Annotated in this window: 56 protein-coding genes (2 of these 56 only partly in view); 28 read left to right on the top strand and 28 right to left on the bottom strand. The window is 63.9% G+C overall.

What is annotated here, in order from left to right; all coding sequences use genetic code 11:
• From DU505_RS13590 to DU505_RS13580, 3 genes are all read left to right on the top strand, one after another.
• Positions 1 to 294, top strand: the 3' portion of a protein-coding gene (locus tag DU505_RS13590; RefSeq protein WP_220250717.1) for a hypothetical protein. 231 nt of this gene lie to the left of the window's left edge; only the last 294 of its 525 coding nucleotides appear in the window; the start codon falls outside the window, past its left edge; its stop codon occupies positions 292 to 294.
• A gap of 271 nt (positions 295 to 565) precedes the next feature.
• Positions 566 to 1546: a TAXI family TRAP transporter solute-binding subunit gene (locus DU505_RS13585; RefSeq protein WP_114479531.1), complete on the top strand. Its 981-nt coding sequence runs from the start codon at positions 566 to 568 to the stop codon at positions 1544 to 1546.
• A gap of 89 nt (positions 1547 to 1635) precedes the next feature.
• Entirely contained in the window at positions 1636 to 3831 is a 2196-nt protein-coding gene (locus DU505_RS13580; RefSeq protein WP_114479530.1) for a TRAP transporter permease, read from the top strand.
• Positions 3832 to 3940: 109 nt separating this feature from the next.
• Here DU505_RS13580 and sodC read toward each other — a convergent pair whose 3' ends face one another.
• Both sodC and metF read right to left on the bottom strand, forming a co-directional pair.
• Entirely contained in the window at positions 3941 to 4477 is a 537-nt protein-coding gene (sodC, locus tag DU505_RS13575; protein WP_114479529.1) for a superoxide dismutase family protein, read from the bottom strand.
• 75 nt (positions 4478 to 4552) lie between these two features.
• The gene (gene metF / locus DU505_RS13570) at positions 4553 to 5392 is read right to left on the bottom strand and encodes a methylenetetrahydrofolate reductase [NAD(P)H] (protein ID WP_114479528.1); all 840 of its coding nucleotides are present in this window, start codon (positions 5390 to 5392) and stop codon (positions 4553 to 4555) included.
• A 238-nt stretch (positions 5393 to 5630) separates the two neighbouring features.
• On the opposite strand from metF, the gene DU505_RS13565 reads away from it, so the two are divergent.
• The 3 genes from DU505_RS13565 (at position 5631) to DU505_RS13555 (ending at position 7482) form a co-directional block, all read left to right on the top strand.
• Positions 5631 to 6563: an AEC family transporter gene (locus DU505_RS13565; RefSeq protein ID WP_114479527.1), complete on the top strand. Its 933-nt coding sequence runs from the start codon at positions 5631 to 5633 to the stop codon at positions 6561 to 6563.
• A gap of 88 nt (positions 6564 to 6651) precedes the next feature.
• Complete coding sequence (locus DU505_RS13560; RefSeq protein WP_114479526.1) at positions 6652 to 7011, top strand: DUF6152 family protein; 360 nt, start codon at positions 6652 to 6654, stop codon at positions 7009 to 7011.
• Between the two features lie 6 nt (positions 7012 to 7017).
• Positions 7018 to 7482 (top strand): hypothetical protein, encoded by a 465-nt coding sequence (locus DU505_RS13555; RefSeq protein WP_114479525.1) that lies wholly within the window; start codon positions 7018 to 7020, stop codon positions 7480 to 7482.
• Between the two features lie 63 nt (positions 7483 to 7545).
• Here the strand turns inward: DU505_RS13555 and DU505_RS13550 are convergent, their stop codons facing one another.
• The 3 genes from DU505_RS13550 to metK form a co-directional block, all read right to left on the bottom strand.
• The gene (locus tag DU505_RS13550; RefSeq protein ID WP_114479524.1) at positions 7546 to 7878 is read right to left on the bottom strand and encodes a four-helix bundle copper-binding protein; all 333 of its coding nucleotides are present in this window, start codon (positions 7876 to 7878) and stop codon (positions 7546 to 7548) included.
• Between the two features lie 220 nt (positions 7879 to 8098).
• Entirely contained in the window at positions 8099 to 9508 is a 1410-nt protein-coding gene (ahcY, locus tag DU505_RS13545; protein ID WP_114479523.1) for an adenosylhomocysteinase, read from the bottom strand.
• A 171-nt stretch (positions 9509 to 9679) separates the two neighbouring features.
• Entirely contained in the window at positions 9680 to 10900 is a 1221-nt protein-coding gene (gene metK, locus DU505_RS13540; RefSeq protein WP_114479522.1) for a methionine adenosyltransferase, read from the bottom strand.
• A gap of 313 nt (positions 10901 to 11213) precedes the next feature.
• On the opposite strand from metK, the gene tkt reads away from it, so the two are divergent.
• Positions 11214 to 13205: a transketolase gene (gene tkt, locus DU505_RS13535; RefSeq protein WP_114479521.1), complete on the top strand. Its 1992-nt coding sequence runs from the start codon at positions 11214 to 11216 to the stop codon at positions 13203 to 13205.
• Positions 13206 to 13338: 133 nt separating this feature from the next.
• Here tkt and DU505_RS13530 read toward each other — a convergent pair whose 3' ends face one another.
• The 3 genes from DU505_RS13530 to DU505_RS13520 all read right to left on the bottom strand — a co-directional run bounded on the left by DU505_RS13530 (position 13339) and on the right by DU505_RS13520 (position 15411).
• Entirely contained in the window at positions 13339 to 14391 is a 1053-nt protein-coding gene (locus tag DU505_RS13530; protein WP_114479520.1) for a class I fructose-bisphosphate aldolase, read from the bottom strand.
• Positions 14392 to 14518: 127 nt separating this feature from the next.
• Positions 14519 to 14920 (bottom strand): Hsp20/alpha crystallin family protein, encoded by a 402-nt coding sequence (locus DU505_RS13525; RefSeq protein ID WP_114479519.1) that lies wholly within the window; start codon positions 14918 to 14920, stop codon positions 14519 to 14521.
• Between the two features lie 29 nt (positions 14921 to 14949).
• Positions 14950 to 15411 (bottom strand): Hsp20/alpha crystallin family protein, encoded by a 462-nt coding sequence (locus DU505_RS13520; RefSeq protein WP_114479518.1) that lies wholly within the window; start codon positions 15409 to 15411, stop codon positions 14950 to 14952.
• 163 nt (positions 15412 to 15574) lie between these two features.
• Between DU505_RS13520 and DU505_RS13515 the strand changes: the two genes are divergently transcribed.
• From DU505_RS13515 to DU505_RS13440, 16 genes are all read left to right on the top strand, one after another.
• A complete protein-coding gene (locus DU505_RS13515) occupies positions 15575 to 15931 on the top strand; it encodes a CidA/LrgA family protein (protein ID WP_114479517.1) in 357 nt (118 codons plus the stop codon).
• Positions 15924 to 16643: an LrgB family protein gene (locus DU505_RS13510; RefSeq protein ID WP_114479516.1), complete on the top strand. Its 720-nt coding sequence runs from the start codon at positions 15924 to 15926 to the stop codon at positions 16641 to 16643. The genes DU505_RS13515 and DU505_RS13510 overlap by 8 nt, the downstream gene beginning before the upstream one ends.
• Positions 16644 to 16717: 74 nt before the next feature.
• Positions 16718 to 17743, top strand: a complete 1026-nt coding sequence (locus tag DU505_RS13505; RefSeq protein WP_114479515.1) for a type I glyceraldehyde-3-phosphate dehydrogenase — start codon at positions 16718 to 16720, stop codon at positions 17741 to 17743.
• A gap of 92 nt (positions 17744 to 17835) precedes the next feature.
• Positions 17836 to 19002, top strand: a complete 1167-nt coding sequence (locus DU505_RS13500; RefSeq protein WP_114479514.1) for a phosphoglycerate kinase — start codon at positions 17836 to 17838, stop codon at positions 19000 to 19002.
• Between the two features lie 87 nt (positions 19003 to 19089).
• On the top strand, positions 19090 to 20154 hold the full coding sequence (fba, locus tag DU505_RS13495; protein WP_114479513.1) for a class II fructose-bisphosphate aldolase: 1065 nt from the start codon (positions 19090 to 19092) through the stop codon (positions 20152 to 20154).
• Between the two features lie 196 nt (positions 20155 to 20350).
• A complete protein-coding gene (locus DU505_RS13490; RefSeq protein WP_114479512.1) occupies positions 20351 to 21376 on the top strand; it encodes a LacI family DNA-binding transcriptional regulator in 1026 nt (341 codons plus the stop codon).
• 146 nt (positions 21377 to 21522) lie between these two features.
• Positions 21523 to 22494 carry a sugar kinase gene (locus tag DU505_RS13485; RefSeq protein WP_114479511.1) on the top strand — a complete coding sequence of 324 codons (972 nt, stop codon included), beginning with the start codon at positions 21523 to 21525 and terminating at the stop codon, positions 22492 to 22494.
• Positions 22495 to 22504: 10 nt separating this feature from the next.
• A complete protein-coding gene (locus tag DU505_RS13480) occupies positions 22505 to 23494 on the top strand; it encodes a 2-hydroxyacid dehydrogenase (RefSeq protein ID WP_114479510.1) in 990 nt (329 codons plus the stop codon).
• Positions 23495 to 23589: 95 nt separating this feature from the next.
• Entirely contained in the window at positions 23590 to 24663 is a 1074-nt protein-coding gene (locus DU505_RS13475; RefSeq protein ID WP_114479509.1) for a LacI family DNA-binding transcriptional regulator, read from the top strand.
• Positions 24664 to 24732: 69 nt separating this feature from the next.
• A complete protein-coding gene (locus tag DU505_RS13470; protein WP_114479508.1) occupies positions 24733 to 25749 on the top strand; it encodes a TRAP transporter substrate-binding protein in 1017 nt (338 codons plus the stop codon).
• A 70-nt stretch (positions 25750 to 25819) separates the two neighbouring features.
• A complete protein-coding gene (locus DU505_RS13465) occupies positions 25820 to 26446 on the top strand; it encodes a TRAP transporter small permease (RefSeq protein WP_114479507.1) in 627 nt (208 codons plus the stop codon).
• The gene (locus DU505_RS13460; protein WP_114479506.1) at positions 26443 to 27750 is read left to right on the top strand and encodes a TRAP transporter large permease; all 1308 of its coding nucleotides are present in this window, start codon (positions 26443 to 26445) and stop codon (positions 27748 to 27750) included. The genes DU505_RS13465 and DU505_RS13460 overlap by 4 nt, the downstream gene beginning before the upstream one ends.
• 72 nt (positions 27751 to 27822) lie before the next feature.
• Positions 27823 to 28491: an HAD-IA family hydrolase gene (locus tag DU505_RS13455; protein ID WP_114479505.1), complete on the top strand. Its 669-nt coding sequence runs from the start codon at positions 27823 to 27825 to the stop codon at positions 28489 to 28491.
• Between the two features lie 157 nt (positions 28492 to 28648).
• On the top strand, positions 28649 to 29002 hold the full coding sequence (locus DU505_RS13450) for a hypothetical protein (RefSeq protein ID WP_245947940.1): 354 nt from the start codon (positions 28649 to 28651) through the stop codon (positions 29000 to 29002).
• 92 nt (positions 29003 to 29094) lie between these two features.
• Positions 29095 to 29679: a COG4315 family predicted lipoprotein gene (locus DU505_RS13445; RefSeq protein WP_114479504.1), complete on the top strand. Its 585-nt coding sequence runs from the start codon at positions 29095 to 29097 to the stop codon at positions 29677 to 29679.
• A gap of 61 nt (positions 29680 to 29740) precedes the next feature.
• Positions 29741 to 31129: an SLC13 family permease gene (locus DU505_RS13440; RefSeq protein ID WP_114479503.1), complete on the top strand. Its 1389-nt coding sequence runs from the start codon at positions 29741 to 29743 to the stop codon at positions 31127 to 31129.
• A gap of 152 nt (positions 31130 to 31281) precedes the next feature.
• Here the strand turns inward: DU505_RS13440 and DU505_RS13435 are convergent, their stop codons facing one another.
• The 13 genes from DU505_RS13435 to DU505_RS13375 form a co-directional block, all read right to left on the bottom strand.
• Positions 31282 to 31674: a hypothetical protein gene (locus tag DU505_RS13435; RefSeq protein ID WP_114479502.1), complete on the bottom strand. Its 393-nt coding sequence runs from the start codon at positions 31672 to 31674 to the stop codon at positions 31282 to 31284.
• 299 nt (positions 31675 to 31973) lie between these two features.
• The gene (uxuA, locus tag DU505_RS13430) at positions 31974 to 33152 is read right to left on the bottom strand and encodes a mannonate dehydratase (protein ID WP_114479501.1); all 1179 of its coding nucleotides are present in this window, start codon (positions 33150 to 33152) and stop codon (positions 31974 to 31976) included.
• A 15-nt stretch (positions 33153 to 33167) separates the two neighbouring features.
• Positions 33168 to 34640 carry a mannitol dehydrogenase family protein gene (locus DU505_RS13425; protein ID WP_114479500.1) on the bottom strand — a complete coding sequence of 491 codons (1473 nt, stop codon included), beginning with the start codon at positions 34638 to 34640 and terminating at the stop codon, positions 33168 to 33170.
• Between the two features lie 16 nt (positions 34641 to 34656).
• The gene (locus DU505_RS13420; protein ID WP_114479499.1) at positions 34657 to 35937 is read right to left on the bottom strand and encodes a TRAP transporter large permease; all 1281 of its coding nucleotides are present in this window, start codon (positions 35935 to 35937) and stop codon (positions 34657 to 34659) included.
• Complete coding sequence (locus DU505_RS13415; RefSeq protein ID WP_114479498.1) at positions 35938 to 36531, bottom strand: TRAP transporter small permease; 594 nt, start codon at positions 36529 to 36531, stop codon at positions 35938 to 35940.
• 47 nt (positions 36532 to 36578) lie between these two features.
• Positions 36579 to 37547, bottom strand: a complete 969-nt coding sequence (locus DU505_RS13410; protein WP_114479497.1) for a TRAP transporter substrate-binding protein — start codon at positions 37545 to 37547, stop codon at positions 36579 to 36581.
• A gap of 70 nt (positions 37548 to 37617) precedes the next feature.
• A complete protein-coding gene (locus tag DU505_RS13405) occupies positions 37618 to 38640 on the bottom strand; it encodes a Zn-dependent oxidoreductase (RefSeq protein WP_114479496.1) in 1023 nt (340 codons plus the stop codon).
• A 10-nt stretch (positions 38641 to 38650) separates the two neighbouring features.
• Complete coding sequence (manD, locus tag DU505_RS13400; RefSeq protein WP_114479495.1) at positions 38651 to 39862, bottom strand: D-mannonate dehydratase ManD; 1212 nt, start codon at positions 39860 to 39862, stop codon at positions 38651 to 38653.
• A 27-nt stretch (positions 39863 to 39889) separates the two neighbouring features.
• The gene (uxaC, locus tag DU505_RS13395; RefSeq protein WP_114479494.1) at positions 39890 to 41311 is read right to left on the bottom strand and encodes a glucuronate isomerase; all 1422 of its coding nucleotides are present in this window, start codon (positions 41309 to 41311) and stop codon (positions 39890 to 39892) included.
• Positions 41312 to 41344: 33 nt separating this feature from the next.
• Entirely contained in the window at positions 41345 to 42634 is a 1290-nt protein-coding gene (locus tag DU505_RS13390; RefSeq protein WP_114479493.1) for a TRAP transporter large permease, read from the bottom strand.
• Complete coding sequence (locus DU505_RS13385) at positions 42631 to 43122, bottom strand: TRAP transporter small permease (protein WP_114479492.1); 492 nt, start codon at positions 43120 to 43122, stop codon at positions 42631 to 42633. Before DU505_RS13385 ends, DU505_RS13390 begins: the two co-directional genes overlap by 4 nt.
• Before the next feature lie 121 nt (positions 43123 to 43243).
• Positions 43244 to 44203: a C4-dicarboxylate TRAP transporter substrate-binding protein gene (locus DU505_RS13380; RefSeq protein ID WP_114479491.1), complete on the bottom strand. Its 960-nt coding sequence runs from the start codon at positions 44201 to 44203 to the stop codon at positions 43244 to 43246.
• A 27-nt stretch (positions 44204 to 44230) separates the two neighbouring features.
• Complete coding sequence (locus DU505_RS13375; RefSeq protein ID WP_114479490.1) at positions 44231 to 44986, bottom strand: GntR family transcriptional regulator; 756 nt, start codon at positions 44984 to 44986, stop codon at positions 44231 to 44233.
• Between the two features lie 270 nt (positions 44987 to 45256).
• On the opposite strand from DU505_RS13375, the gene DU505_RS13370 reads away from it, so the two are divergent.
• The 3 genes from DU505_RS13370 (at position 45257) to DU505_RS13360 (ending at position 46948) form a co-directional block, all read left to right on the top strand.
• The gene (locus DU505_RS13370; protein WP_114479489.1) at positions 45257 to 45955 is read left to right on the top strand and encodes an HAD family hydrolase; all 699 of its coding nucleotides are present in this window, start codon (positions 45257 to 45259) and stop codon (positions 45953 to 45955) included.
• 184 nt (positions 45956 to 46139) lie between these two features.
• Positions 46140 to 46514 (top strand): translation initiation factor Sui1, encoded by a 375-nt coding sequence (locus tag DU505_RS13365; RefSeq protein ID WP_114479488.1) that lies wholly within the window; start codon positions 46140 to 46142, stop codon positions 46512 to 46514.
• 14 nt (positions 46515 to 46528) lie between these two features.
• On the top strand, positions 46529 to 46948 hold the full coding sequence (locus DU505_RS13360; RefSeq protein ID WP_114479487.1) for a YbaY family lipoprotein: 420 nt from the start codon (positions 46529 to 46531) through the stop codon (positions 46946 to 46948).
• Here the strand turns inward: DU505_RS13360 and DU505_RS13355 are convergent.
• Positions 46920 to 47780, bottom strand: coding sequence for an NAD-dependent protein deacetylase (locus DU505_RS13355; RefSeq protein WP_114479553.1), 861 nt, complete (start codon positions 47778 to 47780; stop codon positions 46920 to 46922). The genes DU505_RS13360 and DU505_RS13355 overlap by 29 nt on opposite strands.
• 129 nt (positions 47781 to 47909) lie before the next feature.
• Between DU505_RS13355 and DU505_RS13350 the strand changes: the two genes are divergently transcribed.
• Positions 47910 to 48824, top strand: coding sequence for a nuclease-related domain-containing protein (locus tag DU505_RS13350; RefSeq protein WP_114479486.1), 915 nt, complete (start codon positions 47910 to 47912; stop codon positions 48822 to 48824).
• Between the two features lie 79 nt (positions 48825 to 48903).
• On the opposite strand, the gene DU505_RS13345 is transcribed toward DU505_RS13350, so the two are convergent.
• From DU505_RS13345 to DU505_RS13320, 6 genes are all read right to left on the bottom strand, one after another.
• Positions 48904 to 50238, bottom strand: coding sequence for a deoxyguanosinetriphosphate triphosphohydrolase (locus DU505_RS13345; protein WP_114479485.1), 1335 nt, complete (start codon positions 50236 to 50238; stop codon positions 48904 to 48906).
• 99 nt (positions 50239 to 50337) lie between these two features.
• Positions 50338 to 51747, bottom strand: a complete 1410-nt coding sequence (gene ntrC / locus DU505_RS13340) for a nitrogen regulation protein NR(I) (RefSeq protein ID WP_114479484.1) — start codon at positions 51745 to 51747, stop codon at positions 50338 to 50340.
• Positions 51740 to 52786 carry a nitrogen regulation protein NR(II) gene (glnL, locus tag DU505_RS13335; protein ID WP_114479483.1) on the bottom strand — a complete coding sequence of 349 codons (1047 nt, stop codon included), beginning with the start codon at positions 52784 to 52786 and terminating at the stop codon, positions 51740 to 51742. Before glnL ends, ntrC begins: the two co-directional genes overlap by 8 nt.
• A gap of 276 nt (positions 52787 to 53062) precedes the next feature.
• Positions 53063 to 53608, bottom strand: a complete 546-nt coding sequence (locus DU505_RS13330) for a DUF4124 domain-containing protein (protein WP_114479482.1) — start codon at positions 53606 to 53608, stop codon at positions 53063 to 53065.
• A 238-nt stretch (positions 53609 to 53846) separates the two neighbouring features.
• Complete coding sequence (gene glnA, locus DU505_RS13325; protein WP_114479481.1) at positions 53847 to 55253, bottom strand: glutamate--ammonia ligase; 1407 nt, start codon at positions 55251 to 55253, stop codon at positions 53847 to 53849.
• Positions 55254 to 55699: 446 nt separating this feature from the next.
• Positions 55700 to 56257, bottom strand: a complete 558-nt coding sequence (locus DU505_RS13320) for a hypothetical protein (RefSeq protein ID WP_114479480.1) — start codon at positions 56255 to 56257, stop codon at positions 55700 to 55702.
• 370 nt (positions 56258 to 56627) lie between these two features.
• Between DU505_RS13320 and typA the strand changes: the two genes are divergently transcribed.
• On the top strand, positions 56628 to 56815 hold the beginning of the coding sequence (gene typA, locus DU505_RS13315; RefSeq protein WP_114479479.1) for a translational GTPase TypA. The gene runs 1660 nt beyond the window's last position; only the first 188 of its 1848 coding nucleotides appear in the window; it begins with the start codon at positions 56628 to 56630; its stop codon lies beyond the right edge, outside the window.

The raw sequence follows: 56815 nt of genomic DNA, 5'->3' as shown, positions 1-56815 counted from the left end.
CCTGCATGGGCCATCGGCGTGGGCGCGCGCCACCGCCCTGGTGCAGTCCAGTTCGCTGATCACGCTGCTCGCCATGTCCTTCTCGTGCTGTTCGGCATCATTGCCACTGTGGTCATGCAATCGAGCCACGCCACCCTGCTGCTGACCTTGACCGCCCTCGCCTCGGGACAGCTCCCCTACCTCCCGGCCCTGGCCATCGCCATCGGTGCCAATGTGGGCACCACGGTGACGGCGGTACTGGGCGCCCTGGCCGCCGGGGCAGCCGCGCTGGTCGACTCACCCCAAACCAACTGACCTGGCGCGTGCGGTTTTCCGCACACATCAAGAGTCCAGTGTGCGATCATCCAGCCGGTCCTTGATCTTCAAACCCCGACTTTCGTCGCAAAGCAAGCGGATAAGCCTTTGATTTTTTTGTGGCGGAATTGTCACGGCACACAACCTGCTACGTTGTATTCTGGAATGCATCGCCTGGGTAACAAGCAAAACCAGGCGGCATCAGCCAGACTGATCAACAGCGGCCACTGTGCACGCTGGACGACAACCACAATTGCAACGGAGATACGCCATGCGCAACGTCACCACAATAGCGCTTACCGGTACCTTGGCCGGCGCCATGCTGATGGCAGCCTCAGCCCACGCAGACCGCGCCGACTGGCCGGATAACTTCACGGTGGGTACCGCAAGTCAGGGCGGCACCTATTTCGTTTATGGCTCCGGCTGGGCCAATCTGATTGCCGATGAACTGGGTATCTCCGGCGGCGGTGAAGTGACCGGTGGTCCGACGCAAAACCTGGCACTCGTTCACAGCGGTGATGTCGCCTTCGGCCTTACCACCATGGGTCCGGCCTCCGATGCCGTCAAAGGCGAGAGCCCGCTGGCTCCCGGCGTAGAAATGGATAACGTCTGCGCCCTGTTTCCGATGTACGAGACACCGTTCTCCATTACCGCACTCTCAAGCACCGGCATCACCTCCATCTCCGAGATTCCGGATGGAGCTCGCATCGGCTTCGGCCCGGCAGCTTCCACATCCGACACCTACTTTCCGGCCATTCTCGAGACCCTGGGCGTGAACTTCGAGCGCCGCAACGGAGGCTGGACAGACCTGGGTGGCCAGTTGCAGGATGGGCTGCTGGACGTCATCGCTTTCGCTGCCGGCATCCCGATTCCTGCAGTCAGCCAGCTCGAAGTCCAGACTGACGTGAATATCATTGAGTTCACCGAGGAAGAGCAGCAAACCGTCATCGATAATTTCCCCGTGGCAGCCTTCCAGATCCCGGCAAGCACCTATACCACGCTGGAAGAGGATGCCAACGCCGTTTCCATGTGGAACTTCGCCATTGCGCGCTGCGATCTGCCGGAAGACTTCGTCTATGAAGTCACCAAGGTGACCATGGAAAACAACGACAAGATGCGTAACGTGCACCGCAGTGCTGAAACCACCATCCCCGAGAACGTGGTGCACAATCAGGTGCTGCCTTTCCACCCGGGTGCTGTGCGCTGGTATCAGGAAAACGGCCATGAAATTGACGAATCGCTGATCAAGTAAGCATCGTCAAACTGACGCCATGCCCCGTTCCGATCGGTTCAGGGCATGGCGCATTCCTCAGTAGCATCCCACCCGAGGGTGAATGACCCATGAACAACTCTCCCGATACCCGACCCGGGGCGTCCGAGGAGGCCGTCGACAAGACGCCTGAAACCATCGCAAAAGGCGTCGACGAGGAAGTAATCGAGTCCAACCGCCGCCTCTTTTCCGGTTGGCAGTGGCTCCTGTTTGGCGCCATGGCCATCGCCTATTCCAGCTTCCACCTGATTTCACTGAATGTCTATCCGATGGAAACCTGGTCGTTTCGCATCGTTCACATCTGCGGCGCGCTGATCCTTGGCTATGCCCTCTATACGGGTGCCCGCTTTTCCGAAAGCCACGCGATCAGCCCGATTGGTCGTTGGCTCTCGATAGCAAGTTATGCCCTGATGCTACCGGCACTCTATGCCCTGTTTCAGGTCTTCCAGATAAACCGTGCCATGAACGAGGGCGCCCTGCGTATAGACGCCGCCATCGAAACCTGGCACTTCGGCTACCCGCTAATCTTTGCGACTGCGGCTGCCATCGTCATTTCCTGGTTCCACCGTCACTCGCGCGAACGGCTCTGTCCCGCCGATCTGGTATTGATGATCAGTGCCATTGCCAGCGCCGGCTATCTGATCATCATGTTCAGTAGTCCCATGCGCGCCTCCACCGGCACCGCTTTTGCCCCTATCGGCATATCGTGGGCAGCCATTGCCGGCTCACTGCTGATCCTGGAGCTCACCCGCCGCGTGACCGGTCTGGCCCTGGTCGTCATTTCCACGATATTCCTCATCTACGTATTTGTCGGTCCCTATCTGCCAGGCTTCCTCGGCTATCCTGGTTTGTCGTTGAACCGCTTCTTCAGTCAGGTCTATACCGATGCCGGCATCCTCGGACCAACCACGGCCGTGTCATCGACCTATATCATTCTATTCATCATCTTTGCCGCCTTCCTTCAGGCCTCCAAGGTAGGCGACTACTTCGTCAACTTCGCCTTCGCCGCTGCCGGACGCGCCCGGGGTGGCCCAGCGAAGGTCTCCATCTTTGCGTCAGGCCTGATGGGCATGATCAACGGCACCAGCGCTGGCAATGTAGTATCCACCGGCTCACTGACCATCCCGCTGATGAAGAAGGTGGGCTACCCGGCCCGTAGCGCTGGCGCCATTGAGGCAGCCGCCTCTACCGGCGGTCAGATCATGCCGCCGATCATGGGGGCCGGCGCCTTCATCATGGCCGAGATTACCGGTATTCCCTATACCGAGATCGCCGTGGCAGCATTGATTCCTGCTATTCTTTATTTCGCTTCGGTCTACTTCATGGTGGACTTCGAGGCTGCCCGCAAGGGCATGCGCGGCATGCGTAAGGATGAGATCCCGCTGTTCTCGAAGCTGGTCAAGCAGGTCTATCTGTTCACCCCCATCATCATTCTGATTGCTGCGCTGTTCATGGGCTACTCGGTGATTCGTGCCGGCACCCTGGCCACCGCATCGGCTGCTGTCGTGAGCTGGTTCTCTCCCAACAAGATGGGTATTGCCGCCATTCTCACCGCGTTGCGACTGGCCGGCACCATGTCGATTCAGATCATTGCCGTATGCGCCTGTGCCGGTCTCATCGTAGGAGTGATTTCACTAACGGGCGTGGGAGCTCGCTTCTCGTCACTGCTGCTCGGGCTGGCCGGGGTCAGTCAGCTACTCGCCCTGATCTTCGCCATGTGTATCAGCATTCTGCTGGGCATGGGCATGCCAACAACTGCGGCCTATGCAGTAGCTGCCTCCGTGGTAGCGCCCGGGCTGATCAATATCGGCATCCAGCCGCTTGTAGCGCACTTTTTCGTGTTCTACTTCGCGGTAGTCTCGGCAATCACACCGCCGGTGGCGCTGGCTTCCTATGCCGCGGCAGGCATTTCCGGTGCCAACGCCATGCAGACCTCAGTGACCTCATTCAAGATCGGTCTTGCGGCCTTCATCGTGCCTTTCATGTTCTTCTACAGCCCCGCCATGCTCATGGAAGGCACCTGGATGCAGATCCTTAGAGTCGGGGTGACCGCTACACTAGGCATCGTACTGCTCTCCGCCACCGTTCAGGCCTGGTTCTTCGGACCGGTCAAGGCCTGGATGCGGCTGGTGATGCTGACAGGCGCCATGTTCATGATCTATGGCGGCATCTATACCGATATCGCGGGACTGGCCATCGGAGGCGGGCTGTTCATGCTACAACGCAGCAGCCACGGCGGCGGCACCAAACCGGTCGCCTCCGGCTGACCCGGTCGACTTCCCGCACGACCTCCTGGACCACAAGAAGGGCCCCGCCACCGGCGGGGCCCTTCTCACTTTCCCTGGCGCCGCTCCCGGTCTGGGAAGTCGGCAAGTCTCAGAACTCGACTACGCCACAAGCCATGCGGTCGCCGCCGCCGCCAAGGTGGGGCTCGTCCGAGTAGGTATCGCCCCCTGCATGGATCATCAGGCTTCGCCCATCCATGTCATCGAGGCTGAGTCGTGGAGCCAGCACCGGCAGGTTGGCTTCACCCTCCTCATTGACGACCAGTACCGGCAGATCACCCAGGTGGCCATCCCCGTAGGGGCCCTGGTGGGTATCGGTATCGTCGGGGTCGTAGTGGCCGCCCGCCGCGCCGGCCGCGGTCATCTCGCCGTCGTCGTTCTCGCCCGGCTCACAGCTGGCATTTTCATGGACATGAAAGCCGTAGACGCCCGGGGGCAGCTCACCCAGGTCGGGAGTGAGCAGCAGCCCGTAATCACGCTCTTCCAGCGTGATGGTCCCGATGGAATCCTCGACCCCATCAGTGCTCACCAGGTGCATTTCGACGTCATGGGTTTCCTGGGCATGACTGGCACTGGCGGCCAGCAGCAGGGAGGCGGCAGCGACTCCCGGTAGAATGGCATTGCGCATCTAGCGTCTCCTGTTCCTGATTCCATGGACATGCATGGATCAAACTAGACGCTGATATGACAGCCTGCCAGTGGCTCAGCTCAGGTTATCGAGAATACGCAGGCTGGGAGCGGCCTGATTGAGCGTATAGAAGTGAAGGCCCGGAGCGCCGCCATCCAGCAGGCGCTGGCAGAGTCGCGAAACCACTTCCTCGCCGAAGGCAGCGATGGATTCGCTGTCATCGCCATAGGCCTCGAGCTGCTTGCGAATCCAGCGTGGGATCTCGGCGCCGCAAGCGTCGGAGAATCGTGCCAGCTTGGTGTAGTTGGTGATCGGCATGATGCCCGGGATAATGGGCGACTCGACGCCCAGCGCACGCGTCCGCTCCACGAAGTGGAAATAGGCATCGGCGGTGTAGAAATACTGGGTGACGGCGAGGTTGGCGCCCGCCTTCATCTTGCGCACGAAGTTCTCCAGGTCCTTCTCGAAGCTGGGCGCCTGGGGATGGCATTCCGGATAGGCCGCCACAGCGATCTCGAAGTGATCGCCGGTCTCCTCACGGATGAACTCGACGAGTTCGTTGGCATAGCGCAGCTCGCCGATGCCGCCCATGCCTGAAGGAAGATCCCCCCTCAGTGCTACCAGGCTGTCGATGCCCTGCTCACGATAGCGATGCAGCAGGTCGCGCAGCTGTGCCTTTTCGCTACCGATACAAGAGATATGCGGGGCGGTTGTAATACCCGATTCACGCACGGCCTGCACGGTACTGATGGTGCGAGCCTGGGTGGAACCGCCAGCACCGTAGGTCACCGAGAAGAAGCGCGGATTACGCTCGGCAAGGGCATCGCGCACACCCATCAGCTTCTCGCGCCCGAGGTCGGTATTGGGCGGAAAGAATTCGTAACTGATACCCAGCGGATGTGCCTGCGTGCTCATCGGTCAATCTCTCTTCGTTAGCTGGCGAGGCCGAAATGGGCCACGCCACGATGTATCGATCACTCTGGTTCGAGTCCAGGTCCACCATTTTGCCGGGCAGCCTCAAGAGAGACCAATGAAAGTTTCCGGGCATGCACATTAGTTCCGATCATGTTGAGGGCAGCGGTCGATGCGACTCGCTGACAGAAGCGTGAGCGCCAGGCATCATGACGGCTTTCGGCAAGGAATTGGAAAGACGATGATCGACCCCGGCGCCCTGATGGGCCCCCTCTGGACGCTGCTGGCCTTCGTCGGCCTGGGCTGGCTGGCGGCCCGGCACCTGGCCGTGGACCCGCGCCCCATCGCCACGCTGTTGATCTACCTCATCGCCCCGCTGACCTTCTTTCGCGGCCTCACCCTCGGCGGCCCGACACCGGAGTACCTGCTGCTGACCCTGGCCCTGTTCGCGCTGGCCAGTCTGATGGCCATTCTCGTCAATCAGGTGGGCAAGCGCTTCCTCCCCGCCCAGGAGAGCGCCCTGCTGGCCTTTTCGGCCGGCACCGGTAACACCGGCTACTTTGGCCTGCCGATCGCCATGGTCCTGCTGCCCCCCGAAGGGGTGACGCTCTACCTGTTCTGTGTTCTCGGGGTCACCCTCTACGAATTCACGGTGGGCTTCTATCTCAGCGCCCGGGGCCAGTTTTCGGTCCGTCAGAGCCTGATCAAGATCACCCGGCTGCCGCTGATCTACGCCTTCCTTGCCGCCCTGCTGGCCAGTGGCCTGGGGCTGGCGATTCCCGTCGCAATCATGGACGGCCTGGCCGTATTCCCGGCCACCTACACCCTGCTGGGCATGATGATCATCGGCATGACCCTGAGTCGCGTATCGGTAAGGGAGTTCGACGGCCGCTTCATCAGTGCCTGCGTGGCGGTGCGTTTCGGCCTCTGGCCCCTGGTCGCACTGCTGGCGGTGCTCGGTTTGCAGGCGTTCTTTTCACTGCCGATCGAGCTGGCCATGGCGCTGCTGCTGGTGGGAGTAGTGCCCATGGCCGCCAATGTGGTGGTAGTCGCCATGGAGCTCGGTATCCGACCGGAAAAGGGTGCCATTGCGGTGCTGCTGACCACCCTGGCGGCGCCGTTGCTGATTCCCTTCTACCTGGAAAGCCTGATACGCCTTACCGGACTGGGGTGATGCCGGGGAGCCCGCACATCGGTCGTCTTGCAACCTATGCCGGCATGGCTAGCCTGTAAGGAAACCCCTGCACAGGAAGGAGAGGAACATGTCACGGCTATCAGGCGTCGGTTGGGGCACCCTGTTGTGCGCCCTGCTGCTGTTCGCAAGCCCTGCCCAGGCACACCATGGGTGGATCGGTGGCGAGACCATCGAACTCAGCGGCACCATCACCTGGGTGCGCCTGGGCAATCCCCACGGGGAATTGACCCTGGACGTCGACGGGGAGGAGTGGACGGTGGAGGTGGGCCAACCCTGGCGCAACGAACGCGCCGGCCTGGAAGAGGGAGACCTGGCCGAAGGCGTGGTGCTGCGCGTGTCGGGCGAACATGCCGATGAACGGGTGCTCAAGGCCGAGCAGCTGTGGATCGGCGAAGAGCACTACGTCCTCTACCCCGGGCGCATCTGAGCCACGATGGAGGAGCTGCTGACTCGGCTTGCGACGACCCCGCTGGCCGACTGGATGCGCCTGTCGCGGTGGGGCTATGCTGCGGTCAACGCCCTGCATGTGATGGGTATTGGCCTGATGATCGGCGCCATCGCTGCGCTCGACCTGCGCCTGATGGGGTGGCGCCGCGACCTCCCGCTTTCCGCACTGGCCCGGTTGCTGCAGCCGGTGGCTATCGGTGGGCTGCTGCTGGCCATCGCCATGGGTGGCCTGCTATTTCTCGCCGACCCCACCGGCTATGCCGACATGCCGCTCTTCCAGCTCAAGCTGGCACTGATCGGCCTGGCGATCGTCAATGCCCTGCTGCTCAACCTGGGGCCGGGGCTGGCCAAGGCCACGTCGCTACGGCTGCGTATCAGCGGCGCACTGTCACTTGGTCTGTGGCTCTCCGCACTGGTTGCCGGACGCTTTCTGGCCTTCGTCGATAGCTAATCACCATCCGGGGCCCTCGAAGCCCCACGTCGAAGGAACCTCGGCGCCCGGCCATCCAATGCCTTATTGGGTCGCCATCGCAGTGCACTCTTCGGCGCAGCGATGGCATTGCCTGGCACACTCCTGGCAATGGTCTGCGTCATGCTTGGCGCACTCATCACCGCACGCCTTGCAGATATCCGCACACAGCCGGCAGAGCTGATTGGCATACTCGCTGCCCTGGGCCATGAAGGCGGCCGCCAGTCGACAGATCTGCGCGCACTGCATGTCCAGCCGGATGCATTCCGCCATCATCTTGACGTCGCTCTCCTGCAGGCAAGACGTGGCGCAGCGGTCACAGTAGGCGGCACAGGTGTGGCAGGCCTCGATGCACGACTTGTAGTGTCCAAAATCCATCTCGAGAACTCCTTGTATGGTTCCATGGAGCCCAGAGTCTCCTGGCCGCCCACGGCCGATATGCCTCTGGGTAAGGAAAAGCTAGCCAAGGAGGCATCCGCCCACAAGTGCGCCTACAAAACGACACTGTCGTAAAATTTCTGTCACCTCGACCGCCCCGCCATCGCATGAAGACGCCGCCCGAAGGCGGCGTCCTGTAGCCTTGGGCAGGGCATGCACACTAGTAGCGATAGGTATCCGGCTTGAAGGGCCCCTCCACCGGCACCCCGGTATAGTCGGCCTGGTCGTCAGTCTGGCGCGTGAGCACCCCGCCGAAGCCCTCGACCATGTAACGGGCCACCTCTTCGTCGAGATGACGCGGCAGCACGGTGACTTCCAGACCACCGCGGCGATCCGCCTCGGGCAGGTCGGCGAAACGCCGCTCGAAGAGATGGATCTGCGCCAGCACCTGATTGGCGAAGGAGCCGTCCATGATCCGAGAGGGGTGGCCAGTGGCATTGCCCAGGTTCACCAGGCGACCCTCGGAGAGCAGCAGCAGGTAGTCGCTGCTGGTCGGGTCGAAGCTGCCCGGCTTGCTGTCACGATAGACCTTGTGCACCTGGGGCTTGATCTCCTCCCAGTGCCAATGGCGACGCATGTAGCCGGTATCGATCTCGTTGTCGAAGTGGCCGATGTTGCATACCACAGCGCCCGGCTTGAGGGCACCGAGCATGGCGGCATCGCAGGCGCGAATGTTGCCTGTGCAGGTCACCACCAGGTCGATCCGACCCAGCAGTGCCCGGTCGACGCTCTCCGACCCGCGATTGACACCATCCTCATAGGGCGAGACCACTTCAAAGCCGTCCATGCACGCCTGCATGGCGCAGATCGGGTCGATCTCGGCGACCTTGACGATCATGCCCTCCTGGCGCAGCGACGCCGCCGAGCCCTTGCCCACGTCGCCGTAGCCCACCACCAGCGCCTGCTTGCCGGCCAGCAGATGATCCAGGCCCCGCTTGATCGCATCGTTGAGCGAATGGCGGCAGCCGTACTTGTTGTCGTTCTTCGACTTGGTCACGGCGTCGTTGACGTTGATCGCCGGCACCTTGAGCAAGCCGTCGCGCAGCATCTCCTGCAGACGGTGAACACCGGTGGTGGTCTCCTCCGAGATGCCGTGAACCTCAGACAGCAGCTCGGGGCGCTTCTCATGCAGCAGGGCCGTGAGGTCGCCGCCGTCGTCCAGCACCATGTTGGGCCGCCAGCCGTCGGGGCCTTCGACGGTCTGCTCGATGCACCACCAGAACTCCTCCTCGGTCTCGCCCTTCCAGGCGAATACCGGAATGCCGGCGGCGGCGATGGCGGCAGCGGCATGATCCTGGGTGGAGAAGATGTTGCAGGACGACCAGCGCACCGAGGCGCCCAGGTCGACCAGGGTCTCGATCAGCACCGCGGTCTGGATGGTCATGTGGATGCACCCGGCGATACGGGCACCCGCCAGCGGCTGCTGGTCGCGGTACTTGGCGCGGATTTTCATCAGCGCCGGCATCTCGGTCTCGGCGATGCGAATCTCGCGACGCCCCCAGTCGCCCAGCGTGATATCGGCAACCTTGTAGTTCTGAGCACCCAGTGCGGGAACGGCGGCCTGATTCATGCGTCACCTCCTCGAATGAAATCGGTGACCCTCACTATAGGCCCAGCGGGGCCGCCCGCGCCAAGTCATCCCTTCCACGCAAGGCGAAGCAGCAGCGGCCACACCAGACGACGCCGCCCGGCACAGGGCCGGGCGTCTGTCTATCAGTGCAGGCTGGTTGCCGCGTATCGGTTACAGGCCGGCGGCCTGACGCAGCGCCTGGGCACGATCGATCCGCTCCCAGGGAAAGGCCGTAAAGGTCTCGGTCTGCTCCTGCCCCTTGTCGTCCTTCCAGCTGTAGGATGTCTCGAAGGGCTCGCGGCCGAAATGACCATAGGCCGCGGTAAGCTGATACATGGGATGCAGCAGGTCGAGCATGCGGGTGATGGCGAAGGGACGAAGGTCGAAGTGCTCGCGCACCAGCTCGATGATGCGCGCCTCGTCCACCTTGCCGGTGCCGAAGGTATTGATCGACACCGAGGTGGGCTGGGCCACGCCGATAGCGTAGGAAACCTGGATCTCGCACTTGTCGGCGAGGCCGGCGGCGACGATGTTCTTGGCCACGTAGCGGCCGGCGTAGGCGGCGCTGCGGTCGACCTTGGAGGGGTCCTTGCCGGAGAAGGCGCCGCCTCCATGGCGTGCCATGCCACCATAGGTATCGACGATGATCTTGCGCCCGGTCAGCCCGCAGTCGCCTACCGGCCCACCGATGACGAACTTGCCGGTGGGGTTGATATGGTACTGGGTCGCCTCGGTGAGCCACTCCTCGGGGATCACCTGCTCGATGATCTCATGCTTGACCATCTTGCGCAGTTCGACCTGGTCGATCTCCGGATCGTGCTGGGTAGAAAGCACCACCGCCTCCACGCCGCAGGGCATGCCGGCTTCGTCGTAGCGGAAGGTGACCTGGCTCTTGGCATCCGGCCGCAACCAGGGCAGCAGGCCGTTCTTGCGCAGCTCGGCCTGACGCTCCACCAGCCGGTGTGCGTAATGGATCGGCGCCGGCATGAAGGAGTCGGTCTCGTTGGTGGCGTAGCCGAACATCAGCCCCTGGTCGCCGGCACCCTGATCCTCCGGCTTGACGCGGTCGACGCCCTGGGCGATGTCCACGCTCTGCTTGCCGATCAGGTTGAGCACGCCGCAGGTCTCGCCATCGAAGCCCACCTCGGAGGAGGTGTAGCCGATACCGGTGATGACCTCGCGCACCAGCGCCTCGAGATCGACCCAGGCCGAGGTGGTGATCTCGCCAGCAACGATCGCCACGCCGGTCTTGACCAGCGTCTCGCAGGCGACACGGGCCTGCTTGTCCCGTGCGATGATGGCGTCCAGCACCGCATCGGAAATCTGATCGGCAATCTTGTCCGGATGTCCTTCGGACACGGACTCGGAGGTGAACAGGGAGTATTCGCTCATGGGCATCCTCGACCATCTGGGTAACGTCAAAACACTGCGGCGCAATTTCCGTCAGGATAACAGTCTCTGCCGGTACAGGCGGAATCGAGACGACAGGAAAGAGAATCCAGGGTTTTCGGGGCCAAGAGTTTACACGCTGGTACCTTTGGAGACACCCGCCATTTGATGACCGGCGGCAAGTCGGCGACAATAGGCGGCCGAAATTCTACCGCGCCGCCGCCATCCTGCGGCGCCCCAGCCAGAATGCAAACCCGGCAGGCACTTGGGTGTCGCCGTGGACTGCCCATTCTGCCGCAGGTGAGGAGCCAACCCAATGCCGTCCCGTTTCGAACTGGCCAATGCCATTCGCGCCCTGTCCATGGATGCCGTACAGAAGGCCAAGTCCGGCCATCCCGGCGCCCCCATGGGCATGGCCGACATCGCCGAAGTGCTGTGGAACGACTACCTCAAGCACAACCCCAACGACCCGAAATGGCCCGACCGCGATCGCTTCGTGCTCTCCAACGGCCACGGCTCGATGCTGCTCTACTCGCTGCTGCACCTGACCGGCTACGACCTCAGCCTCGAGGAGCTGCAGAATTTCCGCCAGCTCCATGCCAAGACCGCCGGGCACCCGGAGTTCGGCTATGCCCCCGGCATCGAGACCACCACCGGTCCGCTGGGCCAGGGCCTGGCCAATGCCGTGGGCATGGCCATCGCCGAAAAGACTCTGGCGGCCCAGTTCAACCGCCCGGGGCACACCGTGGTCGACCACAACACCTGGTGCTTCGTGGGCGACGGCTGCCTGATGGAGGGCATCTCCCATGAAGTCGGCTCACTGGCCGGCACCCTGGGCCTGGGCAAGCTGATTACCTTCTACGACGACAACGGCATCTCCATCGACGGCGAGGTGGAGGGCTGGTTCACCGACGATACCGCCAAGCGCTTCGAGGCCTACGGCTGGCACGTGGTACCCAACGTCGACGGCCACAAGCCGGATGAGGTCAAGGCGGCCATCGAGCTGGCCAAGAGCCACGACGACCGGCCGAGCCTGATCATCTGCAAGACCGTCATCGGCTTCGGTGCTCCCAACAAGCAGGGCAAGGAGGAGTGTCACGGCGCCCCGCTGGGCGACGACGAGGTCGCCGCGGCCCGCGAGCAGCTCGACTGGCCACACGCGCCCTTCCACGTGCCCGAGCCGGTCTACCAGGGCTGGGACGCCCGCGAGGCGGGCAAGAGCGCCCAGGAATCGTGGCAGGCCAGCTTCGACCGCTATCATGAGGCCCATCCGACCCTCGCCCGCGAGTTCCTGCGTCGTGTCCAGTGCAAGCTGCCGGCGGAGATCACCAGCGAGGCGCTGATCGAGAAGGCCCAGCAGAAGGGCGAGAGCATCGCCTCGCGCAAGGCCTCGCTGGCCTGCCTGAACGAACTGGGCCCGCAGCTGCCCGAACTGCTTGGCGGCAGCGCCGACCTGGCGCCCTCCAACCTGACCTTCTGGAGCGGCGCCAAGGCGATCTCCAGGGAGGACGCCGGCGGCAACTACCTGCACTACGGCGTGCGCGAGTTCGGCATGGGCGCGATCATGAACGGCATCGTGCTGCATGGCGGGTTCATTCCCTACGGCGCCACCTTCCTGATCTTCATGGAGTACATGCGCAACTCGGTGCGCATGGCCTCGCTGATGGGCAAGCGTGCCATCTACGTCTTCACCCACGACTCCATCGGCCTGGGCGAGGACGGCCCCACCCACCAGCCCATCGAGCAGCTGACCAACCTGCGCACCACGCCGAACCTGTGCACCTGGCGCCCCTGCGACGCGGTGGAGACCGCCGCCGCCTGGGATGCCGCGATCAAGCGCAACTCCGGGCCCACCGCCCTGGTGCTGTCGCGCCAGAACCTGCCGCACCAGGCGCGCAGCAAGCAGCAGCTGGCCGAGATCCAGTGCGGTGCTTACGTGCTCAAGGAGTGCGACGGCACGCCGGAGCTGATCCTGATCGCCACCGGCTCCGAGGTGGGACTCGCCATGGAGGCCGCCGCCGAACTGGAAGGCCAGGGTCATGCGGTCCGCGTGGTCTCGATGCCCTCGGCCTACCGCTTCGACGGCCAGGATGCCGAGTACCGCGACAGCGTGCTGCCAAGGGCAGTGACCAAGCGCATCGCCATCGAGGCCGGCCACGCCGACTACTGGTACAAGTACGTGGGCCTCGACGGCCGGGTGATCGGCATGCGCACCTACGGCGAATCCGCCCCGGCGGAGGACCTGTTCAAGCACTTCGGCTTCACCGTCGATAACGTGGTCAAGCAGGCCAAGGAGCTGCTGGGCTGATTGCCAGCGGCACTGAGCGGTAATAGAAAGGGCGCGACCTGACGGTCGCGCCCTATTCTTTATGGTGGTTTATTTATCCTGGCGACTGGCTCGCGCAGGCATTTGTGCGGTGTTGTTGCCTCAAGCCATTTCCTCAGGCCACCGTCACGCTCTTGTCCAGGTACACGTCCTGAATGGCCTGGAGCAGCTCCACGCCTTCGGTGACCGGCTTCTGGAAGGCCTTGCGACCGGATATCAGCCCCATGCCGCCGGCACGCTTGTTGATCACCGCGGTACGCACCGCCTCGCCCAGGTCCGTATTGCCCTTGGAGCCGCCCCCGGAGTTGATCAGCCCGGCGCGCCCCATATAACAGCAAGCTACCTGGTAACGGGCCAGATCGATGGGATGATCGGAGGTCAGCTCTTCGTAGACCTTGGCATGGGTATGGCCAAAGCCGATATCGCTGTAGCCACCGTTGGTTTCCGGCAGCTTCTGCTTGACGATATCCGCCTTGATCGTCGATGCGAGATGGTTGGCCTGACCGGTGAGGTCGGCGGCCACGTGGTAATCCTTGCCATCCTGCTTGAAGCCCGGGTTGCGCAGGTAGGCCCAAAGCACCGTCGCCATGCCCAGCTGGTGTGCACGCTCGAAGGCCTCGCTGATCTCCATGATCTGGCGACGGCTCTCCGGAGAGCCGAAGTAGATGGTCGCACCTACCGCAGCACAGCCCATGTCGTGGGCCTGCTCCACCTCGGCGAACAGGGTCTGGTCATAGATCGCCGGATAGGTCAGGGTCTCGTTGTGGTTGAGCTTCAGGATCATGGGAATGCGGTGGGCATAGCGCCGCGCCACTGACGACAGTACGCCGAGCGTCGAGGCCACACCATTACAGCCACCTTCCAGGGCCAGCTCGACGATGTTGGCCGGATCGAAGTAGCGCGGGTTCGGCGCGAAGGAGGCGCCGGCGGAGTGCTCGATGCCCTGATCGACCGGCAACAGGCTCAGGTAGCCGGTACCCGCCAGGCGGCCATGGTTGAACAGCGCCTGCAGGTTGCGCAGTACGGCGGGGCTACGGTCGCTGTCGCATACCACGCGGTCGATGAAGTCGGGGCCGGGCAGGTGCAGCTGCTCACGGGGAAACCCGCGACAGCGATGATCGAGCAGGTAGTCGGCGTCGTCACCCAATAGTTGGGGAATGTCAGTCATATTGCTCCTCTCCTTGGTTTTGGCCTTCACTTTCCCCAGCGTAGTGGAAACCGTACCGAGCGCGCGCCTCGCTTGCAAATGCAGGCGCCCTCCCCGGGGGGAGAGCGCCTCGAAGAGCGACGATCGCTCAGGCTGCCCTGACCTCGATGCGCCGCCGGTGGTGGGACTGCTTCTTCGGCAGCAGCAGGTGCAGGAGGCCGTTGTCGAGCCGGGCCTCGATCGCCTCGGCATCGATCTCGTGGCTCAGGGTGAAGCGACGTGCGAAGCGCTGGGCCTGCACCTCGGCATAGATCGCCGACATCCCTTCCGGCATGTCGAGACGGATCTCACCCTCGATGGTCAGCACATTGTTGTCCACCTCGATGCTCAGCGAGTCTGACGTGACGCCGGGCATATCGGCAATCAGGTGCAGGGCATTGCCCTCTTCATGGATATCCACCAATGGCTGCAGCGCCCTGACGCCATCCCGCTCGGGGGTCCGGGTCTCGGCAGCCTCTCGGGGCGTATCACGACGGGTGACATCGTTCATGGCGGTACACCTCCCTCAGTCGTCAGGCTTCATGGGGATTGAATCTCGATACGACGCGGCTTGAGTTCTTCACGCTTGGGCAGGTGGATCACGAAGACGCCATTCTTCGAGCGCGCCTCGGCGCGGTCGGCATCCAGCCCTTCCGGCAGTGCGATGGAGCGGGCAAACTCGCCCCTGGTGCGTTCCCGACGGAAGTAGGGGCGCCGGCCATTGTCCTGCGTCCCCGAATCCTCATCGGTACGCCGTCCCTGCAACGTCAAGACGTTGTCCTGGATACTGATTTCCATGTCATCGGCTGACAGCCCGGCCGCAAAGACATAGACTCGCACCGCATCGTCGGTACGACCGATGTTGATCATGGGATAACTGCCCGCGGGCACCGAGCGGATGTTGGCTAGACCGGGGTCGGGAAACAGCTCGTCCAGCAGCTCCCGGAAACGGTCCGCTCCCCGCAGCGGCCCACTATCGAAACGCCTGAGATCTCCGAACATGGCGAACACCTCCTACGTAGTCGGGTTGGGATCAGGAGGCCGCCGGGTTGACCCCGAGCCTCCCTATACAGGCAAATAGGAGCGCTTGGGCGGTTTTCAAGCCCCTGGTCTATCGTTTTTCGCACGGGTTTTCGAACCGCTTATTTTCGTGCCAAGGAATGTCATGTCGTCGCTTTACGGGTTTCTCTGGCTGGTGGGGTTTCTGCTGTTGGGAGAGGCCCTGGTATGGCTGCTGCACCTGCCGGTCTCCCCCGGGGTCGTGGGCATGCTCGCCATGACCCTGTGGCTGATGATGAGGGGCCGCGTCAGCCAGGAAATACAGTCCGCCAGCCAGCCGCTGATCGCGATACTGGCCATGCTGATCATGCCCGGTGTGGTTGGGGTGTTCTTCATCGTCGAGGCGTTTGCCGGCCAGTGGCTCATCGTCGGCGTGGCGCTGGTGCTCGGTACCCTGCTCAGCGTCGCCACCACGCTCTGGCTGATGTTGAGCTTCATGCCGAGGGCCGATTCCGATGAATGAGGGCCCAGGGCTGCTATCGGTGTTGCTCGAGACACCCATGCTGGCCATCTTCCTGACCCTGGCCGCCTATCTCACCGGCGCCCGCCTCTTCCTGAGCTTGGGCAAGCCGAGCTGGTGCCCCGCGGTACTGATCGCCGCCATGCTGCTGGCCGCGACCCTGGCGCTGACCGGTATCGACTACGACGACTATCGCGCCGGCGCCGGCTGGCTGATGCTGCTGCTCGGCCCCGCCACCGTGGCACTGGCCGTGCCGCTCTACCAACAGCTGCCGCGCATTCGCGAGCTCTGGCTTCCGGTCCTCTGCACCCTGCCCCCGGCGGCCATGCTGGCCGCGCTCTACTCGGTGGGGCTCGCCTGGCTGCTCGGCGCGACGCCCGAGGTACTCGCTTCCCTGGCGCCAAAATCGGTGACCGCACCGATCGCCATGGGCATCACCGAACAGCTCGGTGGGGTCATTCCCCTGATGATGGGCGGCTTGTTGATTACCGGCGTGATGGCCACCGCCTTCGTCGGGCTGCTGTCTCGCTGGCTGGGTATTCGCGACGAACGGGTACTGGGCTTCGTTCTGGGCGTCAACGGCCATGTGATCGGTACGGTACGCGCCTTCGAATACGGCGCCACCGCTGGCGCCTTCGCCTCGCTGGGCATGAGCCTGACCGGCATCTTCAGCGCCCTCTTCCTGCCCCTCGCCTGGCGACTGGTGGGGCTCTAGAGCAGACGCTCGGCCTGCAAATGCGCTAGAATCGCCGGCTTGTGTTCCACGCTTCGGGAGTACCAGACAGCCCCATGGCCCATCGCATCGCCATCAACGGTTACGGTCGTATCGGCCAGTGCGTGTTGCGCGCCCTGGAAGAGCGTCATGCTCCCGAACTGGAAGTCGTGGCGATCAACGAACTGTCCGACCTGGACACCATCGCCTACCTGACCCGCTACGACACAACACACGGCCGCTTCCCCGGCAGCGTCACAGCGGAAAACGGCCGGCTCGTGGTCAACGGACGGCCGATACGAATTCTCTCGGAAGCCGATCCGTCACGCCTGCCCTGGGACGCCTTGGGCATCGACCTGGTGCTGGAGTGCTCGGGCAGCTTCAAGGATCGTGCCACGGCAGAGCGCCACCTTGCCGCCGGCGCCGGCCGCCTGCTCTTCTCCCAGCCGGCGGAGAGCGACGTGGATGCCACCATCGTCTGCGGCATCAACGACGACGCCCTGGCACCGCACCACCGCATCGTCTCCGCGGCCTCATGCACCACCAATTGCCTGATACCGGTACTCACCGTGCTCGATGAAGCACTGGGCATCGAGCACGGCGTGACCACCACCGTGCACTCGGCGATGAACGACCAGCCGGTGATCGACGCCTATCACCAGACCGACCTGCGCCTGACCCGCTCGGCGATGCACTCCATCGTCCCGGTGGACACCAGTCTCGCGCGCGGCATCAACCGCCTGATGCCGCACCTGGCAGGCCGCTTCGAGTGCCTTCACATGCGGGTGCCGACCATCAACGTCTCGGCCATGGACCTGTCGATCTGCGTCCGCCGCGACACCTCGCCCGCCCAGGTCAACGCCCTGCTGCGCCACGCCTGCCAGGGCCACCTTGCCGGGCTACTGGGCTACACCGAGGAGCCCATGGCCTCCAGCGACTTCAACCACGATCCCCGCTCGGGTATCGTGGACGCCACTCAAACCCGGGTGGCGGGCGGCCGCCTGATCAAGCTGCTGTGCTGGTTCGACAACGAATGGGGCTTTGCCAACCGCATGCTCGACGTGAGCCAGCGGCTCGCGACCATGCCCATGGACACCCCATGACGCAGCTCCGATGCCCCTGTTTCAATGACCATGCTCCGATGACCCGGTTTCGATGACCTGCTTCGGTTTCGCCAGATGAGGATGACGCCCCGATGAACGTGCTCAAGATGACCGACCTCGACCTCTCCGGACAGCGCGTGCTGATCCGCGAGGACCTGAACGTACCCGTCAAGCACGGCAAGGTGAGCAGCGATGCCCGTCTACGGGCCTGCGTGCCGACGATCAAGGCCGCCCGTGACGCCGGTGCCAAGGTGATGCTGATGAGCCATCTGGGCCGCCCCACCGAAGGCGAGCCGGCCGAGGAGTTCTCCCTGGCCCCGGTGGCCGAGCACCTGGGCCAGCTGCTCGGCCGCCCGGTCACCCTGATCAAGGATTATCTGGATGCCTCGCTGGACCTTGCCGACGGCGAGGTCGTGCTGCTCGAGAACGTACGCTTCAATGCCGGTGAGAAAGGCGACGATGAAACCCTATCCCGGCAGTACGCCGAACTGTGCGACATCTTCGTCATGGACGCCTTCGGTACCGCCCACCGCGCCCAGGCCTCAACCCATGGCGTGGCCCGCTTCGCTCCAAAGGCCTGCGCCGGCCCCCTGCTGGCTGCCGAGCTCGACGCCCTGGAAAAGGCGCTGGCCACGCCGAAGCGGCCCATGGTTGCCATCGTCGGTGGTTCCAAGGTCTCCACCAAGCTCGACGTGCTCAATGCGCTCTCCGAGAAGTGCGACCAGCTGATCGTCGGCGGCGGCATCGCCAACACCTTCATTGCGGCGGCCGGCTACAATGTCGGCAAGTCGCTGCATGAAGCCGACCTGGTCGGCCAGGCCAAGGAGCTGATGTCGCGGGTGGAAATCCCCTTGCCCACCGATGTGGTCGTCGCCACGGAGTTTTCCGAATCGGCCGAGGCCGTGGTCAAGCCGGTGGATCAGGTGGGCGACGACGAGATGATCCTGGATATCGGCCCCGATACCGCCGGCCGTCTGGCCGGATTGCTCAAGGACGCCGGCACCATCCTGTGGAACGGCCCCGTCGGCGTGTTCGAGATCGACCAGTTCGGCCACGGCACGGAAGCGCTGTCGCGCGCCATCGCCGAGAGCAACGGCTTCTCCATCGCCGGTGGCGGCGATACCCTCGCTGCCATCGACAAGTACGGCATCAGCGATCGCGTCTCCTATATCTCCACCGGCGGCGGTGCCTTCCTCGAATACGTGGAAGGCAAGACCCTGCCGGCGGTGAAGGCCCTGGAAGACGCCGCCGAACGCTGAGACGACTCCCCCCCGGCACCTTAATCGGCGCGGCCACGGCCGCGCCGTCATTGCACAGACCGATTGCACACAGAGGCAGGTAATTTCATGGCACTGATCAGCATGCGCCAGATGCTGGACCACGCCGCCGAGTACGGCTACGGCGTCCCGGCTTTCAACGTCAACAACCTCGAGCAGATGCGGGCCATCATGGAAGCCGCCGACAAGACCGATTCACCGGTCATCGTCCAGGCCTCCGCCGGTGCCCGCAAGTACGCCGGCGCACCCTTCCTTCGCCACCTGATCCTGGCCGCCGTGGAGGAATTCCCGCATATTCCGGTGGTCATGCACCAGGACCATGGCACCAGCCCCGCAGTGTGCCAGCGCTCCATCCAACTGGGCTTCTCCTCGGTGATGATGGATGGCTCCCTGGGTGAAGACGGCAAGACGCCGATGGACTACGACTACAACGTCGACGTCACCCGCCGTACCGTCGAGATGGCCCACGCCTGCGGCGTCTCGGTCGAGGGCGAGCTGGGCTGCCTGGGCAGCCTGGAGACCGGCATGGCCGGCGAGGAAGACGGCATCGGCGCCGAAGGCAAGCTGGACATGGAACAGCTGCTCACCGACCCCGAGGAAGCCGCCGACTTCGTCAAGGCAACCCATGTCGACGCCCTGGCCATCGCCATCGGCACCAGCCACGGCGCCTACAAGTTCACCAAGCCGCCCACCGGCGATACGCTGTCTATCCAGCGCATCAAGGAGATCCACGCGCGTATCCCCGATACCCACCTGGTGATGCACGGCTCCTCTTCGGTGCCCCAGGAGTGGCTGGCGATCATCAACGAGTTCGGCGGCGAGATCCCCGAGACCTACGGGGTGCCGGTCGAGGAGATCATCGAGGGTATCAAGCACGGCGTACGCAAGGTCAACATCGACACCGACCTGCGCCTGGCCTCCACCGGCGCAGTGCGCCGCTTCCTGGCCCAGAACCCATCCGAGTTCGACCCGCGCAAGTTCCTCAAGGAGACCGTCAGCGCCATGCGCGACGTCTGCATCGCCCGCTACGAGGCCTTCGGAACCGCCGGCAACGCCAGCCGGATCAAGCCGATCAACCTCGAGGAGATGTTCCTGCGCTACGAGCGCGGCGAACTCGATCCCAAGGTGAAGTGATTTCCTTTCTTTGACGCAGACGGGGCAGCCACTTGGCTGCCCCGTTGCTGTGCGTCCATTTCACTCCCTCCTGATCTCCCCAACACAGCTGTTTTGTGCACTGACCGTTGGCCGGTGGCTTTGCTCATGTCTCTCTACCTTGCCTTCGTTTCTGATGCGGCCTAAAGTGGGAACGTTCCCATAAAATGAGATACCCATGCCCGCTCGCTCCACTCGACACGTCACCATCCTCGAAGTGGCACGGGAAGCCCGCGCCTCCAAGACCAGCGTATCGCGCTATTTCGGTGATGAGCGTGAGCGCCTCTCCCGGGAGCTTCAGGGCCGGATCGCTTCCGCTGCCAAGCGCCTGGGCTACCGCCCCAACCAGATGGCCAGGAGCCTCAAGGGTGGCCATTCGCGCCTGATCGGCATGCTGGTGGCCGATATCCGCAACCCCTTCTCGGTCGCGGTGATGCACGGCGTCGAACAGGCCTGCCGGGCAAGCGGCTATTCGCTGCTCGCCTGCAACACCGACAACGATCCTGCCCAGGAGAGCGCTCATCTGTCAGTGTTGGCGTCCTATCGGGTGGAGGGGCTCGTGATCAACGCCACGGGCAGCCCCCATGGCGCCCTGCAGGCCGTCATCGACCGGGGAACGCCACTGGTACTGCTCGACAGGGAAGTGGACCGGGTCGACGCCGATGTGGTGGGACTCGACAATCCCAGGGCGATCGACATGGCCCTGGAGCACCTCGCCGAGCGCGGCTATCGTGAGTTGCTCTACATCACCGAACCGCCCGAGGAAGCCAGCTCTCGACAGCGCCGCATGGCGCGCTTCCAGACCAGGCTCGATGACTTCGGCTTGACCGGTGAATCGCTGTGCCTCCCGCTGACGGGTGGCACAGGGATCCCTCACGACGCCATCGCCGCTTTCCTGAACCGGCCGGGGGCGGCACCGAAGGCCCTGCTTTGCGCCAACGGCAAGATCACCCTTGCCGTGACGCGCACCCTGCAGGCGCTGGGTGTCCGACTCGGTGAAACAGGGCTGATGGGCATCGACGAGCTCGACTGGTGCGAACTGGTTGCACCGGGCATCACCACCCTGGCCCAGCCCACCGAAGCGATCGGCAGGGCGGCGGTGGAATGCCTTATGCAGCGCCGCGAGACTCAACGCCACCCATCGCCACCACGCCACATCCACTACCAACCTGTGCTGATACCCCGAGGCTCTACCCAGCGCTGACAACCATTCCACCCGTGAGGGCTCGTGGAGCAGCAAGCGAATGGGAACGTTCCCACTCATTCTTTCGAACGTCATCCCGCACTGCCAACGCCCCAACGATCGCCAGACTCGCTGGTACACTGATGAAACAAGTAGAGGAGAACAGCATGACAACCTCCCCCTCACCAGAGATCCTCGCTTTCGGCGAGGCCATGGCTCTGTTCGTTGCCGACGTCCCCGGGGCGCTGGAAGAAGTGGCAGACTTTCACCGTCGCATTGCCGGCGCCGACACCAATGTCGCTATCGGCCTGGCCCGGCTGGGGTTTCGGGTCGGCTGGCTAAGCCGGGTCGGGGCCGACAGCTTCGGCCGCTACATCCGCCACACCCTCGAGGCGGAGAGCCTCGACTGTCGGCACCTTCGAAGCGACCCCGATCACCCCACCGGACTGGTGTTCAAGGAGCGGGCTGAGGGAGGACACGACCCACATGTGGAGTATTTTCGCCAGCATAGTGCGGCCCGGCAGCTGTCCGTCGCGGACGCCGAAGGGGTCGACTTCTCCGCTCTGCGCCACCTCCATGCCACCGGGATTCCCCCAGCGCTCTCCGCCAGCTGTCGCGAACTCTCACGGCACATGCTGACCCAGGCCCGCAATGCCGGTGCCAGCATCTCCTTCGACCCCAACCTGCGGCCCGGGCTCTGGTCCAGCGAGACAGAGATGTGCCAGACCCTGAACGACATGGCGGCCCAGGCCGACTGGGTGCTGCCGGGCCTGGCCGAAGGCCGGCGCCTCACCGGCCTCGAGACACCCCACGACATCGCCGGTTACTACCTGGAGCGCGGCGCTCAAGCCGTTATCATCAAGCTCGGTCCCCAGGGCAGCTACTACCGGGGTCATCTGGCCGGCAAGGAGGAGAGTTTTACCGTGCCCGGCTTCACGGTGAACGAGGTGGTCGATACGGTAGGAGCCGGGGACGGCTTCGCAGTCGGCGTCGTCAGCGCGCTGCTCGAGGGTCGATCGCCCCGACAAGCGGTACGCCGCGGCAACCTGATCGGTGCCCAGGCGGTGCAGGTCATCGGCGACATGGAAGGATTACCGCACCGCTCACGCCTGAACGAGTTGGAAGCCAACCTGGATTGAGGAGACCCCCATGCCCAAACGTATCCTGGCCTATGGCCGCCTGAGCGACGATCAGCTTGCCGAGCTGGCCCGTGACTTCGAGGTCGACGTTTTCGAGAGACTCGACTCGGCAAACGACTCGGCCTTTCGCACCGCCCTGAAGGGCGCCCACGGTCTGATCGGCTCAAGCCTCGCCATCACGTCGGACCTGCTCGACGAGGCGCCGGAACTGGAAGTCATCGCCAGCATCTCGGTGGGCTATGACAACTATCCGGTCGACGAACTCACCCGCCGCGGCATCCTGCTCTGCAATACACCGGACGTGCTCACCGAAACCACGGCCGATACCGGCTTTGCGCTGATCATGGCCACGGCGCGGCGTGTGGTGGAGCTCGCCGAATTCGTCAAGCGCGGCGACTGGCAGACCAGCATCGGCGAGGCGCAGTTCGGCAGCGATGTGCATGGCAAGACCCTCGGCATGATCGGCTTCGGCCGCATCGGTGCCGCCGTGGCCCGCCGTGGTGCCTTGGGCTTCGGCATGAAAGTACGCTACTCAAACGCCTCCCCCAAGACTGAGCTGGAAAAGGAGCTCGGCGCCGAGCGCCGAGAGCTGGACGAACTGCTCGCCGAAGCGGATTTCGTCTGCGTGACGGTGCCGCTCACGCCCGAGACCCATCACCTGATCGGCGCCCGGGAGTTCGGACTGATGAAACGCTCAGCGTGTTTCGTCAATATCGCTCGTGGCAAGGTCGTCGACGAGGCCGCCTTGATCGGCGCCCTGGAGACGGGAGAGATACGCGCCGCCGGCCTCGACGTCTTCGAACAGGAGCCGCTATCGCCCGAGTCGCCACTGCCCCACATGGCCAACGTGGTGGCCCTCCCGCATATCGGCTCGGCAACCCACGAAACTCGCAACGCCATGGCCCAGCGTGCCGTGGACAACATCACGCGGGCGCTCAAGGGCCAGCGCCCCATCAGCCCGGTCAACGCAGAGGCCTGGCCGACGACCCAGGACGAATGACGCCAACTTAGACTAAAGACTATTGGCAAGGTGCCCTAGCAGCCTCTAGCTTTTAGACCAATCTAAAAACAACCACCTCCCCCAGGAGCCCGGTCATGGCCCGCGACGAATCTCCCTCCCGCGGACATCGCGAATCCGGCAGCGTAACGCTACAGGATATCGCTGCGCATGCCGGCGTATCACGCGCCACGGTGTCACTGGTGCTGCGCGCGAGCCCCTTGGTGGCCGAGCGAACCCGTGCCAAGGTGCAGCGCTCGATCAAGTCGCTCGGCTATGTCTACAACCGTGGCGCGGCGGCTCTGCGCGGCAGCCGTACCTCGACGCTCGGGGTAGTGGTCTACGACATCGCCAACCCCTTTTTCGGCGCCATGGTGGCAGGAATCGATGCCGCCCTGAACCGTGTGGGTTATGTCTCCTTTCTGGCCAACAGCGAAGACTCTCCCAAACGACAGCAGCGCTTCCTGGAACGCATGCGCGAGCACCGTGTCGACGGCATCCTGCTTTGCCCAGCAGAAGGGACGCCCCCCACCCTGGTCGAAACGCTGAACGCTTGGAAGTTACCCTGCGTTCAGGTCCTTCGTCATATCGGCACACCACCTTTCGATTACGCCGGCACGGACTTTCGCCTGGGAGTAAACCTGGCCATCGACCATCTGGTCGCGCACGGGCATGAGCGCATCGCGTTCATTGGCGGGCACACCGAGCATTCGGCGACCCGCGAACGCTGGCAAGGCTATCGGGAAGCCATCGACCGCCATGGTCTTGGCTATCAACGGTTGCTGCGCTCGACCGTCACCCGCCGCGACGGCTTTGAGGCCATCGGACTCCTGCTTGGCGAATCGCCGGCTCCCACTGCCGTCGTCTGCCATAACGACCTGGTGGCTTTCGGTGCCATGCTCGGCCTGCAACGCCAGGGGCTCACCCCCGGTGTGGATTGCGCCGTCATCGGCACGGACAACGTCGAGGAAGCTGCACTCAGCGCCCCGGCGTTAACCAGTGTCGCTACCCACCCCTATGCCATCGGCGAGGAAGCGGCTCGGCTTGCCTTGCGGCGCATCAACCACCCCGATGGGGCGCGGGAACAGGTCGTGCTATCGCCCCAGCTCAAGGTGCGCGAGTCCTGCGGCGCCTGCCGGACGGCTTCCCGGGTGCTCGCCCCGACGCTCTGATGTGGCAGGGCCACATCGCCGCCAGCCGCCCTGCCGTCACGCAGGGTGCCAACAACAATAGGTGTTCCTATGACTCATGAATGGATCGATCCAACCCGCAACACCCTTCGCCCCTTGGCTCGTCATCTGATGGTCGGCGCGCTCCTGTCGGCCTCCCTGGGACTCGCAGGCGCCGCTCAGGCGATGGAACTGCGCTTCGGCCATGGCGGGACCGAGGATACCGCCTACCACCTGGGTGCCGAACGCTTCAAGGAACTGCTGGCCGAGAAGAGCGACGGCAACATCGACGTCACCATCCTCGGCAACAGCGTGCTGGGCCACGAGACCGAGATGTTCGAGCAGCAGATGGCCGGGGCCCTGGATATCTCGATCATCAATCCCGGTCTGATCACCGACTTCTCGCCCTCCGCCAATGTGTTCTCGATCCCCTTCCTGTATCGCGACGAGGATCACTGGCAGACGGTACTCGACGGTGAGGTCGGCCGCACCATCGCCGACCAGATCACCGCCGAGACCGACGTCCGGGTACTGGCCTTCTATGGTGGCGGCAAGCGTCAGATCGTCAGCAGCCAGCCATTGGAGAGCCTCGATGACCTGGCCGGACTGCAGATTCGCACCAACCCCACCCGGCCATTGATCACTGCCTGGGAGGCCTTGGGGGCCGACCCTACGGTAATGGAGTGGAGCGAGATCTATACCGGCCTGCAGTTGGGTGCCATCGATGGGCTGCTCAACGAAGCCGAGTGGATCCATCGCATGCGTTTTCACGAGGTCGCGCCGCATATCGGGCTCTCCGAACACGATATCACCGTGCGCCTGCTGACACTCTCCCAGGCCACCTGGGATCGCATGGATGATACCCAACGCGAGCAGGTCATGGCGGCAGCAGCCGAGTCCGCCGACTATGCCCGGGAGGTGCAGTTGGAGCAGGATGCCGAGGCACTAGACCTGCTGGTCGAGGAAGGCGCCACGCTGCATGACATGGATCGACAGACCATGATGGAGATGGTCGCCGGGCCGCTGGAAAGTGTCATCGCCGAGATGGGCCTGACCGAACTCCACCAGATGATCGTCAACGCCGAATGATCTCACCGGCCCCCGGCTGGCCGGGGGCCGTCAGTGCAGGATTCCCTGCCTCCCCTCATAGGGTCACGCCATGTCTCGACTGCTCACTGGGCTGGCAAGCCTCAATAGAGCGCTGGAGCGACTGCTGCATGTGGTGCTGCTGGCGCTGGTATTCAGCTTCATCCTGTTGATCATCTACCAAGTGGTCAGCCGTAACCTGCCGTTCATGCCCCGCCTATACTGGACGGAGGAATTCAGCCGCTTCACTTTTCAGTGGATGGTCATGCTGGGCGCTGCCGTCGGGGTGCTGCACGCCGATCACTTCGTGCTCGAGGCCTTTCCACGCGGCTCGCGCGCCGACCTGGCGACTAGGGTGATCCGCGACCTCGCCTGCCTGACCATTGGCCTGATCTTCATCATCTATGGCAAGGACTTTGCCCAGTCCGGCCTGCGTCGCAGCGCCACCGCCTCCGGCCTATCCATGGTCTATGTCTACTCCACCTTCATGGTCAGCGGCGTGTTTATCCTGCTGTTCAGCATTCAGCGCTTGCTGCACACCGTGCTGCACGGTATGCAAGATATGGAGAAGGCCCTCAACACCCCCAATGAAATCGACACGCTCGATGTTATTCAACCCGACCAGACGCCGCTAGAAGGCCTGGACAGGCCCCTGGACCCTAATCACTCCTCCAACGATGACAGGGGCCCCCGGCCATGATGCCAACTGACTGGATGTTTCTGCTCCCTTGGCTGCTGTTCGGCGTGCTCGGGATACTCATCGTGGCAGGCGTTCCCATAGCCATGGCACTGATTCTCACCGCCTTCAGCATGATCCTGCTCGACCCAAGGCTGACGGCCTGGGTGATGTTCCAGCGTATGTACAACGGCATGGACTCCTTCGTGCTGCTCGCCGTGCCACTCTTCCTGCTGGCCGGAAACCTGATGAATGCTGCCCGCATCACCGACCGGCTGATCACCCTGTGCATGCTGATGGTGGGGCACCTCAAGGGCGCCCTGGCCCACGTCAATGTGCTGGTCAGCATGCTGTTCGCCGGTGTCTCCGGTTCGTCCACCGCCGACAGTGCCGGGGTCGGCACGGTGCTGATTCCGGCCATGAAGCGAGAGGGCTACCCGACGAGCTTCGCCGTGGCGGTCACCGCGGCTTCCTCGGTGATGGGGATCATCATTCCACCATCGATCAACATGATCGTATGGGGCGCCCTGACCAACACCTCCATTGCCGGCCTGTTCCTCGGTGGCATACTTCCCGGGGTCATGATCGGCGTGGCGATGCTGGGCCTCAATATGCTCTTCGTCCGCCGCTATAACGTGCCGGTGCGACAGCGCGCCACTCTCAAGGAGCTGGCGCATTCAGGCAAGGACGGCCTGATGGCGGCGGGCATCCCGGTGGTCATCATCGGTGGCATTACCCTGGGCATCGTCACACCCACCGAAGCGGCGATGATTGCGGTGCTCTACGCCCTGGCGCTGGGCTTCATCGTCTATCGCGAACTGCGGTTTCACGACGTGCTGGAGGCCTCCACAGCCACCGTTCGGCTCTGCTCGCTGTCGCTGTTCAGCCTGGTGGGTGCGGCTATCTTCGGCTACCTGATCAGCTTCTACCAGATTCCCCCCAAGCTGATGGCCGGGGTCAACATCACTGATCCCATCGTGCTGCTGCTGATCATGACCGTGGTGATGCTGGTCATCGGCACTTTCATGGATTCGCTACCCGCCATGGCGATTATGGCACCCATCTTCCAGCCATTGGCCATGCAGGCCGGCATTCACCCGGTTCACTTCGGGGTCATCGGCGTCATGGCCCTGGGACTGGGACTGATCACGCCACCCTATGGACTCTGCCTGATGATTTCAGCCAAGATCGGCGGTATCCCCCTGCTCAAGGCCCTGGGTACCACCCTGCTCTACCTGATGATCATGCTCGGGGTGATCCTGCTGCTGATTGTCTATCCCCAACTGATCCTGGCCATTCCGCGCTTTCTGGTACCGGACTTCGTCTGAGCCGGGCGTCCCCCTGATACCGGCCCTGCCAAGCTGGTCCGGCATGTCTTCCACTCCGACAATGAGGTTCCCATGCCCCCTGTGCTCTGCTTGCTCTTCGACTCTGACGGTACTCTGGTGGACAGCGAAATCCTGCTTGCCGAGGTTATGGGCGAGATCCTGCCATCCTTTGGCCTGCCCTTCTCCGCCAGACAGTATATGGAGGAATTTCGCGGCGTCCGCTTTCAAACCATCATCGAGGCCCTGGAGAGCCGCCACGGGGCCTTGGTCGACGGGCGTTTCCCGGTGATGGAGAACGCGATGCGCGGCCGGATGGAAACCCGCATGCGCGCCGAACTTTTGCCTATCGACGGTATGCCCGACGCACTGGCTGCCCTTGCCGGCCATCCCAAGGCCGTTGTGTCCAACGGCCCGGCGCAGAAAATTCTCTGTGCCATGCAAAGTAGCGGGCTGGCTCATCATTTCGGCAACAATCTTTACAGTGCCTATGCATTGGGCGTCTGGAAGCCAGATCCGGGGCTCTATTTAAAGGCAGCCGAAGGCATGGGTTACCCGGCCCAGCGCTGCGTGGCGATAGACGACGCCGCGGTGGGCGTAGCCGCCGGTCTGGCTGCCGGCATGCAGGTGATCCATCTCAATCGTTTCCCTGAAGAGGAAATGACGCCGGAGGGGGCTATTGCGATTACTCACCCCGGCGAACTACCCGGCGCCATTGCCGCACTCGCCCGTGGGGCGGCCTGAACCCGGACCTCCACGTGCCAGCGCGCGCCGGGCGAAAGCTCGCAGGACGGGAAAGCCGAAGGTAACATGAGTTATTGCAGTGCAGCATGACGGGGCCCACACTTGGGGTACCAGCGGCACTCGGCCGCGCCCGATTCCCTGACCAGGAGGCTAACCCATGCCAAGCCCGACCCATTACCCTATCTTCCCACAGACCCCCGCTGCGATGATGGATGTCTGGAAACTGGGGGTGATGGCCTTCGAACTCTGGTCGACCTCACTCTCCACCATCGCCATGCGCAATGATCTCTGGCAAACCCAGGCGCCCAACAGCGCCAAAATGATCAAGGAAAACCAGCGAATGGTGAGCGAGAAGCTGGAAGCCAGCCTGGAAACCGGCGTCGAGATACAGAAAGCCATGCTGGGCATGGCGTTCGGCCAGCCTACCCCCTGGTGGGTCACGAGCCGTCGCACCCTGACCCCCTATCATCGCCGCAGCAGCGCCAACTCTCGCCGCCTTTCCAGAGGCTGAAGGCCAGCGGGCGCCGTCTTTGAAAGGGCTTGCCACACCCTGACGGGCCTTCCTAGAGTGAAGAGAACACTCGCTATCCAAGGAAGGTCACCATGACAGCAAGCGTAACGACAACCTGGCTGAAGGGCGCCGCTCTGGTCGCCCTGGCCGGCACCCTTCCACTCCCGACCATAGCGGCATCTCCCTTGCCGGGTGGCGACGACGAGGCCCGTGTGGAAGGCATGAGTCCGGAGGAGTCCGAGCGGCAGTTGGAGCCCCGACCCGACCCGACGCCACAAGCCCGTGTGGAAAGCCGCGAGCAGTCTCCTTTCGGACACTATCTCACCAACCGGGAGGGCATGACCCTCTACATGTTCGAGCAGGACCAGCAAGGCGGTGGGTACAGCACCTGCTACGAAAGCTGCGCCATTGCCTGGCCGCCCTACACCACGGAAGCCTCACCCGTAGCCGGCGAGAACATTGATGAGGGCAAGCTGGCGACCTTCGAACGTGACGATGGCACGCACCAGGTCACCTACGCTGGCTGGCCACTCTACTATTTCGCTCGTGATGTCTATCCCGGCGATGCCTTGGGCCAAGGCCTCGTCCATATGGGCGGCCCCTGGTATCTGCTGTCACCGGACGGCGAAATCATCGAGGAGGGGGAGCCACAGCAGGCCCCACCGGTCGAGCCATAGGGATCACCGCAGGTACTTCGCCTGCTAAACTCTGCGGCTATCCCTCTCGCCCGGAGCCGTCATGCCTGCCGCAGCCGCCAAGTCGTTGCCCACGCCTCGCCACTGGATATCTCTCGTTGCCGTCGTGGGGGTCACGCTTTTCCTGCTGGCAATGCCCACGGCACCGGTGATGGTTCGGGCGGGGGCGGTAATCGGGCTCTGTATCGGGCTCTGGGCGACCGGCTGGCTGCCGCAGTGGCTGACCGCACTGGTCTTCTTCACGCTCTGCACCCTTGCCGACGTGGCACCGGCGGAGACGGTATTCGCCGGCTTCGGCTCGGCGGCAACCTGGCTGGTCTTCGCCGGCCTGATCATCGGCGCGGCGATCCAGTTCACAGGGCTCGGCACCACGCTGGCCCAGGGGGTCGGCCCCTGGCTCGCCGGCTCCTACCGCAAGGCGCTCATCGGTGTCATCCTGCTGGGGCTGGTGATGGCGTTCTTCATGCCCTCGGGCATGGGCCGGATTCTGCTGATGGTCCCCATCCTTACCACACTGGCCGATCACCTCGGCTATGCCCAGGGGGAGCGGGCCCGGACCGGGCTGATACTCGGCGGCATCATGGGTACCTTCCTGCCTACCTACGCCATCCTTCCCGCCAATGTGCCCAACAACGTCTTGATGGGGGCCGCGGAAGCGGTGCTGGGCACGCCGCCCACCTACAGCGACTACCTGCTGCTGCACTTTCCGGTGCTGGGCGTGCTCAAGACACTGCTGCTGATCGGGGTCATGCTGTGGCTCTTCCCGGGTAAGGCACCGACACAGGCCCCTGAATCGACGCCATCCTTGCGTCTCGCTGCACCCGAACGCTGGCTGGCAGCGCTCTTGTCGGTGGCGGTGCTGCTATGGATGACCGACGCCTGGCACGGGATCTCGCCCGCCTGGGTCGGCATGGGAGTGGCACTGGTCTGCCTCTTTCCCGGTAGCCGGCTGATGGGTGAGAAGCCGCTGCAGTCGATCAGCTTCGACTCCTTCATCTATGTGGCGGGTATCGTCAGCCTCGGCGCACTGGCCTACCAGAGTGGTTTGGGCACCCTGGTGGCAGGCGGCCTGCTATCGGCACTTCCCCTGCGCGAGGCCAGCGATGCTACCGCCTTTGGCATGCTCTCCGCGCTCGCCATGCTGCTGGGCACCCTGGTCACCCTGCCGGGTATTCCCGCCATCCTGACTCCCATGGCGCCAGGGCTCGCCGAGATGACCGGCTGGTCGCCGGAGGCGGTCTACATGACCCAGGTGGTGGGGTTCTCCACGGTACTGCTGCCGTATCAGGCGCCACCGCTGATCGTCGGCATCCTGGCGGCACGCATTTCGCTCAGGGAAACCGCAAGGCTCTGCCTGGTCACTGCCCTGCTCAGCGTGGTGTTGCTGTGGCCGCTGGATTACCTATGGTGGCAGTGGCTGGGGTGGCTATAGCACCTGAATGTGGCCTGGTGTGTCTGACACACACAGAACCGCCCCCGGCATAACCGGGGGCGGGTGAGGCGGATGATGCTATCGCATCAACCTTGAGGAGACGTCACCGCCCTTCCCTGGGCAGCGACCGCCGTCCCTGGCAGTATCAGGCCTTACCAATCCTGATCGTCTTCCTCGTCCTCTTCCCACTCTTCCTCTTCGTTCTCTTCTTCCCACTCGTCAGTGGTTTCGTCTTCCCACTCGTCATCCGAGCCGAAATCCGCATCGGCGCCAGCGCCTGCTCCAGCTTCAGCACCGGTCTCACCAGCGCCGAAATCGGTATCCGCGCCTGCACCTGCTTCAGCACCGGTCTCGCCAGCACCGTAACCGGTATCGGCACCTGCACCCATTTCGGCGTCAGCGCCTGCTTCGGGAGCGGTCTGCTCCGGCACGGTACCTTGCGCGTCCTCTTCATCGTTGAATTCGGCAAGCACCAGTGGGCTGGCGGTCAGGCCAAAAGTAATACCGACAATGCCGAGTTTCTTGAGAAATTCCTTGGACATCATGTTCGTCCCTCCAATGGGTCAGAGCTTGTGTTTCCATTTCAAGCCGTTTGGCTTCGCTCGTCGTACCGGAATCCGCTTACCATTCTCTCTAGTAGCAGGACTTACCGGCTTGTCTTGCTCACCCTGACTGCTGCAGGGAGCGGGCCAACCCATGCCAATTTGTCAAATATTTCTTTTTTTTCAGAATGTTGGTAACAAATGACCTCTCTCCCTTCTGCGCCAGAAAGCCTAAGAGAAGTGGAGCGTTCTGGCACATGGGACGGGAAGGCGCAGTTGCTGACCCGACGTCGCCCGGGCTGTCAGTCGGTCAGGCGACGTACCGCCTGTTCCACGCCACGCAGTTCGGCCAGGCCACGCAGCCGACCGTAGAGGGGGTAGCCCGGGGCGGTGGCACGCTGCTGGTCATCGAGAAGTTGGTGGCCATGGTCAGGGCGCATCGGCAGGCGGGCTCCGCCCTGGCGCTCGCGGCGACGCTCCTCCTCCACCAGGGCCTGGATCACGGCCACCATGTCCACATCGCCATCCAGGTGGGGGGCCTCGAAGAAAGAGCGCGGATCCGACGCCTCGCGGCGAGTCGAGCGCAGATGCACGAAATGGATCTGCGGCCCGAAGCGCCTCGCCATGTCGGCCAGGTCATTGTCCGCCCGTACCCCGTAGGAGCCGGTACACAGCGTCAGGCCGTTGGCCGGGCTGGGCACGGCATCGAGGAGCCACTGGGCATCATCCGGTGTGGAGACGACTCGCGGCAGCCCGAGCATGGGACGCGGCGGATCGTCGGGATGGATCGCCATGCGGATGCCGACCTCCTCGGCCACCGGGATCACCGCACGCAGGAAATACGCCAGATGCTCACGCAGCCGGTCGGCATCGATCCCGGCGTAGGCCGTCAGCACCTCACGGAACTGGGCCAGCGTGTAACCCTCCTCGGCGCCGGGCAGGCCGGCGATCAGGGTATCGACCAGCGTGTCGCGGTCGGCCTGACCAAGGGTTTCGAGATAGTCCCGGGCCTCGCGCTGCTCTATGTCGCTGTAGTCGTTCTCGGCACCGGGGCGCGCCAGCAGATAGAGATCGAAGGCGGCGAAGGCGACCTGATCGAAGCGTAGCGCCAGGGCCCCATCGGGCAGGCGATAGCGTAAGTCCGTGCGAGTCCAGTCGAGCACCGGCATGAAGTTGTAGCAGACGGTATCGATGCCGCCCGACGCCAGGTTGCGAAGGGTCTGGCAGTAGTTGGCGATCAGCTCATCGCGCTCGGCAGTGCCCTGCTTGATCGCCTCGTGCACCGGCACGCTCTCCACCACCGACCAGGAGAGGCCGGCGGACTGGATCATCGCCTTGCGCTCGTCGATCGCCGCAGGAGACCACACCTCGCCATTGGGTATCTCGTGCAGCGCGGTGACGATGCCGGTGGCACCGGTCTGGCGAACCTCGTCGAGGCGAATGGGGTCCTTCGGGCCGAACCAGCGCCAGGTATGCTCCATGAAAAACTCCTTGTGTCAGTCTCGCACCAGGGCGGAAAGCGCCCCGGCAAGCCCCTCTCGTGTCAGTGTCCGATAGGCATCGACCACCGCTGTGACAAAGGACGGCTGTCGGGCCAACGCAGGTGGTATCACGTCGTCCATAGCCAGGAAGGCATCGACCAGCGCCTCGGCATCGTCGGCGTGCCGGGCATGCAGGTCGGTAAAGCGCGCGGCCAGCGGATCGTCGACCGGGTATTGGGTCCCCTGCAGGTCTTGGCCTGCGGTGTAGCGGACCCAGGCGGCCACACCCAGCGTCGTACAGGGCACCGCCTCGCCGACCTCAAGCCGTGCCAGGGCACCCTGAAACCAGCGCTGGGGCAGCTTCTGGCTACCGTCCATGGCGATCTGTTGCAGGCGGTGGCGCAGGCTATCGTTGGCGAAGCGCGCCAGCAGCGAGTCGCCGTAGGCGACCAGGTCGGTATCCGCGGGCATCGCCAGGGTGGGAGCGGCCTCCTCGAGCATATAGCGGCGCAGGAGGGCGCGAAGATCGCCACGGCTGATCCCGTCGTACACCGTCTCGATGCCCGCCAGGGCACCCAGGTAGGCCAGCAGCGAGTGGCTGCCATTGAGCATGCGCAGCTTCATGGTCTCGAACGGCGCGACATCCTCGACGACCTCCACCCCGTCAGCCTCCCAGGCGGGGCGCCCCAGGGGGAAGTGATCCTCCACCACCCACTGGCTGAACGCCTCCCCCACCACCGCGTTGGGATCCTTGACGCCCAGCTCAGCCAGGCGTGCGTGATCGTCTGCGGTCATGGCGGGCACGATGCGGTCGACCATGCTGCAGGGGAAAGCCACCTCGCGCTCGATCCAGGCGGCCAGTTCGGCATCTCGCCGTGCAGCGAGCTGGGCCACGGCATTGCGGGTGCGCCGGCCGTTGTCCGGCATATTGTCGCAACTCAGCACCGTAAAGGGGGCCAGGCCTGACGCCCGGCGACGTGCCAGCGCCTCGACCAGCATCCCTGGCGCGGTGCGTGGCGCCGTGGGTTGGGCAATATCGGCAGCGATCATGGGGTCGTCGGCGAGCAGCTCACCGCTGGCCGGATTGAGGAAGTAGCCTTTCTCGGTAACGGTCAGAGTGACGATACGAGTCTCGGGCGCGGCCATCCTGGCCAGCAGCGGCGCCAGGTCGCGTCCCCATTGGCCGTCTGCGCCTCGCCCCGAGAACAGCGCCTCCTCGATGACCCCGATTTCGCGCAGAGCGACGGTCTGGCTATCGGCGTACTCGGCGACATGGTAGCGATGGCCGGCGGCTGCCAGGCCGTCCACCAGGCCGACATTGCCGCGCAGGTTTGCGCTGCACACACCCCAGGTGTCATCGCCTCTGCGCTGGCGGTAGCGCTCCAGATAGACCGCCTGGTGGGCACGGTGGAAGGCGCCCAGGCCGAGATGGACGATGGCGATGGCGCCGTGCCGTGGCGCCGCCGGGAAACGGGTGATGGACATCATCTCTCCTTGTTGTGGATCATTCGCCCATGATCAGGGTCGGCAGCCACAGCGATACCGCCGGCACATAGGAGACCAGCAGCAGCACGGCGATATTGCAGATCAGGAACGGCACGATGGCCCGGGCCACGGTCAGCATCGGCAGCTTGCCGATGCCGGCGACGACGAACAGGCAGACGCCCACCGGCGGCGTGGTCAGGCCGATCATCAGGTTGAGCACGGCCATGACGGCGAAGTGCACCGGGTCCAGACCGACGCCGGTGGCGACACCGAGCAGCGCGGGGAACAGGATGATCAGCGCGGCGATAGTCTCCATGAAGGCGCCGACGAACAGCAGGATCAGGTTGAGAATCAGGATCACGATCAGCGGGTTCTCGCTGATCGACAGGATCAGGGCGGCGATCATCTGTGGCACCTGCTCGCTGGTCAGTATCCAGCCGAACAGGTTGGCCAGCCCCACCAGCAGCAGCAGCGCCGAGGAGGTGAGCACCGTATCGCTGAGGATACCCGGCAGCTTGCGCCAGGACAGCCCCTTGTAGACGTACATGCCCACCACCAGCGCATAGAGGCTGGCGACGATCGACGCCTCGGTGGGGGTGAAGAAGCCACCGATGATCCCGTAGAGGATGATCACCGTCATCAGCAACGCCCAGAAGGCGGTGCGCCCCTCGCGCAGCAGCTCCATGAAGGTGGCCCGCTCGCCCTTGGGATAGCCACGCCGCACGGCAAGAATATAGACCGTGATCATCATCGCCAGGCCCAGCAGCAGGCCGGGGATGGCCCCGGCCAGGAACATCCGCCCCACCGAGACGCCGGAGAGCGAACCGGCAATGATCATCGGTACGCTGGGCGGAATGATCGGCCCCACCGTGGAGGACGCGGCCGTGACCGCGGCGGCGAAGGGCTTGTCGTAGCCTGAGCGCGCCATGCCGGGAATCATCACCGCACCGATACTCGCCGAGTCGGCCACGGCGGTACCGGAGATGCCGCCGAAGATCATCGAGCCACCCACGTTCGCCAGGCCCAGGCCGCCGCGGATATGGCCCAGCAGGGCATTGGAGAAGCGGATGATATGTTCGGTGATGTTGCCGACATTCATCAGGTTGCCGGCCAGCACGAAGCCGGGAATGCACAGCAGCACGAAGGTATCGATGCCGGCGTACATGCGCTGCGGCACGATGGTCAGCGAAATGCCTTCCAGCAGCAGATAGACCAGCGATGCGATACCCAGGGCGAAGGCGATCGGAAGGCCCACCACCAGCAGCACCAGAAAGGTGACGAACAGCAGGATGACTTCCATTCAGCGTGCCTCTGCATCGTGGTCGGCGGGCTGGCGCAGCATGGCGATCAGGCCCTCGAGAAAACCGATGGCGCTGTAGACCAGCAGCAGCAGGAACAACACCACGGTGGAAAAGAAGATGTAGAGCATGGGTACCTTGAGCGTGGGCGATGTCTGCCAGGCACCGTTCTCGGCGTACTGCCAGGCATAGGGCAGCACGATCCAGGCAAAGCCGCCGATCAGCAGACACACCAGGGCCTGGTAGCCTGCCCGGGCACGGGGTCCAAGGCAGTGATGAAACAGTTCGACGTTGACGTTGCGGTGACGGCGCAGCACCACGCCCGCCGAGAGCGCCACCATGTAGACGAACAGATAGCGTGACAGCTCCTCGGTCCAGGCCATCGGGAACGGCAGGAACAGGCGGCCGGAGATCTGCAGCAGCACGGTGCCGGCGATGGCCACCAGGGCCACCACCGCCAAGCCGGTGAATAGCGCATCGATCCAGCCGATCAGGCGCCCCACCGGCCCCTGGAAGGTGGGCACCACCGAGAGGGTGTCGAGGCTATCGAGGGCCTCCCGCTCGAGGGCCTTGTGTTCGTGTTCGGGTGTCGTCATTGGCGTGCCCCTCACGGAGCGGGCACCGCAGTGCCCGCCCCCATGGCTCACAGGTCCTGGATGGCGTCGAACAGCGCACGCTGTTCATCGTCCAGGGACTCCAGCACCGCCGGCCGCGCCTTCTCGGCGAAGGCCTCGATATCGACCTCGACGAACTCCATGCCGCGGTCGGTCAGGGCCTGCTCGAGACGCTGCTGGTCCTCGTCGAACAGCTCGGCCTGGTAGTCCTGCATCACAGCGGCGGCATCGAACACCACCTGCTGCAGGTCGTCGGGCATGCTCTCCAGGGTATTGCGACCGATCACCACATAGATCCAGCTGCGCACATGGCCGGTGAGGTTCACGTAGTCCTGCACCTCATAGAAGCTGGCGCTCTCGATCAGGCTGAGCGGATTTTCCTGGGCCTGGATGGTGTTCTGCTGCAGGGCGGTGAACACCTCGCTGAAGGCCATCGGCGTCGGCCGCGCGCCCAGCGCTTCCCAGGTATCGACGAACAGCGGCACGTTGGGCACTCGCAGGCGCATGCCATCCAGGTCGTCGGGATGCTCGATGCGTCGATTGGAGGTCAGCTCGCGGGGGCCGCGCTCGAACCAGGCCAGCGGCACCAGGTTGGCCTGCTCGGTGATCTGCGCCTCGATCTCTTCACCGATCTCGCCGCTCACCGCGGCGTGCAAGTGCTCCGAGTCACGGAAGGCATAGGGCACGGCCATCATCGCCGCCTTGGGCGCCCAGTTCTGCAGGCTCTCACCGGTAATGGTCATCTCGGCGGTGCCCAGCTGGATGCTGTTGATCACATCCATTTCGCTGCCGAGCTGCTCGTTGGGATAGATGCGCACCTCGATGCGACCGTCGGAGTTGGCCTCGACTTCCTCCTTGAACTTCTCGGCGGCCTGGTGCCAGATATTCTGCTCATTGGCCAGATGGCCGAAGCGCAGCGTGAAGTCGGCGGACAGGGCGGCCTGGCTGCCTATCAGGGCGGCGCCGATCATGGCACCGGTGATGAGTCGCTTGATCATGACGTGAATCTCCTGCACATGCTGTTGTGAGTTATGGATATGCTGGTGGCATTGGCCATGCCAACGGCCCTCAGGCACCGATGTCGATCAGCACCTTGCGGGCCCTTTCGGGATGATGCTCGAGCATGTCGATGGCCCCGGGCATCTCGTCGAACGGCAGCCGGTGACTGACCAGCGCCGCGCCATCGAGAGCCCCGGATGCGAGCAGCGCTAGCACCTCCGGAAACTTGCGGTTGTTGAGTCGTGACCCGACCAGTGTCAGCTCCTTCTTGATCACCTCCAACTGCACCAGGTCGCTGGGGGTGGGGTTGAAACCAAGCAGGCCGATGCGCCCCGCCGCCGAGGCCAGGCGCAGCATCTGTGGCAGCAGCGCCGGCACGCAGGCGGCATCGGCGATCAGCGGCACGCCCTCGCCGTCGGTGAGGCGCATGACCTCGGCCTCGACGTCGTCGCGGCTGCCATGCAGGGTATGCCGTGCGCCCAGCTCGCGGGCCGTGGCCAGTCGCTCGTCGATCACGTCGGTGACGATCACCTCCTCGATGCCCTTGGCCCGGGCCATCTGAAGCACGGTCAGGCCGATCACCCCGGCGCCGTAGACCAGCAGCCGATCGCCCGGCTGCGGCTGCATGCGATCGAGCACATTGGCGGCGATGCTGTAGGGCTCGACCAGGGCGGCGATATCCAGCCCCAGGTGCGCCGGCAGACGATGCAGGTTGGCCGCCGGCACATTGACACGCTCCTCGAAGCCGCCGTCACGATGCACGCCGATCACCTGCATGGCGGTGCAGACATTGGGTCGCCCGATGCGGCACGGATAGCAGCGCCCGCAGCTGACCACCGGGTCGACGCACACTCGCTCGCCGATGTTGACGTCCTCGACGCCCTCGCCCACCGCCTCGACGACCCCGGCAAACTCATGCCCGGTGATCCGCGGAAAGCGGACGAAGGCGTTATCGCCATGGATGATATGCATGTCCGATCCGCAGATACCGGCGAACGCCACCTTGACCAGCACTTCACCGGGTGCCGCCGTGGGCACCTCGACGTCGGCGATCCGGTAGTCCAGCGGCGCATTGACCTGGAATGCTTTCATGTTCGTCTCCTCACCAGTGCCATAAGGTGCCGTCCTCGAGCCGGTTGACCGGCAGGCTGGCACGCTTGTAGGGGTACTGCTTGGCCAGCGCCTCGTCGATATCGACGCCATGGCCCGGCGTCTCGCCGACCAGGAAGTGGCCGTCCTCGAAGCGGTAGTCGTGGGGAAAGACCGCGTCGGTCTCCGGCGTGTGGGGCATGTGCTCCTGGATGCCGAAATTGGGCACCCAGGTATCGAAATGCACGGCCGCGCCCAGGCACACCGGCGACAGGTCCGTCGGCCCGTGGAAGCCGGTGCGCACGTGATAGAGCCCGGCCAGGTCGGCGATGCGCCGCACGTGGGTGATGCCGCCGCCGTGGGAGAGCGGCGTACGGATGTAGTCGATCCACTGGTTCTCGAGCAGCTCGCGGTAGTCGTGGATCGAGTTGAACACCTCCCCCACCGCCAGCGGCGTGGTGGTGTGCTGGCGAATCAGCCGGAAGCTCTCCTGGTTCTCGGCCGGCACGCAGTCCTCCAGCCAGAACAGGTGGTAGGGCTCCACCGCCTTGCCCAGCCGCGCCGCCTCGATGGGCGTCAGCCGGTGATGGACGTCGTGGAGCAGGTGGATGTCGTCGCCGAAACGCTCGCGCACCGCGGCAAACAGCTTGGGCACGTGGTTGAGGTACTTCTCGGTGCTCCACACATGCTCGGCGGGCAATTCGGCGTCGGCGGGCTCGTAGCGCTCGCCTTCGCGCTTGGCCACGCCGTAGATGGTCGGAATCCCCGGCACCCCGGCCTGAACCCGGACCGCGCGATAGCCCAGGGCAATGTGACGCTCGACCTCGTCCAGGCAGCCCTCGATGTCGCGTCCGGTGCAGTGGGCATAGGTCATCACCCGCTCACGGCTCTTGCCGCCCAACAGCTGATAGAGCGGCATGTCGGCGGCCTTGGCCTTGATGTCCCACAGCGCCAGGTCGACGGCCGAAATCGCCGCCATGGTCACCGGTCCGCGACGCCAGTAGGCACCGCGATAGAGGTAGTGCCAGATATCCTCGATGCGGCTGGCATCGCGGCCGATCAGGGCAGGCAGCACGTGCTCCTCGAGATAGGCGACCACGGCCATTTCACGGCCGTTGAGGGTGGCATCGCCGATCCCGTAGGTGCCCGACTCGGTGACGATCTTGAGGGTGACGAAGTTGCGTCCCGGGGAGCTGACGATGAGATAGGCATCACTGATCTTCATGGCGATTCCGTTGCAAAAGAATAAGGTTCAACGCTCGAAGAGGTAGCGCTGCACGTTGTCGTAGCAGACCGCACGCACCAGCTCGCCGATGCGATCGAGATCGTTCGGCAGCTCGCCCCGCTGGACCTGCGCACCGAGCATCTGGCAGAAGATGCGGCGGAAGTAGTCGTGGCGTGAGAACGACAGCAGGCTGCGCGAATCGGTGAGCATGCCGACGAAGTGGCGAAGCAGGCCGAAGTTCATCTGGGTGACGAGCTGGCGCTCGATGCCGTCGCGCTGGTCGTTGAACCACCAGGCGGCACCGAACTGCACCTTGCCGGGGATGCCGTCACCCTGGAACGAGCCGACCAGGCCCGCCAGCATCTCGTTGTCGCGCGGGTTGAGGTTGTAGACCACGGTGCGCGGCAGCGCCCGGTCGCGGTCGAGCGCATCGAGAATCGCCGCCAGCGGTTCAGCGTAGGTGACATCGCCGATGGCATCGAAGCCGCTGTTGGGACCGATCTCGGCCAGGCCGCGCTGGCTCAGGCTGCGCAGCGCTCCCAGGTGCAGCTGCATCACCCAGCCGCGGCGGGCGTACTCGCGCCCCAGCCACAGCAGCACGGCGGTGGTGAAGCCGCCGCTCTCGTGGGCGGAGAGCGCTTCGCCACCGCGACGACGATCGAGCAGCCGGTCCAGTTCGGCCACGCTCGGCGGCGAAACAAACACCGGCTTTTCCAGACTGTGGTCGGAGAGGCAGCAGCCGTGGGCGGCAAAGTGATCGAGGCGCTGATGCAGCGCTGCAAGTAGGTCGTCAAAGCCACCAATGGCCACGCCACTGGCCGTCTCGAGTTTGTTCAGATAGTCGACGAAGTCGGGCTGCTCGATCTTGAGCACGGCGTCGGCGCGGAAGGTCGGCAGCATGAACGGGCCCGCCCCGCTTTTGGCGTGCCGACCGTGAAGCGCCAGCGAATCGACCGGATCATCGGTAGTGCACACCGTGCGCACATTGAAGCGCTCCAGGATTCCCTGGGCACTCAATGGCGGCGTGGCCAGTCGCTCGCGAGACGTCGTCCAGATCTCCTCGGCCGTCGCCGGCGAGAGCAGCAGGTTTTCGATGCCCAGCGGATGGCGCAGTTCCAGGTGGGTCCAGTGGTAGAGCGGGTTGCCGAGACAGTCCGGGACGGCTTCCGCCCACGCCTGGAAGCGCTCGCGGTCGCTCACGTCGCCAGTGATGCGCCGCTCGTCGATACCCGCGCAGCGCATCGCGCGCCACTTGTAATGGTCGCCCTTGAGCCACAGCTGGGTGAGGTTGTCGAACCGCACGTCATCGGCGATCTCCACCGGGCTCAGGTGCGAGTGGTAGTCGCAGATCGGCATGTCGGCGGCATGCTCGTGGTAAAGCCGGCGCGCCGGCTCGTTTTCAAGCAGGAAGTCCGGCCCCATGAAGTCGAGCCGATCATTAAAGGTCATGACAAACTCCATCGTCGTTGGACTTGAACACATTCAGCCCATCAGCAAGTTGGGCAGGAACAGCACGATATCGGGGAAAAGGATGATGCCCAGCACCACCACGAATACCGCCAGGGCAAACGGCACCAGCTCTCGGCTGTAGTCGATGAAGGAGCAGCGCAGGATGCCGCAGACGGTGTACATGGAGATGCCGACCGGGGGTGTCATGCCGCCGAAGGTGACCAAGGTCATCATCAACAGGCCGAAGTGCACCGGGTCGATACCCGCCGCCTTGATCACCGGCACCAGGATCGGTGTCAGCAGCATGACCACCACGGTGGCTTCGAGCAGCATGCCGAGGCAGATGAGCAGTACCGCCAGGGTCAGCAGCAGCGCCGTCTGGCTGGCGAAGACGCCCAGCGTCAGTTCGGCGATGGTCTGCGGCACCCGCTCGAAAGAGACGACGTAGCCGATGATCCCCGAGAACATGATGATCAGCATGATCATGCCGATGTCGCGAACGCTGGCATGCATCGCCGCCAGGATCTCCGTCACTCCCATCTCACGGTGAATGACACAGCCCACCACCAAAGCATAGGCGACGGCGAAGGCACCCGCCTCGGAGGGCGTGAACAGGCCATAGCGAATCCCTACCAGCAACCAGACCGGAAACAGCAGCGCCCAGACGCTCGCCCGCACGGCCTTGAGCACCTCGCGTCCCGTGGGCAACCCCTCCCGCACCGGGGTATAACCGCGCCGCTTGGCAACGAAGTAGGTGGTTACCATCAGCGCCACCATCAGCAGGAAGCCGGGCACCAGGCCGGCGATGAAGAGTCGTCCGATCGACACCTCGCCGAGATAGCCGTACAGGATCAGGCCGATGCTCGGCGGGATGGTGGCGGTGATCAGGCCACCGATGGAGAGCACGGCCCCTGAAAAGCCGGGGCTGTACCCCCCCTTGATCATGCCCTGCCCCAGTACCCGGGACTGCATGGCAGCGTCGGCGACCGCCGAGCCGGACACGCCGCCCATGAGGGTGCTAAGCACGATGCTGGCCTGGGCCAGCCCGCCGCTCATCCAGCCCGCCAGCAGCGTGGAGAGGCGCATCAGCCGTGGCGTGATGCCGCTGGCATTCATCAGGTGGCCGATGAAGATGAACAGCGGCACCGCCAGCAGCGGGAAGGACTGGGTGGCGGAGACGATACGCTGAGGTCCGATATTGACCGGCAGGAAGGTGCCGGGAAGAAAGAAATAGGCGAATCCGGCAATGCCGATCGCAAACGCAACGGGCATGCCAATCGCCATCAACAGCAGGCCGAGCCCGAGCAAAAGGGCAGCGGTCATAGCGTCTCCTCCACGATCTCGTCATCGGCCACAAGGCTACCGATGATGCCTTGGTCAATGACGCGACGAATCAGCGAGACCATCATCAGCGCCGCACCGACCGGCAAGGCCAGGGTGATATAGCCATAGCTCAGGCCGGCGACGCCCATGGGGCGCTGCCAGTTGGAAAGCGCCAGCGGAAAACCATGCCGCACCAGAAGGGCCAGGAAGAGCAGCATCGATACCAGGCAGAACCCCGTCACCAGACGCTGCAGCGACAGCGGCAAGCGAACCGCCAAGGCATCGATGCGCACCTGGCCACCGCGACGTAGCGTGATATCCGCACCCAGCACGGCGGTCCAGATGAACAGGAACTGGGCCAGCTCGGCGCCACCGGCAAAGGGCTGCCCCAGCGCCCGGGCCGTCGAGCTGGCCAGCATGGTCAGGGAAGTGCCGGCCAGCAGTGCAATCGCCAGCCACTCCTCGATTCGATCGTACCAACGCCACATGGGAGGTCCTCGAACGATGGTTCGGTTGACTGCAATAGAAGGTTTCGTTCTCTGCAGTGGATGAAGGAAAAACGGCCGGCGCAGGCCGGCCGTCTCCTTGCCGGGCGGGCAAGGGTCGTCCTCAATCCCCCGAGACCAGCTGCTCGCGGTACTCGTCGTAGCCGAGGTCCGTATAGACCCCACCGACACGTTCACGGAACAGCTCGATATCCACCTCGGTGAAGGTCACGCCCTCCGCCTCCATGCGCTCACGCACGGCATCCTGGGCATCGACGGTAGCCTGGCTGGCGTCTTCCCCGGCCCGGGTGAGCTCCTCGGTCAGGATGACTTGCAGCTCTTCGGGCAGCGACTGGTACCACTGCTCTGAGGTGGCGATACCCGTCATGAGATGGATATGGCTAGTCAGGGCAATATGGCTGATGACTTCATGCAGGTTCTGGCCTTCGGCCGCGGTGAGCTGAGCCTCGGCCCCGTCGATGGAACCCAGCTGCAGCGCAGAGTAGACCTCGGACCAGGGCAGCGGCGTGGGCGTGGCCCCCATGGACTCGATGGTCTTGACCCACACCGGCGAGTTGATGGTGCGCACGCGAACGCCACTCAGATCATCCGGCGACTCGACCGGGTCCTGCGTCAGCATCTGGCGCGAGCCTTGAAACCAGTTGTAGTTCAGCAGCCGCAGTCCGCTGTCGTCGGCCAGGCTCTCGACCCACCCCAGGTACAGGTCGGAGGAGGTGATCTGCGCATAGTCGCTGTGGTCTTCCACCAGGTAAGGCGCGCTGAGAATGCCCAGCTCCGGCTGGTACTCGGAGAGCCGTCCGGCATCGATCAGGATGGCGATATTGGCCCCGCTGCGGATCTGTTCCACCACGTCTTCGTCGGAACCGAGCTGGCTGTTGGGGAATACCTGAATGGTGAGCTCACCGTCGGAGCGCTCCTCGATGGCCTGTCTGGCACTCTCCATCGCCAGCACCACCGGATCCTGGGAACTCAGTGCCGACGAGAGATTGAGCTGATAGGCCGCATGGGCCACGTTGGCGGTAAGGGCCAAGGCCATGGCCGAAACGATTGCGGATGTCTTCATGTGAGCCTCCTGACGTGCATTTTGTGGTTATTGGGTTGCGCCGATTGGCGGCCTGACGTTGGGTAGTGAGACGACGCTGGCGGTGGCGTCGAACATCTCGGGAAAGCGGCGCATGAGTTCGGGCAGCGATTGAAGGATCTCTCGCTGATGGATACCCATGGCCTGAGTCGCGGCCTCGGGATCCTGCCGGGCAATGGCCTCGACGATCATCGAATGCTGATCGGTAAGCTTCGGGATCGGCGTCGAATCGGGAATGCTCAGATAGCGCACCCGGTCGAGCTGCGCCTTGACGTCTTCCGTTACGCGCCATGCCATGGCATGGCCCGTGCCCAACGCCAGGGCGCGATGGAAGGCCTCGTCGAGCAGAAAGAACCGATCATGATCCTCGGGATCGATACAGCGCCGTTGCCGTTCGATCAGCTCTTCAAGCTCGCCCAGGACCGCCGGCGCCAGGCCGTGCTGTGCCGCTTCCCTGGCAACCGCCACCTCGACGGCCTCCCTGACGAAACGCGCCTCGAGCACCGCCTGGCGAGAAATCCGCACCACATAGGTACCGCGTTGCGGGCGCACTTCCACCAGCCCGGCCTCCGACAGGCGAATGAACGCTTCCCTGACCGGCTGCCGACTCACCGAGAAGGTATCGGCAATCTCCTTCTCCGAGAGCGCCTGCCCGGGGGCCAGCACCATGCGGATAATCGACTGGCGCAGCACCTGAAAGAGGCGCTGCCTGACCGGGCCATCCTCTGTGGTGCCTTGCCAAAGCGCATGCAAGCTGTGGTTCATGTGGATTCCTCGCGGTTGCGTCGTATCAGCAAGACCTGTCTCAAGCCTCGACTGACATGACTAGTATGGTAGTATGGAAGAAAAGGCGAAAGCTCGATTTGGCTCAACTTTAGTCGAATACTTGAAGAATGGGACGTTAGGAGCAATACTGTTTGGAAACAGCGTTCGTAAAGATTCGTCGTTTTACATTCAACTTTCTGCAGGGCATGCCGATAACGGATATATGGTTACTTTTCGACAAGCCTCTGACCAATCGAGGGATGTTCGGCCATGACAAGTCCCCTCTGCCTGCTGTTCGATTGTGATGGAACTCTGGTGGACAGCGAACCGCTGCTCGCCGCCGAGATGGCCATCAGCCTGACGCGACTGGGCTTGCCGTTTCAGGCCAGTGACTATATCGGCGAATTCCGCGGTAGTCGCTTTCGTAATATCGTGACGGTACTGGAGAGTCGCTACGGCAGCGTCGACCCGCTTCATCTGGCCGAGACCGAGAGTGAGATGCGCAGCAATCTCAACCGCCGCCTCGAAACCGAGCTCGTGGCGATCACTGGGGCGACAGAAGCCCTGATGGCGTTGGCCGACTTCCCCTGCGGGGTAGTGTCCAACGGGCCCGAGAACAAGATTCAAACCTCCCTCAAGGCCATCGGCCTGTCCGAACATTTCGGCAACAACCTCTTTAGCGGCTATACCGCCAAATGCTGGAAACCCGACCCGCAGCTGTACCTGCACGCGGCCCAACGCATGGGTTTCGAGGCCGAGGATTGCGTCGCCATCGACGATGCCATGGTGGGGGTCAAGGCGGCCCTGGACGCGGGGATGACGGTCATCCACCTCAATCGCTTCCCCGATGTGGAAGAAACCCCCGAAGGGGCGATCATGATCAGCAGCATGTATCAGTTGCCCACCGTGATTGGCCATCTCCTCCATCATCGGACCATGGACAGCCGACTGGTCGCCTATAGTCGCTGAGTCTTGCCGTCGACGTCTCCTCCATCCGCTTGCCTTCGTCTGCTTTCCACTCCCACTTTTTACGCCCTGCTTTTAACACCCTGCCTTTACTACCCTATCGTTACTCTCTCGGAGCCCGGTTCGGTGCAGCCCGCGCCCCTGGGCGGTATCATCTGGCGATCTCGCTTTTTTCAAGGAGCCCAGCATGGCCTCTCTGCGCGACCAGTTGAACGGCCTGGTCTATTCCACCGAGCACGGTGATATCTGCCCGGACTGCCGCCAGCCCCTGGCCGACTGCCGCTGTGCCGAGGCCGCCGAGCAGGCTCGCATCGAGTCGCTGGACGGCGTCGTGCGCATTCGTCGTGAAACCAGCGGTCGCAAGGGCAAGGGCGTGACCACGGTTGCCGGCATCCCCCTTGCCGATGCCGAACTGAAGGCCCTGGCCAAGCGTCTCAAGAAACGCTGCGGAACCGGAGGTGCCGTCAAGGATGGCATCATCGAGATCCAGGGCGATCATCGCGAGGTAGTCAAGGCCGAGCTGGAGCGTAGCGGCTATACCGTGAAGCTGGCCGGCGGCTAGGCAAGGAGAATGGAATGAACGATCTAACGACTGTTGCGTCGCTCCCGCTGGGCAAGCCCACACGGCGGCTGGCGCTGGGGCTTCTGGTCACGCTGGTACTGGTCGGCTGCGCCGGCACCCCGCAGTTCACCGAGCTACAGACTCGCGTGGTGCCACCTGAACCGATGACGCTGAGCGACGATGCCGAACTGAATGTCCGCCTCAGCGATGCCGAAGGCACCCTGGCCGAAACCACGCTGACCCATCTTGATGCGCCCCCCTGGGCGGTTTCGTTACGCCACGACAGCCAGGCCCTCGAGGACGCCCGTGCACCCCGGCTGAGCGCCGAGCTGCGCCAGCGGGGCGAACTGACCCACGCCACCGGCGAGCCGGTACCGCTGGAAGAGAGCAACCCGGACGAGCCCGTTACCCTGTCGCTTGACCCGCGCCCGTAAGGGCCACCACCAGGGCATTCAGCGTCTCGCCTACTGGCGCCTCGACCTTCAGCGAGTAGAGCGCATCGGCCCGGGTATGGCCCAGGTTGAGACAGGCGATGGGCTTGCTGGCGCTGGATGCCTGCCGCGCGAAGCGGTAACCCGAATAGACCATCAGCGACGAGCCCACGACCAGCAGCGCGCCTGCCTCGTCGACCATGGCAGTGGCGCGGGCCACGCGTTCACCGGGCACGTTGTCGCCGAAGAAGACCACATCGGGCTTCCAGATTCCCTGGCCGCAGCGACGACACCCGGGCACCTGGAAGGTGGAAAAGTCCGCCTCCAGGTCCGCATCACCATCGGGCCGTGCCGCTGCCTCCCGGGAGAGCCAGTGCGGATTGCACTCGGCCAGCTCGTCGTGCAGGTCATGGCGCATGCGTAGCGCCCCGCACTGCATGCAACGCACCTGCTCGGCACGACCATGCAGGTCGATGACCCGTCGCGAGCCGGCCTTCTGGTGAAGCCCATCCACGTTCTGGGTGATCACCCCCGCCACCAGCCCCACGCCTTCGAGCTGGGCCAGCGCCGTATGGGCGATACCCGGGCGGGCCCGGTGCAGGGTACGAAAGCCGACCAGAGCACGCGCCCAGTAACGCTGTCGCGCCGCATGGCTGCTCATGAACTGCTGGTGCTGCATCGGCGGTGCGCACTTCCAGGCACCGCTGGCATCGCGGTAATCGGGGATACCGCTGTCGGTGCTCACCCCGGCCCCGGTCAACACCACAATGCGCGGGTAGCGGGTCAGGAAGTCCGCCAGGCGCAAGGCCCCCTCGGGAATCGGCACGTCGCTCATCGTCTCTCCGCACTCTTCTGCAGCCACCTTCATGCGCTCAGCCTTCATACGATCAACATGGCTCTTCTGGTGGAAGGTTGTCTAGAATGTCATGCTTACGTGACTATAACAGGCAAGGACGGACCCCCGATGGCCTGGCTGGAATACCTGCTCCCCCTGATCTTCCTGTTTCCCCTCGGGGCAATGGCGGTGATCGTGATCGCCCTGCGCAACCTGCATGATGCCCGGGTCCGCTCGCCGTTCAACGCCCGCCCCCTGCGGGAACCCGGTCAGGCCCTGCGCGACAGGCTCGACCGTGCCTTCGCCGCCCTGTTCCTGGATGGCGCCCTGGGGCCCATCCTGTCACTGGCGCCGCTGGTCTACGGCATGGGACGCATGCTCTTTGCCAACCGGCAGAACTGGCTGGAATGGGCCCTCTACGGCGCACTCAGCACCGTACTGGTGCTGGTCTACTGCTTCCTGCTGATTCGCGACTTCCAGCTAATCCGTCGCATCAAGCTGGGCCTGGCCTGCGAACTCGCCGTGGGCCAGGAGCTGGAGCGGCTGATTCACCCCGAGGCCCACCCCTACTACGTCTTCCATGACGTGCCCACCGACACCGATACCATCGACCATGTCGCCGTCACCCCCCACGGCGTCTTCGTCGTCGAGACTCGCGCCCGCACGCGCCCTTTCACGGCGGACGGCCGCGAGATCAATGTGGTGACCGTGGAGCCAAAACGCCTGCGCTTCCCCGGCTGGAGCGAGCACCGCCCGCTGACAAAGACTCTGGGTGCCACTCGCTGGCTGGGCGCGTGGCTGGAGAACCGCTGCGGTGCGCCGGTCCCCGTCCTGGGGGTGCTGACCCTGCCCGGCTGGGACATCATCTGTGCCGGCACGCCCGAGGGGCTGATGGTGGTGAGCGGTGAATCGCTGGCCCAGCAGTTGGGCGAGAAGCAGTTGGGTAGCATCGATGACGACATGCACGACAAGGTGATCGCTGCGCTTATCGAACGCGCCGCCGAACTGGACAAGAATACGCCGCTGAACGCCCCCTCCATCTGAGCCGGCAGCGGCTCGATCGAAGGCGGCGGTAGTGAGCCAGGTGGCGCAGCGCCCGCGGCCCGGCGGACCTTCACATCGCTTAGTCCCCTCTCAGTCGACCGCCCATCTCCTGGGCCAGGTCTACGGCGTAGTGGTCGGTCATGCCGCCGATGAAGTCGAGCATGCGCCGATAGCTGTCATAGAGCGTCCAGGAGGGGCGCGGCGTGTTCTCGCCGACCAGCGCCAGCACTCGCTGATGCTTGAAGCTCGACTCGCCGGTGTAGTGCAGCTCGTGGGCCGCGCCGATGAAGGCTTCCAGCAGGATGCCGAGGGTGGTGTAGGCACCGATCTCAAGCTTGGCCTTGCGCTCGTTCTGGAAGATACGCTCGCGGGCCAGCTGCTTGGCCGCGGCCACCCCCCAGCCCAGGTCAGGATGGCATAGCTCCAGCAGGTCGCTGGTCAGGGTGCCGTTGAGCAGCGCAGTCTCATGGTCGACGAAGACCGCCCCCACGTCGTTGACCGCTCGCTCCATGGCCGCGCCGCGCAGGGCGGCGATACGCCGACGCTGGGAGACACCGCTGCGCTGCATGCTGGCATAGTCCGGCGGGGCGTCGCCGGCGATCTGCAGCAGCACGTCGGCCACCTCGTCGAAACGCAGGATGCCCATCTCAAGCCCATCCTCCAGGTCGAGAAGGGCGTAGCAGATGTCGTCGGCCGCCTCGACCAGCCAGGCCAGGGGGTGGCGACACCAGCGCCCCTCGCCCCGGGGCAGCAGGCCCAGGCGGTCGGCCACGTCGGCCAGCAATGCCTTCTCGCTCTGATAGCTGCCGAACTTGCCGGCACTGCCCCCGTGCTCCACGGTCCAGGGGTACTTCAGCAAAGTCCCCAGCGTCGCCGTTGTCAGCCGCATGCCGCCACGAAACTGGTTGTACTCGATCTGGGTGACCACCCGGAACCCCTGGGCATTGCCCTCGTAGGTGAGCAAGTCGGCGCGTTCATGCTCCGACAGCCCCTCGAGCAGCCCGCTACCATCGGCCTCGGCACGCTTGAACCAGTCGCGAATGGCATACTCGCCGGCATGGCCGAAGGGCGGGTTGCCGATATCGTGTCCCAGGCATGCCGCCTGCACGATGACGCCCAGGTCGGCCGGGGTGATCCACTCCGGCAGCCGCTCGCGCAGCAGCTCGCCGACGATCATGCCCAGCGAGCGCCCCACGCAGCCCACCTCCAGCGAATGGGTCAGCCGGGTGTGAATGTGGTCGTTGTCGGTGAGGGGGTGCACCTGGGTCTTGCGCCCCAGGCGGCGAAAGGAGCCGGAGAAGACGATCCGGTCATGATCCTTGTGGAAGGGGCTGCGGCCGATCTCGTCACGCCCGGCCCGGCCGCCGTAGAGTCGCGACGGGTCGAGCAAGCGCTGCCAGTGCATCTGCGTCATGGGCTATCTCTCTCCTTGAAGCCCCCATTCTGGCACCACAGTGGCGGTAAAGGCCACGCCCGGCCTTTCCCCCTGTCAAACAGTCGGCGATGGACGGGGTCAATCCTCAGCCAGGGCCGGCAACAGCGTCTTGAGCTTGCGGGTCAGGGTGTTTCGTCCCCAGCCGAGCAGCTCGGCGGCCTCACCCTTGCGCCCGCCGGTATGCTTCAGCGCGGTCTCGATCAGGATCTTCTCGAAATCGGGAACCGCCTCTTCCAGCAGATGGGTATGGCCCGCGGCCAGGGCCCGGTCTGCCCAGTCGCGAAACGCGGCTCGCCAGTCGCCGTTGCCGCTCTCCGCCGCTTCCGGCTCGCGCAGCTCCGGCGGCAGGTCCTCGACCAGCACCTCACGGCCGGATGCCATCACCGTCAGCCAGCGGCAGGTGTTCTCCAGCTGGCGCACATTGCCGGGCCACGGCAGCCGGGTCAGGTGCGTCTCGGCATCCTTGGTCAGCACCTTGATGTCGGTAGACAGCTCCTTGGCCGCCTCGGCCAGGAAGTGCCGTGCCAGCCGCGGGATATCCTCACGTCGCTCGGCCAGTTTCGGCAGGTGGACGCGGATCACGTTGAGGCGGTGGAAGAGATCCTCACGGAAACGCCCATCCTCGACCAGGATTTCGAGATTCTGGTGGGTCGCGGCGATGATGCGCACATCCACCTTGACCGGCGTATGGCCGCCGACCCGGTAGAACTCGCCGTCGGCCAGCACCCGCAGCAGCCGTGTCTGGGTCTCTGCAGGCATGTCGCCGATCTCGTCGAGAAACAGGGTGCCGCCATCGGCCTGCTCGAAGCGCCCCTGGCGCTGGGCGGTGGCGCCGGTAAAGGCCCCCTTCTCGTGACCGAACAGCTCGGACTCGATCAGGTCCCGCGGTATCGCCGCCATGTTCAGCGCAATAAACGGCTTGCCCGTACGCGGGCTGTGCTGATGCAGGGCGCGAGCCACACGCTCCTTGCCGGTCCCCGACTCACCGTTGATCAGTACCGTGATGTGGGAGTGCGACAGACGGCCGATGGCGCGAAATACCTCCTGCATCGCCGGGGCCTCACCGATGATCTCGGCATCCAACCCCTCCGGCACGCTGACCGGCCGCTTGCGCTCCCGCGCATGGGCCACGGCACGACGCACCAGCGCCAGCGCCTCGTCGACGTCGAAGGGCTTCGGCAGATACTCGAAGGCTCCACCCTGATAGGAGGCGACCGCACTATCCAGATCGGAATGCGCGGTCATCACAATGACCGGCAGGTCGGGGTGCACGTCCCGCACCCGTGACATCAGGTCCAGGCCATCGATACCCGGCATGCGAATATCGGTGACCAGCACATCCGGCGGATCGTCCAGCAGTCGGCTGAGCGCCACGTCGGCTCGTTCGATGCATTCGACTTCGAGGTCGGGCTGAGCCAGGGCGCGCTCCAGCACCCATCGAATGGCGCGATCGTCATCGACGACAGCGACACGTGCGACATCAGTCATGGCGCCTCTCCAGGGGAATAAGCAAGCGGAATTCGGTATGGCCGGGGCGGGATTCGCATTCGATCAAGCCCTGGTGTTGATGCAGGATGCCCTGGGCAATGGACAATCCCAGTCCACTGCCCTCGGCACGACCCGATACCATGGGGTAGAAGAGCGTCTCCTGCAGGCTCTCGGGAACGCCGGGACCGTTGTCGATCAGCGCCACCTCACAGACCAGGCGATGCCGTTCGGCACCCAGCGTGAACTGGCGCCGCGCCCGGGTTCTCATCAGCAGGTGCGGCTGGCCAATGCCGGCCTCGGTCATGGCCTCCACGGCGTTACGTGCCACGTTGAGAACGGCCTGGATCATCTGCGCCTCGTCTCCCGGGAAGTCCGGCAGGCTGGGGTCGTAGTCGCGCTCCACCACCACGCCGGGGGTCTCGGCAATCAGCAGTGTCCGCACCCGCTCGAGCACCTTGTGAACGTTCAGTGGGTCATGGCTCGCCAGCTTGTTCGGACCCAGCATGCAGTCCACCAAGTCCCGCAAGCGGTCCACCTCCTCGATGATGATACGGGTGAACTCGGCCAGGCCGGGATCATCGAGGTCACGCTCCAGCAGTTGGGCGGCACCACGAATACCCCCCAGCGGATTCTTTACCTCGTGGGCCAACCCACGCGAAAGAACCTTGATCGCCTCCTGCCGGTTGAGCAGCGCCTCCTCCCGGGAGATACGCAGCAGACGGTCGCGAGGCTCCATCTCGACCAGAAGCTCCTCGTCCGAGAGCGGCGTAACCGTATAGTCGACGGTGATCACCGCACCGGTAACGAGCGACAGCCTCACCTCGCGTTGGGTAAAGGGGTGACCGTCATCACGGGACTTGGCCAGCACAGCACCCATACCATCATCCTCGGCGACCAGCGCCGACAGGCACATCCCTTCCACGCGCCCCAGGCTGACCGCCAGCAGCGCTTCGGCGGCGGGATTCATCCAGCGCAGACGCAGCCTGCCGTCCAGCAGCAGCACCGCAGTGGTGAGATGTTCCATCAGGCGTCGGTACATTGGCCTTCCCTTGGTGTAGACGTGCACCCGTTTCGCGCATTCCGTGAATCCCGGCAAACGACTCGGGCTCCCTTGGCTACCCTAGCGACCCATACATGTAGCAAGAACCTAGCAAGAACCGCGCCAACCTTGAAAAGCGCGGTTCGGCGCCGTTTCAGGGCATTATGGCAGCCATGGCGTGCACTATCATGGTGCAAGAAAGGAGTGTCCATCGTCTCGGGACGGGTTAACGCTCACCCGCGGGGCACGAAGGGGCAAAAGTTGGGCGAGCCTGTCTCAGCGGGCAGGAGAACGCTGAACGCGGAGGGTCACCGGCTGGGTGCGATGACGAATATCCCCACCCGCGTCCAGCAATTCGGCCTGAATCACATACTGGCCACGATCGAGATCGGTGAGCATGAAGGCGGTGGTATGCATCGCGGTCTGGCTCACCCTGCCGTCGAGCAGCAGCCGGACCCGGTGGTCGGGCCGCAGTTCGGGCTGGATGGCGAGTTCCACCTGCACGTTACCCGCGTAGCTGGCGGCCAGGTCGGCCCCATGCGCCGGCGATACGATACGAAAGGCATCGTAGGGCATGAACGGCTGGCCCGGGGACTCGCTGACCCGCGGCACAACGCCTTCCACCCGCGGCGGCTCTGCCCTTCCCGACAGGCCCCGGGACGGCACCACGGTGAGCGGCGTCAGCTCCACCGGTTCGCCACCTCCGTCTGGGCTGTCGGTGAAGATCACATTGCCCTGGGCGTCGACGGTGCGATAGATGGTCGTCGCCAGGGCAGACGTGGTGACCAGCAGCCCAACCATTGCCAAAAGCGCCTTCTTCATGAGGATCGGTCTCCTTCGTCGGCGCCCCGTACCGACTGGACGCTGATATGCCTGTCGTATCAAGACATGTCATTGGCTTCAAGTGTACGACAAAAAAGGGCTCCGCCAAGACGGAGCCCCTGTGATTGCAGAACACGATTCCCGCCACGCTTGCCTGACACGACTGCCTGACACTCGCGCACCCGAGTCGGCTCGAGCGGCCCGACCCAGTGATATGGGTCGGGCGCGTCGGCCTGCTTCAGCAGCTGTAGTACATGTCGAACTCGACCGGATGCGTGCTCATGCGAATACGCTCCACGTCCTCCATCTTGAGCTCGATGTAGGCATCGATCATGTCGTCGGTGAAGACGCCACCTTCCGTGAGGAAGGCACGATCGGCATCCAGCGCGTCCAGTGCCTGATCCAGGCTGTTGGCCACGGTGGGCACGGCCTTGCCTTCTTCCGGCGGCAGGTCGTACAGGTTCTTGTCCATGGCATCGCCGGGGTGGATCTTGTTCTTGATGCCGTCGATACCGGCCATCAGCATCGCCGCGAAGCACAGGTACGGGTTGGCGGTCGGGTCCGGGAAACGAAGCTCGACGCGCTTGCCCTTGGGGCTGGCGGTGTAGGGGATACGGATGGAGGCAGAGCGGTTGCGGGCGCTGTAGGCCAGCATCACCGGCGCCTCGAAGCCCGGCACCAGGCGCTTGTAGGAGTTGGTCGAGGCGTTGGTGAAGGCGTTCAGGGCGCGGGCGTGCTTGATGACGCCGCCGATGTAGTAGAGCGCCATCTCGGACAACCCGGCGTACTGGTCGCCGGCAAACTGGTTGACGCCATCCTTCCAGAAGGACTGGTGCACGTGCATGCCGGAACCGTTGTCGCCAACCAGCGGCTTGGGCATGAAGGTCGCGGTCTTGCCATAGGCGTGGGCCACGTTGTGCACGACGTACTTCATTTCCTGAAGCTCATCGGCCTTCTTCACCAGGGTGTTGAACTTGACGCCGATCTCGTTCTGGCCGGCGTTGGCCACCTCGTGGTGATGCACTTCGACGGTCTGGCCGATCGCTTCCAGGGTGTTGCACATGGCACCACGAATGTCGTGGAAGCTGTCCACCGGGGGAACCGGGAAGTAGCCGCCCTTGACCCGCGGACGGTGGGCCAGGTTGCCGCCCTCGACCTGACGGTCGGTGGACCAGGCGCCCTCTTCAGAGGAGATCTTGAACATCGCCCCTTCGATATCGGTCTTCCAGTGCACCTCGTCGAAGATGAAGAATTCCGGCTCCGGGCCGAAGAAGGCGGTATCGCCCAGGCCGCTGGACTGCAGGTAGGCTTCCGCGCGCTTGGCGATGGAGCGCGGGTCGCGCTCGTAGCCCTGCATGGTGGCGGGCTCGATGATGTCACAGCGCAGCACGATGGTGGCGTCTTCGGTGAACGGATCGAGGAAGGCGGTACCGTCTTCCGGACGCAGGATCATGTCCGACTCGTTGATGCCTTTCCACCCGGAGATGGAGGAGCCATCGAACATCTGGCCGTTCTCGAAAAATTCCTCGTCCACGTCGCGAGCGGGAATGGTGACGTGCTGCTCCTTGCCTTTGGTGTCGGTGAAGCGCAGGTCAACCCACTTCACATCGTTTTCTTCGATCAGGGCGAGAGTCTTGGCAGACATGATGTCCTCCATTTAGAGCGAGTTTGGCTCGATTCGTTGGCTGATGATCCACTGGCGCTGGGTTCGATCCAGCGCATGTTGTAGCACGCTGTGAGCTTGGTGCCCACGATCACCATGCACGGGCATGGGAGCTGGCCAACCTAATGCAGGCTGCGTGCCAACTTTGCACCATCACAACCCATGATTTCTTAATCCATTGTTTTAAAGTTATTTTTTGATTCATCAAGCTGCCCTCTCTTGCACCAGGAATGCAAGACACTCCCTTCGGCAGGGCGCGGGGCGCCATTTTTGCACCAAGATAGCGCCGCACCGGCGCCGCCTGCACCAGTTAGATGCACTCCCCTGGCGAGGCCTACCTTCACACTTCCGTTCGTGATCAGGTTAGTCATTTTTTCAGGCAACCGAACGCAGCGCCCGCCTCCGGGGCGCTGCCCTATCCAGGGGTCTCAGGCGCGCTCGATCGATACTCGGGCCTGGCAGGCCTGCAGCCGTTCGATCAGCTCGGGCAGGGCGTCGTGTTCAAGGACGGGGTCGAAGCCACCGATGCGATCGAACCAGTCGCGTGTCACACAGAAAGTGTCCGTAGGCGATGCACGATGCAACCGGCTCAGCAGTCGCATCAGTCGCATCAGTCGCATCAGTGCGCTCTGCCGCCGTGCCTGCAAGACCACGGCATCCCACTCCTGCCGGCCCAGGACGCCGAGCTGGCTAGACAGCCATCGCGGAAAACCGCCCTGGCCCAGGCCGGGAAACAGCAGCAGCTCACCATGGCTGGCTGCCACGGCAACGTTAAGACGCTCCCCCAGCGGGCAGGGACGACAGGACACCAGGGTGACACCGAAACGACAGGCTAGCCCGGGTAAGCGATGATCGCCGGTATCGTCAGCCACCAGCAGCTCATGCTTCCCCTCCCCATAGCGCATGACACGATGCAGCGAGTCCAGCTGTCGTGGTAGCTGGGCGCCGAACGAGCGGGCATCGAGAAGAATACTGCTCGCATACATGGCCGCCGACTCCATTGACGGCAAGCGAGGGTGCGGCCTTGCCGGGCACGGGAAAGAAAATCATTGTTAGTTAAGGTATTATTAAGTGTACAAAAGTATCTAAAAGTATCCAGACTGATTTTTATCGCACCGATCTCGCCAAATTCATCCGCTGCGCACCAGCAGAACGGGTAGCACGGAGTCACCCGCAATGAGGCATGGACACTTTGGCAAGCTGAGAAGCCTCTCCCACAACGGCACGAGGCAGAGGTTCTGCTATTCGCCTACCTTCCTAGTCTGTACAATGCGCCTCCACTCTCCCTACCCCCGCGCCTAGGGTACTTTCTTGATATGTGTACATAGGTGCGTAGATGATGACGAGCCACAACCTATGAGCACAGCCGTTCCCTCTCAGATCGAGAGTCTTCGCAATATCGCCATTATTGCCCACGTCGACCATGGCAAGACCACCCTGGTCGACAAGCTCCTCAGCCAGTCCGGCACGCTGGACCGCAAGGCCGAGGGGCAAGAGCGCGTGATGGATTCCAACGACCAGGAAAAGGAACGCGGGATCACCAT

The organism is Billgrantia montanilacus, from assembly GCF_003336675.1.
Lineage (GTDB): Bacteria > Pseudomonadota > Gammaproteobacteria > Pseudomonadales > Halomonadaceae > Halomonas > Halomonas montanilacus.
This window is presented reverse-complemented; position numbering and strand designations above follow the sequence as displayed.

Coding starts and splice junctions, on each gene's coding strand:
- DU505_RS13585 (WP_114479531.1), top strand. CDS start 566: ATGCGCAACGTCACCACAATAGCGCTTACCGGTACCTTGGCCGGCGCC.
- DU505_RS13580 (WP_114479530.1), top strand. CDS start 1,636: ATGAACAACTCTCCCGATACCCGACCCGGGGCGTCCGAGGAGGCCGTC.
- sodC (WP_114479529.1), bottom strand. CDS start 4,477: ATGCGCAATGCCATTCTACCGGGAGTCGCTGCCGCCTCCCTGCTGCTG.
- metF (WP_114479528.1), bottom strand. CDS start 5,392: ATGAGCACGCAGGCACATCCGCTGGGTATCAGTTACGAATTCTTTCCG.
- DU505_RS13565 (WP_114479527.1), top strand. CDS start 5,631: ATGATCGACCCCGGCGCCCTGATGGGCCCCCTCTGGACGCTGCTGGCC.
- DU505_RS13560 (WP_114479526.1), top strand. CDS start 6,652: ATGTCACGGCTATCAGGCGTCGGTTGGGGCACCCTGTTGTGCGCCCTG.
- DU505_RS13555 (WP_114479525.1), top strand. CDS start 7,018: ATGGAGGAGCTGCTGACTCGGCTTGCGACGACCCCGCTGGCCGACTGG.
- DU505_RS13550 (WP_114479524.1), bottom strand. CDS start 7,878: ATGGATTTTGGACACTACAAGTCGTGCATCGAGGCCTGCCACACCTGT.
- ahcY (WP_114479523.1), bottom strand. CDS start 9,508: ATGAATCAGGCCGCCGTTCCCGCACTGGGTGCTCAGAACTACAAGGTT.
- metK (WP_114479522.1), bottom strand. CDS start 10,900: ATGAGCGAATACTCCCTGTTCACCTCCGAGTCCGTGTCCGAAGGACAT.
- tkt (WP_114479521.1), top strand. CDS start 11,214: ATGCCGTCCCGTTTCGAACTGGCCAATGCCATTCGCGCCCTGTCCATG.
- DU505_RS13530 (WP_114479520.1), bottom strand. CDS start 14,391: ATGACTGACATTCCCCAACTATTGGGTGACGACGCCGACTACCTGCTC.
- DU505_RS13525 (WP_114479519.1), bottom strand. CDS start 14,920: ATGAACGATGTCACCCGTCGTGATACGCCCCGAGAGGCTGCCGAGACC.
- DU505_RS13520 (WP_114479518.1), bottom strand. CDS start 15,411: ATGTTCGGAGATCTCAGGCGTTTCGATAGTGGGCCGCTGCGGGGAGCG.
- DU505_RS13515 (WP_114479517.1), top strand. CDS start 15,575: ATGTCGTCGCTTTACGGGTTTCTCTGGCTGGTGGGGTTTCTGCTGTTG.
- DU505_RS13510 (WP_114479516.1), top strand. CDS start 15,924: ATGAATGAGGGCCCAGGGCTGCTATCGGTGTTGCTCGAGACACCCATG.
- DU505_RS13505 (WP_114479515.1), top strand. CDS start 16,718: ATGGCCCATCGCATCGCCATCAACGGTTACGGTCGTATCGGCCAGTGC.
- DU505_RS13500 (WP_114479514.1), top strand. CDS start 17,836: ATGAACGTGCTCAAGATGACCGACCTCGACCTCTCCGGACAGCGCGTG.
- fba (WP_114479513.1), top strand. CDS start 19,090: ATGGCACTGATCAGCATGCGCCAGATGCTGGACCACGCCGCCGAGTAC.
- DU505_RS13490 (WP_114479512.1), top strand. CDS start 20,351: ATGCCCGCTCGCTCCACTCGACACGTCACCATCCTCGAAGTGGCACGG.
- DU505_RS13485 (WP_114479511.1), top strand. CDS start 21,523: ATGACAACCTCCCCCTCACCAGAGATCCTCGCTTTCGGCGAGGCCATG.
- DU505_RS13480 (WP_114479510.1), top strand. CDS start 22,505: ATGCCCAAACGTATCCTGGCCTATGGCCGCCTGAGCGACGATCAGCTT.
- DU505_RS13475 (WP_114479509.1), top strand. CDS start 23,590: ATGGCCCGCGACGAATCTCCCTCCCGCGGACATCGCGAATCCGGCAGC.
- DU505_RS13470 (WP_114479508.1), top strand. CDS start 24,733: ATGACTCATGAATGGATCGATCCAACCCGCAACACCCTTCGCCCCTTG.
- DU505_RS13465 (WP_114479507.1), top strand. CDS start 25,820: ATGTCTCGACTGCTCACTGGGCTGGCAAGCCTCAATAGAGCGCTGGAG.
- DU505_RS13460 (WP_114479506.1), top strand. CDS start 26,443: ATGATGCCAACTGACTGGATGTTTCTGCTCCCTTGGCTGCTGTTCGGC.
- DU505_RS13455 (WP_114479505.1), top strand. CDS start 27,823: ATGCCCCCTGTGCTCTGCTTGCTCTTCGACTCTGACGGTACTCTGGTG.
- DU505_RS13450 (WP_245947940.1), top strand. CDS start 28,649: ATGCCAAGCCCGACCCATTACCCTATCTTCCCACAGACCCCCGCTGCG.
- DU505_RS13445 (WP_114479504.1), top strand. CDS start 29,095: ATGACAGCAAGCGTAACGACAACCTGGCTGAAGGGCGCCGCTCTGGTC.
- DU505_RS13440 (WP_114479503.1), top strand. CDS start 29,741: ATGCCTGCCGCAGCCGCCAAGTCGTTGCCCACGCCTCGCCACTGGATA.
- DU505_RS13435 (WP_114479502.1), bottom strand. CDS start 31,674: ATGATGTCCAAGGAATTTCTCAAGAAACTCGGCATTGTCGGTATTACT.
- uxuA (WP_114479501.1), bottom strand. CDS start 33,152: ATGGAGCATACCTGGCGCTGGTTCGGCCCGAAGGACCCCATTCGCCTC.
- DU505_RS13425 (WP_114479500.1), bottom strand. CDS start 34,640: ATGATGTCCATCACCCGTTTCCCGGCGGCGCCACGGCACGGCGCCATC.
- DU505_RS13420 (WP_114479499.1), bottom strand. CDS start 35,937: ATGGAAGTCATCCTGCTGTTCGTCACCTTTCTGGTGCTGCTGGTGGTG.
- DU505_RS13415 (WP_114479498.1), bottom strand. CDS start 36,531: ATGACGACACCCGAACACGAACACAAGGCCCTCGAGCGGGAGGCCCTC.
- DU505_RS13410 (WP_114479497.1), bottom strand. CDS start 37,547: ATGATCAAGCGACTCATCACCGGTGCCATGATCGGCGCCGCCCTGATA.
- DU505_RS13405 (WP_114479496.1), bottom strand. CDS start 38,640: ATGAAAGCATTCCAGGTCAATGCGCCGCTGGACTACCGGATCGCCGAC.
- manD (WP_114479495.1), bottom strand. CDS start 39,862: ATGAAGATCAGTGATGCCTATCTCATCGTCAGCTCCCCGGGACGCAAC.
- uxaC (WP_114479494.1), bottom strand. CDS start 41,311: ATGACCTTTAATGATCGGCTCGACTTCATGGGGCCGGACTTCCTGCTT.
- DU505_RS13390 (WP_114479493.1), bottom strand. CDS start 42,634: ATGACCGCTGCCCTTTTGCTCGGGCTCGGCCTGCTGTTGATGGCGATT.
- DU505_RS13385 (WP_114479492.1), bottom strand. CDS start 43,122: ATGTGGCGTTGGTACGATCGAATCGAGGAGTGGCTGGCGATTGCACTG.
- DU505_RS13380 (WP_114479491.1), bottom strand. CDS start 44,203: ATGAAGACATCCGCAATCGTTTCGGCCATGGCCTTGGCCCTTACCGCC.
- DU505_RS13375 (WP_114479490.1), bottom strand. CDS start 44,986: ATGAACCACAGCTTGCATGCGCTTTGGCAAGGCACCACAGAGGATGGC.
- DU505_RS13370 (WP_114479489.1), top strand. CDS start 45,257: ATGACAAGTCCCCTCTGCCTGCTGTTCGATTGTGATGGAACTCTGGTG.
- DU505_RS13365 (WP_114479488.1), top strand. CDS start 46,140: ATGGCCTCTCTGCGCGACCAGTTGAACGGCCTGGTCTATTCCACCGAG.
- DU505_RS13360 (WP_114479487.1), top strand. CDS start 46,529: ATGAACGATCTAACGACTGTTGCGTCGCTCCCGCTGGGCAAGCCCACA.
- DU505_RS13355 (WP_114479553.1), bottom strand. CDS start 47,780: ATGAGCGACGTGCCGATTCCCGAGGGGGCCTTGCGCCTGGCGGACTTC.
- DU505_RS13350 (WP_114479486.1), top strand. CDS start 47,910: ATGGCCTGGCTGGAATACCTGCTCCCCCTGATCTTCCTGTTTCCCCTC.
- DU505_RS13345 (WP_114479485.1), bottom strand. CDS start 50,238: ATGACGCAGATGCACTGGCAGCGCTTGCTCGACCCGTCGCGACTCTAC.
- ntrC (WP_114479484.1), bottom strand. CDS start 51,747: ATGACTGATGTCGCACGTGTCGCTGTCGTCGATGACGATCGCGCCATT.
- glnL (WP_114479483.1), bottom strand. CDS start 52,786: ATGTACCGACGCCTGATGGAACATCTCACCACTGCGGTGCTGCTGCTG.
- DU505_RS13330 (WP_114479482.1), bottom strand. CDS start 53,608: ATGAAGAAGGCGCTTTTGGCAATGGTTGGGCTGCTGGTCACCACGTCT.
- glnA (WP_114479481.1), bottom strand. CDS start 55,253: ATGTCTGCCAAGACTCTCGCCCTGATCGAAGAAAACGATGTGAAGTGG.
- DU505_RS13320 (WP_114479480.1), bottom strand. CDS start 56,257: ATGTATGCGAGCAGTATTCTTCTCGATGCCCGCTCGTTCGGCGCCCAG.